Annotated in this window: 50 protein-coding genes and 1 tRNA gene (1 of these 51 running past the window's edge); 17 read left to right on the forward strand and 34 right to left on the reverse strand. The window is 71.1% G+C overall.

Annotated elements, in window-relative coordinates; genetic code table 11:
• Positions 1-388: 388 nt before the first annotated feature.
• Together ACIRB7_RS24065 and ACIRB7_RS24070 are read right to left on the reverse strand one after the other, a co-directional pair.
• Complete coding sequence (locus ACIRB7_RS24065) at positions 389-652, reverse strand: hypothetical protein (protein ID WP_403602234.1); 264 nt, start codon at positions 650-652, stop codon at positions 389-391.
• Positions 649-1,071, reverse strand: coding sequence for an ATP-binding protein (locus ACIRB7_RS24070; protein ID WP_403602237.1), 423 nt, complete (start codon positions 1,069-1,071; stop codon positions 649-651). The genes ACIRB7_RS24065 and ACIRB7_RS24070 overlap by 4 nt, the downstream gene beginning before the upstream one ends.
• Positions 1,072-1,658: 587 nt before the next feature.
• Between ACIRB7_RS24070 and ACIRB7_RS24075 the strand changes: the two genes are divergently transcribed.
• Genes ACIRB7_RS24075 through ACIRB7_RS24085 form a run of 3 tightly spaced genes read left to right on the forward strand, consistent with a single transcriptional unit; the run spans position 1,659 to position 3,403 of the window.
• Positions 1,659-2,522, forward strand: coding sequence for a helix-turn-helix domain-containing protein (locus tag ACIRB7_RS24075; RefSeq protein ID WP_403602240.1), 864 nt, complete (start codon positions 1,659-1,661; stop codon positions 2,520-2,522).
• A 15-nt stretch (positions 2,523-2,537) separates the two neighbouring features.
• Positions 2,538-2,735, forward strand: coding sequence for a DUF397 domain-containing protein (locus ACIRB7_RS24080; RefSeq protein WP_403602243.1), 198 nt, complete (start codon positions 2,538-2,540; stop codon positions 2,733-2,735).
• 17 nt (positions 2,736-2,752) lie between these two features.
• The gene (locus ACIRB7_RS24085; RefSeq protein WP_403602246.1) at positions 2,753-3,403 is read left to right on the forward strand and encodes a YdcF family protein; all 651 of its coding nucleotides are present in this window, start codon (positions 2,753-2,755) and stop codon (positions 3,401-3,403) included.
• Positions 3,404-3,568: 165 nt separating this feature from the next.
• Here ACIRB7_RS24085 and ACIRB7_RS24090 read toward each other — a convergent pair whose 3' ends face one another.
• On the reverse strand, positions 3,569-3,994 hold the full coding sequence (locus tag ACIRB7_RS24090; RefSeq protein ID WP_403602249.1) for a DUF4267 domain-containing protein: 426 nt from the start codon (positions 3,992-3,994) through the stop codon (positions 3,569-3,571).
• 86 nt (positions 3,995-4,080) lie between these two features.
• On the reverse strand, positions 4,081-4,527 hold the full coding sequence (locus ACIRB7_RS24095) for an anthrone oxygenase family protein (RefSeq protein ID WP_403602252.1): 447 nt from the start codon (positions 4,525-4,527) through the stop codon (positions 4,081-4,083).
• A gap of 90 nt (positions 4,528-4,617) precedes the next feature.
• On the opposite strand from ACIRB7_RS24095, the gene ACIRB7_RS24100 reads away from it, so the two are divergent.
• Entirely contained in the window at positions 4,618-5,196 is a 579-nt protein-coding gene (locus ACIRB7_RS24100) for a TetR/AcrR family transcriptional regulator (RefSeq protein ID WP_403602255.1), read from the forward strand.
• A gap of 32 nt (positions 5,197-5,228) precedes the next feature.
• Here ACIRB7_RS24100 and ACIRB7_RS24105 read toward each other — a convergent pair whose 3' ends face one another.
• Positions 5,229-6,020, reverse strand: coding sequence for an SDR family NAD(P)-dependent oxidoreductase (locus ACIRB7_RS24105; protein ID WP_403602258.1), 792 nt, complete (start codon positions 6,018-6,020; stop codon positions 5,229-5,231).
• Positions 6,021-6,176: 156 nt separating this feature from the next.
• On the opposite strand from ACIRB7_RS24105, the gene ACIRB7_RS24110 reads away from it, so the two are divergent.
• Positions 6,177-6,794, forward strand: coding sequence for a LysE family transporter (locus ACIRB7_RS24110; protein ID WP_351219489.1), 618 nt, complete (start codon positions 6,177-6,179; stop codon positions 6,792-6,794).
• Between the two features lie 29 nt (positions 6,795-6,823).
• Here the strand turns inward: ACIRB7_RS24110 and ACIRB7_RS24115 are convergent, their stop codons facing one another.
• The 5 genes from ACIRB7_RS24115 to ACIRB7_RS24135 are packed head-to-tail and all read right to left on the reverse strand — an operon-like array spanning position 6,824 to position 11,232.
• Positions 6,824-7,384 (reverse strand): YbaK/EbsC family protein, encoded by a 561-nt coding sequence (locus tag ACIRB7_RS24115; RefSeq protein ID WP_403602261.1) that lies wholly within the window; start codon positions 7,382-7,384, stop codon positions 6,824-6,826.
• Between the two features lie 53 nt (positions 7,385-7,437).
• On the reverse strand, positions 7,438-8,634 hold the full coding sequence (locus ACIRB7_RS24120) for a serine hydrolase domain-containing protein (RefSeq protein ID WP_403602264.1): 1,197 nt from the start codon (positions 8,632-8,634) through the stop codon (positions 7,438-7,440).
• Positions 8,635-8,673: 39 nt separating this feature from the next.
• The gene (locus tag ACIRB7_RS24125) at positions 8,674-9,420 is read right to left on the reverse strand and encodes an energy-coupling factor ABC transporter ATP-binding protein (protein ID WP_403602267.1); all 747 of its coding nucleotides are present in this window, start codon (positions 9,418-9,420) and stop codon (positions 8,674-8,676) included.
• On the reverse strand, positions 9,417-10,181 hold the full coding sequence (cbiQ, locus tag ACIRB7_RS24130; protein ID WP_403602270.1) for a cobalt ECF transporter T component CbiQ: 765 nt from the start codon (positions 10,179-10,181) through the stop codon (positions 9,417-9,419). The genes ACIRB7_RS24125 and cbiQ overlap by 4 nt, the downstream gene beginning before the upstream one ends.
• 1 nt (position 10,182) lies before the next feature.
• Positions 10,183-11,232: an energy-coupling factor ABC transporter permease gene (locus ACIRB7_RS24135; RefSeq protein ID WP_403602273.1), complete on the reverse strand. Its 1,050-nt coding sequence runs from the start codon at positions 11,230-11,232 to the stop codon at positions 10,183-10,185.
• Between the two features lie 214 nt (positions 11,233-11,446).
• Between ACIRB7_RS24135 and ACIRB7_RS24140 the strand changes: the two genes are divergently transcribed.
• Positions 11,447-11,806 carry an SsgA family sporulation/cell division regulator gene (locus tag ACIRB7_RS24140; RefSeq protein WP_403602276.1) on the forward strand — a complete coding sequence of 120 codons (360 nt, stop codon included), beginning with the start codon at positions 11,447-11,449 and terminating at the stop codon, positions 11,804-11,806.
• 36 nt (positions 11,807-11,842) lie between these two features.
• On the opposite strand, the gene ACIRB7_RS24145 is transcribed toward ACIRB7_RS24140, so the two are convergent.
• Positions 11,843-14,011 carry an MMPL family transporter gene (locus ACIRB7_RS24145; RefSeq protein ID WP_403602279.1) on the reverse strand — a complete coding sequence of 723 codons (2,169 nt, stop codon included), beginning with the start codon at positions 14,009-14,011 and terminating at the stop codon, positions 11,843-11,845.
• 163 nt (positions 14,012-14,174) lie between these two features.
• Entirely contained in the window at positions 14,175-14,747 is a 573-nt protein-coding gene (locus tag ACIRB7_RS24150) for a TetR/AcrR family transcriptional regulator (RefSeq protein WP_403602282.1), read from the reverse strand.
• A 270-nt stretch (positions 14,748-15,017) separates the two neighbouring features.
• On the opposite strand from ACIRB7_RS24150, the gene ACIRB7_RS24155 reads away from it, so the two are divergent.
• Complete coding sequence (locus ACIRB7_RS24155) at positions 15,018-18,335, forward strand: S41 family peptidase (RefSeq protein ID WP_403602287.1); 3,318 nt, start codon at positions 15,018-15,020, stop codon at positions 18,333-18,335.
• A 41-nt stretch (positions 18,336-18,376) separates the two neighbouring features.
• On the opposite strand, the gene ACIRB7_RS24160 is transcribed toward ACIRB7_RS24155, so the two are convergent.
• On the reverse strand, positions 18,377-18,886 hold the full coding sequence (locus ACIRB7_RS24160) for a GNAT family N-acetyltransferase (RefSeq protein ID WP_403602289.1): 510 nt from the start codon (positions 18,884-18,886) through the stop codon (positions 18,377-18,379).
• A 62-nt stretch (positions 18,887-18,948) separates the two neighbouring features.
• Between ACIRB7_RS24160 and ACIRB7_RS24165 the strand changes: the two genes are divergently transcribed.
• Positions 18,949-20,058, forward strand: coding sequence for a hypothetical protein (locus ACIRB7_RS24165; RefSeq protein WP_403602292.1), 1,110 nt, complete (start codon positions 18,949-18,951; stop codon positions 20,056-20,058).
• A 58-nt stretch (positions 20,059-20,116) separates the two neighbouring features.
• Here the strand turns inward: ACIRB7_RS24165 and ACIRB7_RS24170 are convergent, their stop codons facing one another.
• The 4 genes from ACIRB7_RS24170 to ACIRB7_RS24185 all read right to left on the reverse strand — a co-directional run bounded on the left by ACIRB7_RS24170 (position 20,117) and on the right by ACIRB7_RS24185 (position 23,862).
• Positions 20,117-20,347, reverse strand: a complete 231-nt coding sequence (locus ACIRB7_RS24170) for a hypothetical protein (RefSeq protein ID WP_403602295.1) — start codon at positions 20,345-20,347, stop codon at positions 20,117-20,119.
• A 130-nt stretch (positions 20,348-20,477) separates the two neighbouring features.
• Positions 20,478-21,359, reverse strand: a complete 882-nt coding sequence (locus tag ACIRB7_RS24175) for an SDR family oxidoreductase (RefSeq protein ID WP_403602298.1) — start codon at positions 21,357-21,359, stop codon at positions 20,478-20,480.
• Entirely contained in the window at positions 21,356-22,282 is a 927-nt protein-coding gene (locus ACIRB7_RS24180; RefSeq protein ID WP_403602301.1) for an alpha/beta fold hydrolase, read from the reverse strand. The genes ACIRB7_RS24175 and ACIRB7_RS24180 overlap by 4 nt, the downstream gene beginning before the upstream one ends.
• Positions 22,279-23,862, reverse strand: coding sequence for a flavin-containing monooxygenase (locus ACIRB7_RS24185; RefSeq protein ID WP_403602304.1), 1,584 nt, complete (start codon positions 23,860-23,862; stop codon positions 22,279-22,281). The genes ACIRB7_RS24180 and ACIRB7_RS24185 overlap by 4 nt, the downstream gene beginning before the upstream one ends.
• Before the next feature lie 338 nt (positions 23,863-24,200).
• Here ACIRB7_RS24185 and ACIRB7_RS24190 point away from each other — a divergent pair, with 338 nt between their 5' ends.
• On the forward strand, positions 24,201-24,866 hold the full coding sequence (locus ACIRB7_RS24190; protein ID WP_403602731.1) for a MerR family transcriptional regulator: 666 nt from the start codon (positions 24,201-24,203) through the stop codon (positions 24,864-24,866).
• On the opposite strand, the gene ACIRB7_RS24195 is transcribed toward ACIRB7_RS24190, so the two are convergent.
• Positions 24,854-25,657 (reverse strand): exodeoxyribonuclease III, encoded by an 804-nt coding sequence (locus ACIRB7_RS24195; protein WP_403602306.1) that lies wholly within the window; start codon positions 25,655-25,657, stop codon positions 24,854-24,856. The genes ACIRB7_RS24190 and ACIRB7_RS24195 overlap by 13 nt on opposite strands.
• A 50-nt stretch (positions 25,658-25,707) precedes the next feature.
• On the opposite strand from ACIRB7_RS24195, the gene ACIRB7_RS24200 reads away from it, so the two are divergent.
• Positions 25,708-26,187 (forward strand): GNAT family N-acetyltransferase, encoded by a 480-nt coding sequence (locus ACIRB7_RS24200; protein WP_403602309.1) that lies wholly within the window; start codon positions 25,708-25,710, stop codon positions 26,185-26,187.
• Between the two features lie 84 nt (positions 26,188-26,271).
• Here ACIRB7_RS24200 and ACIRB7_RS24205 read toward each other — a convergent pair whose 3' ends face one another.
• The 10 genes from ACIRB7_RS24205 to galU all read right to left on the reverse strand — a co-directional run bounded on the left by ACIRB7_RS24205 (position 26,272) and on the right by galU (position 43,394).
• Positions 26,272-26,898, reverse strand: a complete 627-nt coding sequence (locus ACIRB7_RS24205; protein ID WP_403602312.1) for a hypothetical protein — start codon at positions 26,896-26,898, stop codon at positions 26,272-26,274.
• The gene (locus ACIRB7_RS24210) at positions 26,892-33,074 is read right to left on the reverse strand and encodes an RHS repeat domain-containing protein (protein WP_403602314.1); all 6,183 of its coding nucleotides are present in this window, start codon (positions 33,072-33,074) and stop codon (positions 26,892-26,894) included. The genes ACIRB7_RS24205 and ACIRB7_RS24210 overlap by 7 nt, the downstream gene beginning before the upstream one ends.
• Before the next feature lie 234 nt (positions 33,075-33,308).
• Positions 33,309-37,784 (reverse strand): FG-GAP-like repeat-containing protein, encoded by a 4,476-nt coding sequence (locus tag ACIRB7_RS24215; RefSeq protein WP_403602316.1) that lies wholly within the window; start codon positions 37,782-37,784, stop codon positions 33,309-33,311.
• Between the two features lie 266 nt (positions 37,785-38,050).
• Positions 38,051-38,124, reverse strand: a tRNA-Ala gene (locus ACIRB7_RS24220).
• Between the two features lie 93 nt (positions 38,125-38,217).
• Entirely contained in the window at positions 38,218-39,276 is a 1,059-nt protein-coding gene (glpR, locus tag ACIRB7_RS24225) for a gephyrin-like molybdotransferase receptor GlpR (RefSeq protein ID WP_403602318.1), read from the reverse strand.
• 137 nt (positions 39,277-39,413) lie between these two features.
• Entirely contained in the window at positions 39,414-40,025 is a 612-nt protein-coding gene (locus ACIRB7_RS24230; protein ID WP_403602321.1) for a GNAT family N-acetyltransferase, read from the reverse strand.
• Positions 40,022-40,561: a molybdenum cofactor biosynthesis protein B gene (locus tag ACIRB7_RS24235; RefSeq protein ID WP_403602733.1), complete on the reverse strand. Its 540-nt coding sequence runs from the start codon at positions 40,559-40,561 to the stop codon at positions 40,022-40,024. Before ACIRB7_RS24235 ends, ACIRB7_RS24230 begins: the two co-directional genes overlap by 4 nt.
• Before the next feature lie 14 nt (positions 40,562-40,575).
• Positions 40,576-41,061 carry a cyclic pyranopterin monophosphate synthase MoaC gene (moaC, locus tag ACIRB7_RS24240; RefSeq protein ID WP_403602324.1) on the reverse strand — a complete coding sequence of 162 codons (486 nt, stop codon included), beginning with the start codon at positions 41,059-41,061 and terminating at the stop codon, positions 40,576-40,578.
• A gap of 58 nt (positions 41,062-41,119) precedes the next feature.
• Complete coding sequence (gene glp, locus ACIRB7_RS24245) at positions 41,120-42,478, reverse strand: gephyrin-like molybdotransferase Glp (protein ID WP_403602327.1); 1,359 nt, start codon at positions 42,476-42,478, stop codon at positions 41,120-41,122.
• A 4-nt stretch (positions 42,479-42,482) separates the two neighbouring features.
• Positions 42,483-43,394, reverse strand: a complete 912-nt coding sequence (galU, locus tag ACIRB7_RS24250) for a UTP--glucose-1-phosphate uridylyltransferase GalU (RefSeq protein WP_403602330.1) — start codon at positions 43,392-43,394, stop codon at positions 42,483-42,485.
• 104 nt (positions 43,395-43,498) lie between these two features.
• Between galU and ACIRB7_RS24255 the strand changes: the two genes are divergently transcribed.
• Positions 43,499-44,104 (forward strand): 5-formyltetrahydrofolate cyclo-ligase, encoded by a 606-nt coding sequence (locus ACIRB7_RS24255; protein ID WP_403602332.1) that lies wholly within the window; start codon positions 43,499-43,501, stop codon positions 44,102-44,104.
• On the opposite strand, the gene ACIRB7_RS24260 is transcribed toward ACIRB7_RS24255, so the two are convergent.
• Positions 44,094-46,886: a penicillin acylase family protein gene (locus tag ACIRB7_RS24260; RefSeq protein WP_403602335.1), complete on the reverse strand. Its 2,793-nt coding sequence runs from the start codon at positions 46,884-46,886 to the stop codon at positions 44,094-44,096. The two genes, ACIRB7_RS24255 and ACIRB7_RS24260, sit on opposite strands and share 11 nt — an antisense overlap.
• A 292-nt stretch (positions 46,887-47,178) precedes the next feature.
• On the opposite strand from ACIRB7_RS24260, the gene ACIRB7_RS24265 reads away from it, so the two are divergent.
• From ACIRB7_RS24265 to mscL, 6 genes are all read left to right on the forward strand, one after another.
• Positions 47,179-48,702, forward strand: coding sequence for a potassium/proton antiporter (locus ACIRB7_RS24265; RefSeq protein ID WP_403602338.1), 1,524 nt, complete (start codon positions 47,179-47,181; stop codon positions 48,700-48,702).
• Positions 48,703-48,953: 251 nt separating this feature from the next.
• A complete protein-coding gene (locus ACIRB7_RS24270; RefSeq protein ID WP_403602341.1) occupies positions 48,954-50,225 on the forward strand; it encodes an MFS transporter in 1,272 nt (423 codons plus the stop codon).
• Between the two features lie 68 nt (positions 50,226-50,293).
• Positions 50,294-50,623 (forward strand): FmdB family zinc ribbon protein, encoded by a 330-nt coding sequence (locus tag ACIRB7_RS24275; RefSeq protein WP_403602344.1) that lies wholly within the window; start codon positions 50,294-50,296, stop codon positions 50,621-50,623.
• A gap of 79 nt (positions 50,624-50,702) precedes the next feature.
• Positions 50,703-51,548: an S-methyl-5'-thioadenosine phosphorylase gene (locus ACIRB7_RS24280; protein WP_403602347.1), complete on the forward strand. Its 846-nt coding sequence runs from the start codon at positions 50,703-50,705 to the stop codon at positions 51,546-51,548.
• A 281-nt stretch (positions 51,549-51,829) separates the two neighbouring features.
• A complete protein-coding gene (locus ACIRB7_RS24285; RefSeq protein WP_403602350.1) occupies positions 51,830-52,234 on the forward strand; it encodes a hypothetical protein in 405 nt (134 codons plus the stop codon).
• 114 nt (positions 52,235-52,348) lie between these two features.
• The gene (gene mscL / locus ACIRB7_RS24290) at positions 52,349-52,885 is read left to right on the forward strand and encodes a large conductance mechanosensitive channel protein MscL (RefSeq protein ID WP_403602353.1); all 537 of its coding nucleotides are present in this window, start codon (positions 52,349-52,351) and stop codon (positions 52,883-52,885) included.
• A 19-nt stretch (positions 52,886-52,904) separates the two neighbouring features.
• Here mscL and ACIRB7_RS24295 read toward each other — a convergent pair whose 3' ends face one another.
• The 5 genes in view from ACIRB7_RS24295 to ACIRB7_RS24315 are tightly spaced (at most 32 nt apart) and all read right to left on the reverse strand, a layout consistent with a single transcriptional unit that may run on beyond the window.
• Positions 52,905-53,120, reverse strand: coding sequence for a hypothetical protein (locus tag ACIRB7_RS24295; RefSeq protein WP_403602355.1), 216 nt, complete (start codon positions 53,118-53,120; stop codon positions 52,905-52,907).
• A gap of 32 nt (positions 53,121-53,152) precedes the next feature.
• Positions 53,153-53,539, reverse strand: coding sequence for a hypothetical protein (locus tag ACIRB7_RS24300; RefSeq protein WP_403602358.1), 387 nt, complete (start codon positions 53,537-53,539; stop codon positions 53,153-53,155).
• A complete protein-coding gene (locus ACIRB7_RS24305) occupies positions 53,536-54,186 on the reverse strand; it encodes a ubiquinol-cytochrome c reductase iron-sulfur subunit (RefSeq protein ID WP_403602360.1) in 651 nt (216 codons plus the stop codon). Before ACIRB7_RS24305 ends, ACIRB7_RS24300 begins: the two co-directional genes overlap by 4 nt.
• Positions 54,183-54,782 (reverse strand): 4Fe-4S dicluster domain-containing protein, encoded by a 600-nt coding sequence (locus ACIRB7_RS24310; protein WP_403602363.1) that lies wholly within the window; start codon positions 54,780-54,782, stop codon positions 54,183-54,185. The genes ACIRB7_RS24305 and ACIRB7_RS24310 overlap by 4 nt, the downstream gene beginning before the upstream one ends.
• A gap of 7 nt (positions 54,783-54,789) precedes the next feature.
• On the reverse strand, positions 54,790-56,436 hold the 3' portion of the coding sequence (locus tag ACIRB7_RS24315; protein WP_403602735.1) for a molybdopterin oxidoreductase family protein. Its footprint extends 639 nt past the window's final position; 1,647 of the gene's 2,286 nt are visible here — the last part of the coding sequence; its start codon lies off the right edge, out of view; the stop codon is at positions 54,790-54,792.

Genomic DNA, 56,436 nt, shown 5'->3' on the forward strand with positions numbered 1-56,436 from the left:
GCAGTCCCTCGTGCTTTGAGACGCATAGTTCCCCCACGTTGAGTCTGATTGCGAGTCCACCCGTTAGGTCAGTGAGGTGGCCTCGCAAAGAACGTAACCGCGTTCACGGGGGACGGGGGAGAAAAAGCGTTCTTCTGAGCAAGAATTGAGCATGATGAATTTCGGCCGCACGGTCTACAACTGGCCATCGATGGAGCCGTGTTGTGTCACGCGCGTGTTCCTTCAGACTCGACGTTGCTTCCCCCCGGGATCTCCCAAAGTTGATTGAGGCGACAGAACCTCGCCGCCGCTCGGGGGCCAAAGCGTAAGCCGTGTACGCGTGCTGGACCCTGCACGCGGGGTGAGGCGGTGGCGCCTCCGTCAACGGTGGGCACCGCCGCTTCACCTGTCAGGAGCCGGCGGCGCCGACTCGTCCCTGCCCGTCGCACGAGGCGCGGAAGAAGTCCGTACGGATGCGGCGGAAGCCGGTGTGGCCCGTCGCCTGGGCGTGGGCCAGGCACCAGACGGCGGGCCCGCGCCCGTCGTCCGCCGCGCCGGAGCCGTCGAGGCACGTGGTGCACTCGGCCTCGGTGATCGGCCCGCTGCCCGAGCGGTCCTCGCGCAGCGCCCAGAGCCGGGGACGCCGGGCGGCGCGGTGATAGGTGCCCGTCACCACGGCTCACCGCCCACGGACAGCTCCGCCCACACCAGCTTGCCGGGCCCGCGCCGGTCGTCGATGCCCCACTTCGCGGCGAGGGTCTCGACCAGCGGGAGCCCCCAGCCGCCGTCGGCGCCGTCGACCGGCAGCGCCATCAACGGCCGCTTCTCGGCGGCATCGTGGACCTCGATCCGGAGGCCGTCCGACAGGCGGGCGAAGTGCGTCTCGATCTCCCGGCCGGGAACGCGACCGTGTCGTACGGCGTTCGTCAGCAGCTCGGACAGCACGAGCGAGGCGGCGTCCTCGATGGCCTGGCACTCCCACCGGGCGAGGGTCCGGCGCAGCTCGCGACGGGCGAGCGGCACGCTTCTCGCGGCCTGCGCCCAGCGCCGTACGACGATGTCGCCGCCGTCCTCCTGCGATACGGGTCCCATCACGCCGCCACCTCCACGCCGTGGATCAACCGTGGCCCCACGTCGACCCCGTGCACGGCCAGCCACAACGCCCGCCGCCGCTGCCGATGAATGCGGCTGCGCTGCCGGGTGGCTTCGGGGGAGTCCAGGTAGGGACGTACGAGTTGACTGTCCTCGCCCCGGAGGAGGGGAACGCGGGGGCGGTGGTGGGCGGTTGCCACGGGTGCGGCGCATGTACGGGTGGACGCGGGGGCCGGGGGTGGGGCCGTCCCCCGTCGGCGGCGCCCAGACGGGGGCAGTAACAGCCGTAGGACCAGTCCGACGAGGCTGACGATAGGGTTACTCACGTTGACGCTCCTTTGAAGCGTTGACCATGCCCCCGGACCGGTCGCTCGGTCGCGGGGGTCTACCTGTTTCACGCACAGGCCAGCAGGGCCACCCCATCGTCACGAGCTGACGACGGTGAGTGACCGTGCCACAGCATGCCCGGGTCGACACCGAAAATGCAAGGCTTGCGAAATACCTCTTGGCGTTCGAATCGAGTTGAGCGTCGGCGCGGTGACCGCGCACACTCGCGGGTATCAACCGACACGGAAAGGACCGCAGTCATGCCGGACAAGCGACCGCGCCCGCCGACCGTCAGACTCCGTCGCCTCGCCGCCGAGTTGAGGAAGCTTCGCTCCGAGGCGGGCCTGACCCGCGAAGACGTCACGGAGCAGACCGGGATCAACGAAGCGACGCTCTACCGCATCGAGCGGTCTCGTGCACGGCCCCAGAAGCGCACCCTCGTAGCCCTGTTGGACCTGTACCAGGCCGACGAGGGGCGGCGGATGGACCTGTTGGCTCTGCAGAGCGGGTCAAACGATCAGGGCTGGCTCCGGCCGTACCATTCGGAACTGCCCGAGGAGTACACCGCGTACATCGGTTTCGAAGCCGAGGCGCGGACGGTCCGCAACTACGAGTCGCTGTTCGTCCCCGGGCTCGCGCAAACCGAGCCCTACGCCGCTGAAGTCGTCAAGGGTGTCCTCCCCATGGCCAGCCAGAAGGAGATCGCGCAGCGCGTCCAGGCGCGCATGGAGCGGCAGCGCGTCTTCGCCAAGGAACACCCGCTGCAACTCTGGGCCATCGTGGACGAGGCGGCACTGCGACGCGTGGTCGGTGGCCGTGACGTCATGCGGGGCCAGGTGCGGCACCTGCTCGATCTGGTGGCGGAGCCCCACGTCACGTTCCAGGTGATCCCCTTCGAGAAGGGCGCACACGCCGGCATGACCGGCAGCTTCGTGCACATGGACTTCCCGGACACGGACGACCCCGAGCTCGTCTATCTGGACACCCCCGCCGGTGACTTGTTCCTGGAGTCAGAGGCGGAGATCCGGCGCTACAAGTCGATGTTCGAACACCTCCAGGCGTTGGCGCTGGGGCCGAACGACAGCGCCGACCTGCTGGTTAAGGTTGCGGAAGCGAAAGACTGAGAGAAGGTGTTCGGAGTGCAGCACGACCCTGTCGAGCCCATGTGGCGAAGCAGCAGCTACAGCAGCGGGAACGGACAGTGCGTCGAGGTCAGGGACGACCACCCGGGCACCGTTCCCGTACGTGACAGCAAGGCCCCCGCCGGGCCGCACCTCCTCTTCGAGGCGGGTGCCTGGGGGGCGTTCGTCGGTGCCGTGAGGGCCGAGCAGCTGTAGAACGGATGACACCCTTCGTGATCACCGTTCAGGACTGGTCCGACGCTCAGCTGCTCTGGGACTTCCAGCAGATGGGCCACCAGCCCCGCCCCTGCTCCGTGGCCATCGGGCTCGGGAGTCATGATCTCGGGGTTGCCGACGTGGCCGTCAGGCTGTATCGGCGTGGGCTCGTGCCGCTGCTCGTCTTCACCGGGGCCACCAGTCGGACCACGCGGGACCGGATGCCCCGGGGCGAGGCCGAGCACTACCGGGAGCGGGCGCTTGAGTTGGGGGTGCCCGGCGGTGCGGTGCTTGTGGAGCCTCGGGCTCGGAATACCGGGGAGAACATTCGGTTCTCTCGGGAGTTGCTCGCCGGGCAGAACATCCGCGTCTCGTCCGTGTTGCTCGTCTGCAAGCCGTACGAGGAGCGTCGGGCGTACGCCACCGCGCGGCAGCTCTGGCCCGAGGTGGACTTCGTCTGTGCCTCTTCCGGGATGGCACTCACGGAGTACGTGGACTCGATCGGGGACGGGCGTCTCGTGCTCGACATGCTCGTCGGTGCCGTACAGCGGCTGATCGTCTACCCGGCGCTCGGGTTCATGGTCGAGCAGGAGATCCCCGCGCCCGTCGCCGCCGCGTACGAGCGGCTTCGGGAGCGGGGGTTCACCAGCCGGCTCGTCTCCGCCTGAGAGAACCGCGTCGTCGCCAACCCCTTTTGGTGCCTGGCGCGTTCGGCTCCGTGGCCCCTTCGCAGCCGGCGTCGTGGCTGACGGGCCGGCCACCCCCGGAGCCCCTCCTCTTCCCGTTGGCGGGCTGTCGGCCGCCTGGCCGGAGGTCAGCACGCCCGGTCCGTGCTAGGCGGGCTGCGGGGCGGGCGCTTCCGGAGCGGCCGCGACGTTTCGGGTCTCGCGGATGATCAGCAGGCCGTTGACCACCATCAGTGTCGCGGTCAGGCCGTGGACGCCGAGCGCGGTGGCCACCGAGCCGTGGTGGGCCAGCACGTTGGCCATGTCGCCGTACGCGGCGAATGCTTCCACCAGCAGCACCCAGCCCAGCGCCCGGCGGTGGCCCGTCACCAGCAGGATGCCCAGGACCAGGGCCAGGACGACGTCGCGGATTCCCTTGATGATCAGGAAGCCGTCGCCGTCGCCGGACGGCCAGCTCGGCAGGCCGTAGCCCGGCGCTGTCGTCTCCGGGCTCAGGATGTACCCCGTCCCGAACCAGAGGATGAAGAGGATGAAGGTGGCGGCCAGGACGGTGTTGATCTTCTTCAGCGACATTGTTCTTCTCCATGCGGGTCTTCGTCGGGTTGGTGAGCTTCGTGGAGCTTGGGGGCGAACCGGTGCCTGTCAGGGAAGTGGTGGTATCAGGCGAGGGCGGCAACCAGCAGGGTGAACGCGGCGACGATGACGGCGACCCGGAGGTAGTGGTAGCGGTTCCAGCGGTTCAGCTGCTGCTTCCAGTCGGCGGGCCGGTTCTCCGGGGTCCAGGTCTTGTTGCGGTTGTTGATCGGGACGAGCAGCAGCAGCGACATGACCACGCTGAGGATCAGCAGTCCGGCGGCGGTGACGACGAGTCCGGCGCCGGGGTGCTGCCAGCCGGCGACGGCCCAGATCGCGCTGAGGACGACCGAGCCTATGTACCAGACCGGCATCAGGGCGCCGAGCATCCGGCCGCCGTGGGCGTGGCCGAGCTGGCGGCTGTCCTCGGGTAGCGCGTCCAGGATCCGGTTCATGATGAAGGCGACGGAGAACTCCACCCCCACCATCAGGCCGACGACGACGGTGGTGAAGACCTCGAGTGTGCTGAGCATGACGACCCCTCCAAGAACTAGCGTTGCTAGGTGATGAGGCAACGCTAGTACTACTAACGCTCGATTGTCTAGCGATGCTAGGATCGAATCATGTCGGTAAAGGAACGCAAGGAACGCGAACGGGCGGACCGCGAACGTCTCATCGTGGCGACAGCCCGCGAACTCGCCGAGCAGCAGGGCTGGGACGCGGTCACCACCCGCCGGCTCGCCGAGCGCATCGAGTACAGCCAGCCCGTCCTCTACAGCCACTTCCGCGGCAAGCGCGAGATCATCGGCGCCGTCGCCCTGGAGGGCGCCACCGAGATGGCCGCGGCGTTGCGGGCCGCGACCTCCGCCGCGGACGGCCCACGCGAGCGGGTCGCCGCCCTCACCCGCGCCTACCTCGACTTCGCCGAAGGTAAGCCGGCGGTCTACGACGCGATGTTCCGGCTCGACGGCGGCCTGGCGTTCGCGCAGGAGGACACCCCGGAGCCGCTGAAGGACGCCTTCGCCGCCCTCCTCGAGTGCCTCGCCGAGGTCGCCGGCGACGGCGTCCACCCGGGACTGTTCACCGAGACGTTCTGGGCGGCCCTGCACGGGCTCGCCACCCTGACCCGGGCGGGACGGCTGCCGCCCGAGGACGCCGGGCCGAGGGTGGAGCTGTTGGTGGACCGGCTCGCCATGGTCTGACACACCGTCCCGGCGGGCACGCAGCCGGGGCCCTAGTGGGCTCCGTCGCCGAGTACCTCCGCGAAGTGCGTGTTCACCGCGAGCAGTCCGCCGTCCACCCGCAGGACCGTGCCCGTGATCCAGGACGCGTCCCCCGAGGCGAGGAACGCGACGGCGGCGGCCACGTCCTCGGGGGCGCCGACGCGGCCGAGGGGGTAGACGCGGTCGGCGAGGGCGGCGAGTTCGGGTTCCCTGCCCGCCCATGCCTGCGTCGCGATCGTGCCCGGGTTGATCTGGTTGACGCGGACCCCGCGCGGCGCCGCGTCGCCCGCCAGGGTGCGGGTGAAGGACGCCAGGGCCGCCTTCGCCGCGCTGTACGCGTGGCCGCCGAAGTCCACCTCGGCGTTGACCGAGCCGATGATCACGATCGCCCCGCGCCCGCCCGCCGCCGCCAGGTGCGGAAGCGCCGCCCGGGAGCAGCGGACGGCTCCCATGAAGGTGACGTCGTGCTGGACGGCCCAGACGTCGTCCGGCTCGTCCTCGAAGCGGTCCCGGTCGGGGGTGACGGAGCCGAGGGCGTTGCTGACGAGCACGTCCAGGCCGCCGAAGGTCTCCACGGCGTACGCGACCGCCGCCTCCACCGACCACCGGTCGCCGACGTCGCAGCGCAGGGCCACCGCCCCGGGGATGTCCGCCGCCGTCTTCCCGGCCTCCGCCTCGTCGATGTCGGTGACCAGGACCCTGGCTCCCTCCGCCGCGAGACGCCGGGCGGTGGCCGCGCCGATACCGCGCGCCGCGCCCGTGACCAGTGCCGCGTATCCCTCGAATCGCCTGGTGAGTTCCATGAGCCGATCTCAACACCGAACCCGCCCGTCGCACCAGGGCACCACGACTCTGTCATCTCGCCCTCGCGCGGCGGGCCGGTGATCGGCTAGCGTCGCAAGGCCGCCGCCCTGAGGTCCGGGGCGGGCGGGTGAGTGAGCAAGTGGGGGGACCGGAACATGACTCAGCTGATCGCCGTCGCCGTCATCACGGTGCTGGCCGTCATCAGCCCCGGCGCGGACTTCGCCATGACCGTCCGCAACAGCTACCTGTACGGGCGGACAGCGGGCGTTCTCGCGGCCGTCGGGATCGCCCTCGGCGTGCTCGTCCACGTCACGTACACCATGCTCGGCGTCGGCCTCCTGGTGTCCCGTTCACCGATGCTGTTCACCGCGATGAAGCTGATCGGCGCCGCGTATCTGGTGTACATCGGGTACAAGACCTTCGTCGCCAAGTCCCAGGTGGACGTCGACCTTTCGGACGACTCCGGGCTGTCGAAGGCCGGGGCTCTGCGCACCGGGTTCCTGACGAACGCGCTCAACCCCAAGACGATGCTCTTCGTCCTGAGCACGTACACGCAGGTCGTCAGCGCCGACACCCCCGTCTTCCAGCAGGTCGGCTACGGCCTGTTCATGTCGTTCGCGCACCTGGTGTGGTTCGGGCTCGCCGCCGTTCTCTTCTCCCAGGAGAGCCTGCGCGCACGGCTGTTGCGGCGGCAGACCGTGCTCAACAAGGTCATCGGGGCTGTCCTCGTCGCGCTCGGGGCGGTCCTCGCGCTGACGCCCGCCGTGGCCTGATGCCGACTGCCCGTCAGTCCGTCAGTCCGTCAGTCCGTCGATACCCGCTCCACCCGCGGCTCCGTCAGTGACCTGTAGTCCTTCGTGGACAGGGCCAGCGAGCGGTCCAGGCGCGCCGCGTTGAAGTAGAACTCCTCGTGGACCAGCAGGCCCGGGTCGACGAACAGGTCGAGGCGCTCGTCGAACGCGAACGGCAGGATGGTGCCGCTCGGAGAGCCCGCGAGCTCCTCGGCGATCTCCGGGGAGGCGAAGGAGACGTACGTGCCGCCGTAGAGCGCCTTCACCGCCGCGAGGTCGATCCGCTTGTCGCCGGGTACGACGACGAGCGCGAAGCGCTTCTCCTTCTTGCCGATCTTCACCATGGCGATGATGCACTTGGCCGCCTGCGCGGGAGCATGGCCGCGCAGCGCGCTGACCGCCTCGGTGGCGCCTTCGGGGGCGTGTTCGATCACCCGGTAGGCGGCCCCGTGCTCGTCGAGGAGGGCGAGCAGCTTCTCGTACGCCTCGTACGACTCGTGCGTCCCGTGCGTCCCGTGCGTCTCGGGCGACTCGGGCGACTCGTGCGGCTCGTGCGTCGGGCTTACCGTCATGTGCCTTGCTCCCCTTGCGACGTGCGACGTGGTACGCGTCCGGCGCCTCGACCCTACTCGCCGGCCGGCAGCGCCACCGACCGCACCGCCCGCACCAGCGACTGGGCGCGCGGGTCCGCCGTGACCGTCTTGCGCATGCCGTTCGTGACGTACCCGAAGGCGATCCCGGAGTCGGGGTCGGCGAAGCCGAGCGAGCCGCCGCGGCCCGGGTGGCCGAACGAGGACGGGCCCAGGAGCGGGGACGCCGGGCCGTGCAGCATGTGGCCGAGGCCGAAGCGGGTGCCGACGAGCAGCACCTTGTCCAGGCCCGCGGACTCCTCCGTACGCGCGCGCGTGCGGGTGTCGGGGGTGAAGAGCCCGTCGAGCGTGGCGGCGTAGAAGCCCGCCAGGGCGCGGGCCGTCGCCACGCCCGCCGAGCCGGGCAGTTCGGCCGCCCGGTAGGCGGGGTCGTTCTCGTCGGGCTTCGGGTCGATGACCCCGAAGGCGCGCCGGGTGAGGGAGCCCGGGTCCTTGTACGCCTCGGAGACGGACCGCTTGGGGCGGAGCTTGAGGGCGCCGCTCCCGGCCGGTTCGATCTCCTCCACGGGGCCGAGCCTGCCGACCCGGTGGGCCTCCGCCTCGGGCAGCCCGATCCACAGGTCCAGGCCGAGCGGGCCGGTGATCTCGTCCGCGACCCAGCGGCCGATGGTGCGGCCCGTGACCCGGTGGACCAGGCCGGAGAGCAGCCAGCTGAAGGTGTGGGCGTGGTAGCCGTGCGCGGTGCCGGGCTCCCACATGGGGGTCTGGGCGGCGATCGCGGCGGTCGCCGTCGGCAGGTCGGTCGCCTCGGCGAGGGTGAGGGGGCGGTCGAGGACGGGGACGCCCGCCCGGTGCGCGAGGAGCCCGCGTACGGTCACCCGGTCCTTTCCGGCCGCCTTGAAATCGGGCCAGTACGCGGCGACCGGGGCGTCCAGGTCGAGCAGGCCGCGCTGGTGCAGGAGCAGGGGTACGGCGGCGGCGACGCCCTTGGTGGCCGAGCGGACCACCTGGGCGGTGTCCTCGGTCCACGGAGCCGTACCGTCGACGTCACGGCTGCCCGCCCACAGGTCGACGACCTTCGCGCCGTCGCGGTGGACCGTGACGGCCGCCCCGCGCTCGCCGCGCTGCTCGAAGTTCCGCAGGAACGCGTCCCTGACCGGCTCCCAGCCCGCCGCCACCGTGCCCTGGACGTCCACCTGTGCCACGCTCCCTCTCGTTCGACCGGCTCCCATGGTGCAACGCGGCACGTGGATGGCCGATTCCGGGGGCCCTCAGACCACCGAGGCCGGTACGAAGCCGAACGGCAGCTCCAGGCGGTGCCGGGCCATCAGCTCCTCGTCCGCGAGGATGTCGCCGGTCCGTCCGTCGGCGGCGATGACGCCCTCGCTGAGGATCACCGCGCGCGGGCAGAGCTCCAGGGCGTACGGCAGGTCGTGGGTGACCATCAGGACGGTGACGTCCAGGGAGCGGAGGATGTCCGCGAGCTCGCGGCGCGAGGCCGGGTCCAGGTTGGAGGACGGCTCGTCGAGGACGAGGATCTCCGGCTCCATGGCGAGGACGGTCGCGACGGCCACCCGGCGGCGCTGCCCGAAGGACAGGTGGTGCGGCGGCCGGTCCGCGTACTCCGCCATGCCGACCTGCTGAAGGGCCCGTGTCACGACGGCCTCCAGGGCGGGGCCCCTGAGGCCCGCCGCCGCCGGGCCGAAGGCCACGTCCTCGCGGACGGTCGGCATGAACAGCTGGTCGTCGGGGTCCTGGAAGACGATGCCGACCTTCCGGCGGATCTCGGCCATGTGCTTCCTGCCGACCGGGAGCCCGGCGACGGTGACGCCGCCCGCGCCGCCGGTCAGGATGCCGTTGAGGTGGAGGACCAGGGTGGTCTTGCCGGCGCCGTTGGGGCCGAGGAGCGCGACCCGTTCGCCGCGCCCCACGGTCAGGTCCACGCCGAACAGGGCCTGGTGGCCGTCGGGGTACGCGTACGCCAGGCCTCGGACTTCGAGCGAGGGAACGGTGGTCATCGGAGCGTCCATCCCAGGAGGCAGATCAGGAGTGCGGTGAGCGGCACCGCGGCGGCGTACGCCCATTGCGCGCGGGTGGCGGTGACCTCGTCGATGACGGGCATGCTGCCCGTGTAGCCACGGCTGATCATGGCGAGGTGGACCCGCTCCCCGCGTTCGTACGAGCGGATGAAGAGCGCGCCCGCGGACTTGGCGAGGACGCCCCAGTGCCGTACGCCCCGCGCCTCGAAGCCGCGGGAGCGGCGGGCGACGGACATCCGGCGCATCTCGTCGCTGATGACGTCGCCGTACCGGATCATGAAGGAGGCGATCTGGACGAGCATCGGCGGCAGCTTGAGGCGCTGGAGGCCGAGGAGCAGGGCCCGCAGTTCGGTGGTGGAGGCGAGGAGCACGGAGGCGGCGACGCCGAGGGTGCCCTTGGCGAGGACGTTCCAGGCGCCCCACAGGCCGGGGACGCTCAGCGACACCCCGAGGAGGGTCGTCCGCTCGCCGGGCACGACGAACGGCATGAGCAGCGCGAACGCGACGAACGGGACCTCGATCAGCAGCCGCTTCAGCAGGAAGCCGGCCGGGACGCGGGCCTTCGCCGCCACGCCCGCGAGCAGCAGGGCGTAGAGGGCGAAGGCCCAGACGGCCTCGCGGGGCGTCGAGACGACGACCACGACGAAGCCGAGGACGGCGGCGAGCTTGGTGTGCGGGGGCAGCTCGTGGACCGGCGAGTGCGCGTGCCGGTAGAGCTTGTGGGCGTGCCCCGTGCCCATGTCAGACCGCTTCCGGTTCCGCGTGGGCACGGCGACGACGGACGAGCCAGAACGCGCCGGTGCCTGCGGCGAGGGTCGCGCCCACGCCGATCACGCCGGCGAGGCCGCCGGAGAGCCGGGCGGTGTCGATGCCCTTGACGCCGTAGTCGGCGAGCGGGGAGTCGGCGGCGGCGTGGTCCTCGACCTTGGCGTCGAAGCCCTTGTCGGCGGCGACCTTCTCCAGGCCGTCGGGGCTGGCGGAGGCGTAGAAGGAGACGAAGCCGGCGAGGACCAGGGCGGTGACGACGCCGCCGATCCACAGCTTCTTCGGGGACCTCGCGGGCGTGGCCGCGGGGGTGGCCGGGGCCGCGTCGACCAGTTCGCCGTCGATACGGAGCTTGAGCGGGGCGGTCAGGCCGCGGGCGCCGTACACCAGGTCGGGGCGGACGGCGATGACCGCGCCGACGGTCAGCATGGTGATGACGGCCTCGCCGATGCCGATGAGGACGTGCACGCCGACCATGGCCGAGAGGACCTTGCCCACCGGTACGGCGGTGGTGCCGCCGATCGCGTAGAGCAGGGTGAAGGCGGCGGCCGACGCCGGTACGGAGACGAGCGCGGCGACGAAGGAGGCCGCGGTCACCGAGGCGCGGGTGCGCGGCAGCACGAGGACGAGGCCGCGGAAGAGCGCGTAGGCGACGACGACCGTGACGACGCCCATGACGGTGATGTTCACGCCGAGGGCGGTGAGGCCGCCGTCCGCGAAGAGGATGCCCTGCATCAGCAGGACGACGGCTATGCACAGGACGCCGGTCCAGGGGCCGACGAGGATCGCCGCGAGCGCACCGCCGAGGAGGTGTCCGCTGGTCCCGGCGGCGACCGGGAAGTTCAGCATCTGGACGGCGAAGATGAAGGCGGCGACGAGCCCGGCCAGCGGGGCCGTCCGCTCTCCGCCGTGCCCGTCGTCCAGCTCGCGCCGGGCGCCCCGCAGGCTCACGGCGACGGCGCCGGCGGCGACGACACCGGCGGCGACCGATACGGGGGCGTTGATGAATCCGTCAGGTACATGCACGTACCGAATGATGAGCGCTCCTGCAAAGAGCTTGCAAGAGCGCACAGGTCACAGAACGGCGGCGCGTGGTGGCGCGGGCGGTCGCGCGTGCCCGTCACGCGTGAGAGTCACGTGACTCCGCACACACCCGCGGCCATCCAGGTATGGGCCGCGCCCTCACCGGGAAGGAGTGGGACATTAGTCGATAAGAGGACAAACCGTGAGGAGCCCCCCGATGGCCGCCGCGCACGACCGTGAAGTCGACGACCACGCCAAGGGCAGGATCATCAGCGACGCGCCACTCTCCCGGCCCGTCCCGGTGGCCCTCCGCTACGACCCCGACTCCTCACCCGCGACCGTCCGCTTCGTCTTCCCCCACGACGTCGAGTGGTCCTTCCCCCGCACCCTCCTGGAGAACGGACTGCGCGCCCCGGCCCGCCGCGGCGACATCGAGGTCTGGCCCTGCGGCCGGGTGCAGACGGTGGTCGAGTTCCACACGGACGACGGCGTCGCCGTCGTCCAGTTCGACACCGCCGCGCTGCTGCGCTTCCTCCGGCACACGTACGCCGCCGGTGCGTCGATGTCGACCCACTGACGGCGTACATGCGGCTTGAGGCTTGAGGCTTGGTGATCAGGCCTTCACGAGGTCCGGCTTCGTGCCGGCGCTCTCGTCGGTCTCCGGGGTGTGCTTCGCGAGGCCCTCGCCCTCCACGTCCACGTTCGGCAGGATCCGGTCCAGCCACTTCGGCAGCCACCAGGCCTTGTGGCCGAGGAGCGCCAGCACGGCCGGGACGATCGCCATCCGGACCACGAAGGCGTCGAAGAGGACCGCGACGGCCAGGCCGAAGCCGATCATCTTGATCATCTGGTCCGTCATGCCGATGAAGCCGGAGAAGACCGCGATCATGATGACCGCCGCGGCGACGACGACCCGGGCGCTGTGCCGGAAGCCGGTCACGATCGCCTCGCCGGGCCGCTCCCCGTGGACGTACGCCTCACGCATACGGGTGACGAGGAAGACCTCGTAGTCCATCGCGAGACCGAAGACGACACCCACCATGAAGATCGGCATCATCGACATGATCGGGCCGGTCTGCTCGACCCCGAAGAGGCTTCCGAGCCAGCCCCACTGGAAGACCGCGACGACCGCGCCGAGGGCCGCGACCACCGAGAGCAGGAAGCCGAGGGCCGCCTTCAGGGGGACGAGGATCGAGCGGAAGACCAGGGTCAGGAGCAGGAAGGCCAGGCCGACGACGAGGGCCAGGTAGGGCACCAGGGCGTCGTTCATCTTCTGCGAGAAGTCGATGTTCATCGCGGTCGCGCCGGTGACGAGGACATCGTCCCCGGTGGCGTCCCGGATGTCGTGGACGAGGCTCTCGGTGGCGGCCGAGGACGGCCGGTCCTTCGGGACCACCGTGATCATCGCGGCGTCGCCGGCCTTGTTCGGGGTCGCCGGGGTGACGGCCGCCCAGCCTTCGAGGCCCTTGATCGTGGAGACCGTCTTGTCGGCGGTGGCCTTGTCGCCGTCGACGACGACGAGCAGCGGGCCGTTGAAGCCGGGGCCGAAGCCGTCCGAGAGCGCGTCGTACGCCCGGCGCTCGCTGGTGGAGGTCGGCTTGACGCCGTCGTCCGGGAGGCCCATCTCCAGGGAGGCGGCGGGCAGCGCGATCGCGCCGAGTCCGAGGACGCCGACGACCAGCACCATCACGGGGCGGCGGAGGACGAAGCGGGCCCAGCGGGTGCCGCCGTTCGGCTTGTCGCTCGCCTTCGCGGTGCCCTTGCGCTGCTTGCGGCCGATGACCTTGTCACCGGCGAAGCCGAGCATGGCGGGGATCAGGGTCAGTGCGATCAGTACGGCGATCACGACCGTACCGGCGGCGGCGAAGCCCATCTTCGTCAGCATCGGGATGTTGACGACGGCCAGGCCGACCAGGGCGATGACGACGGTGAGTCCGGCGAAGACGACGGCGGAGCCCGCCGTGCCGACCGCGCGCCCGGCGGCGTCCTCCTTCTCGCGGCCCTCGGCGAGCTCCGCGCGGTAGCGGGAGACGATGAAGAGGGCGTAGTCGATGCCGACCGCGAGGCCGATCATCATCGCGAGGGTGGAGGTGGTGGAACCGAGGTCGAGGACGTTCGCGAGCGCGGCGATCGAGGAGACGCCGATGCCGACGCCGATGATCGCCGTGAGCAGCGGGAGTCCGGCGGCCACGAGCGAGCCGAAGGTCAGGACGAGGACGATGCCCGCGATGACGACGCCGACGATCTCGCCCGCGCCGGTGGCCGGCATGGTCTGGAGGGCGTCACCGCCGACCTCGACGGTCAGCCCCTTGCCCTGCGCGTTCTCGCCGGCCTGGGTCAGGGCCTCGCGGGTCTCGTCGGTCAGCTCCATCGAGTTGACCTTGTAGGCGACGGAGACGTAGGCGGTGGAGCCGTCGCGGGAGACGGCCTGCGCGGTGTACGGGTCGGTGACCGAGACGATCTGGTCCGAGCCGGACCTCAGCGCGGAGACGGTCTCCTCGACGACGGCCTTGTGCCCGGCCTCGGTCATCTTCTGGCCCTCGGGGGCCTTGAAGACGACCCGGGCGGTGGCACCGTCGGCGCCGGCGCCGGGGAAGCGCTCTTCGAGCAGGTCGAAGGCGCGCTGGGCCTCGGTGCCCGGGATCGAGAAGGAGCCGGAGGTCGGGGCGGGTGCGGTGGCGGCGCCGATCCCGGCTATCGCCAGGAGGGCCACCCAGAGGAGGGCGACGAGCCGTCGGCGCCGGAAGGCGGAACGGCCGAGCTTGTACAGGAACGTGGCCACGGGGGCGTACTCCCAGTGTGGGTGGGACAGGGCATGGGGAGCCGGCCCGACGGCGGAGCGGTTCGACGTCAGGTGGAGCGAGGTGGAGAAGGTGGAGCCGGGTGGAGCCGGGTGGAGCCGGTACTGCTGGGGAAGGTGGCGCGAGTACTTCTGGGGAAAGGGATCAGACGCCGAGTGAGGGGAGCACGACGGCGTCGATGTAGGCGCTCAGGAAAGCGCGGTCGACCGGCTGATCGTCGATCAGCGGCCGGGCGACGAACGCACCGATCAGCATGTGGGGAACGAGCCTCAGCGCCGGGTTGGCGGCGTCGACCTCTCCCCTGCGGACCGCTCGGTTCAGCACTTCGTCGAGGCCGTTCATCTCGGGTGCGATGAGCAGCTCGCGCAGCGCCCGGTGCAGTTCGGGGTTGGTGTGCACGGCATGGGCCAGACCCCGCATCAGCGCGGAGTCCTTCTCCATCTGGCAGTCGTCGGTCCGTGCCATCAGCTCGTGGAAGTCGCCGCGCAGCGAGCCGGTGTCGATCTCGGAGAGGTCGGCCGGCTTGTTGGCGCGCAGCGCCCTGGCGACCAGCTCGGGCTTGCTCCCCCACTGGCGGTAGAGGGTGGCCTTGCTGGAGTGGGTGCGGGCGGCGACGGCGTCCATGGTGAGGGCGTCGTAGCCGACTTCGCGGAGGAGGTCGAGCACGGCCGCGTACAGCTCGGACTCCCGCTCGGGAGTGAGTCTGCTGCGTGCCATGGCCGGGTCTCCATCCGGGATGAGCGAACGAAACGGTTTCGTACAGTACGAAGATACCCCCGCCCTCAACGAAACGAAACCGTTTCGTACGTGTCCTGGGCCACAGCCGGGCGGGCATCGGCGGCACGACAGGCACCACCGTCACCACGGGCATCGGCATCACGACAAGCATCGGACCCACACCCCTGAAGACGCCTGTTCACACGTACGAGTTGCCCTGCCACACATGTACGAGTTGCCGCGCCCCCTCCACGCGGAAAGCATGGGGTGGTGAGTCACGACGTCGCGTACCTCCGTTTCCCGCACCTCCACGACGATCTGCTGTGCTTCGCCGCCGAGGACGATCTCTGGATCGCGCCGCTCGTCCCCGAGGGCCACCGCCCCGGCCGGGCCTGGCGGCTCACCGTCGACCGGACACGGGTCGGCCACCCGCGCTTCTCGCCGGACGGGCGCCGGATCGCGTACACGAACTGGCGCAGCCTCGACCCGGAGATCCATCTCGTCCCCATAGACGGCGGGCCCGCCCGGCGGCTCACCTACTGGGGCTCCCCCGACACCCGGGTCTGCGGCTGGGCGCCCCCCGACAAGGACGGCCACTCCGACATCCTCGCCGTCTCCTCGCACGGCCAGCCCTTCTCGTACTACTCCTGGGCCTACACCGTCCCCACCGACGGCTCACCCGGCAGGCGCCTGCCCTGGGGCCCGGTCTCCGACATCGGAGTCATCGACGGCCACGGCGGCCGTGACAGCCATGCCGGCCACGAGGGGGAGCGCCGCACCCTCCTCCTCACCGGCAAGCCGCCGCACGAGCCGGCCGCCTGGAAGCGGTACCTCGGCGGTGCCACCGGACGCCTCTGGCTGCACGGCGAGCGGCTGCTGCCCGACATCGGCGGCCACCTCGACTGCCCCATGGCCGTCGACGGCCGGATCGCGTTCCTCTCCGACCACGAGGGCATCGGCAACCTGTACTCCTGCCTGCCCGACGGCACCGACCTGCGCCGTCACACCGACCACGACGAGTTCTACGCCCGGCACGCGTCGAGCGACGGCCGCCGGGTCGTCTACCAGTGCGCCGGCGACCTGTGGATCGTCGACTCGCTCGCCGCCGATGCCCGCCCCCGGAAGCTGGAGGTACGGCTCGGCGGGCAGCGGGTCGGCCGGCGCGCCTACCAGGTGCCCGCCGCCCTCCACATCGACGCGCTCTCCGTCGACGAAACCGGCCGCGCCAGCGCCGTCTCCGTGCGCGGCAGCCTCTACTGGCTGACCCACCGCGACGGCCCGGCCCGCACGATCATCGACGAGCCGGGCGTCCGCGTGCGGCTCCCCGAGATGCTCGGCAGCGGCGGCCAGGTCGCGTACGTCACCGACGCCGAGGGCGAGGACGCCATCGAGGTGGGCTATCTGCCGCGCGCCAGCGGCGACCGGCCGCCGCGCCGCCTCGCCTCCGGCGACCTCGGCCGCGTCGAGGAACTCATCGCCGACCCCGAGGGCGAGCGGCTCGCCATCGCCTCCCACGACGGACGGCTCCTCCTGCTCGACGCCACCGAGGAATCCAACGGCGAGGTCACCGAACTCATCCGGTCCGTCAACGGCCCCGTCCGCGACCTCGCCTTCTCCCCCGACGGCGCCTGGCTCACCTGGTCCCACCCCGGCATCGGCCGCTCCCTGCGCTCCATCAAGATGGCCCGGATCTCAGGGCCCGGCGCCCGTACCGTCGTCGACGTCACCAACGGGCGCTTCGAGGACGAGAACCCCGTCTTCACCCGCGACGGCCGCTACCTCGCCTTCCTCTCCTGGCGCGGCTTCGACCCGGTGTACGACGTCCACACCGGCGACCTGTCGTTCCCGCTCGGCTGCCGCCCCTATCTCGTCCCGCTCTCCTCCGCCACGCCCTCGCCGTTCGCGCTGCTCCCCGACGGGCGCCCGGCCGCCGGCGGCCTCGACCCCGCCGACGACGACACGGACACCGGCGACGGCACCGTCACCGTCGAGCTGGAGGGGCTCCCCGAGCGGGTCACCCCCTTCCCCGTCGCCGCCTCCAAGTACTCCGCCCTGCACCCGGTCAGCGGCGGCGGCCTGGTCTGGCTGCGCTGGCCCATCTCGGGCGCGCTCGGCGAGACCTTCGCCAACCCGGCCGACACCTCGGGCCGCCCCACCCTGGAACACTTCTCCATCGTCAAGGCCCGCAAGAGCGAACTCGCCAAGGACCTCGACTGGTTCGCGGTCAGCGGCGACGGCACCCGGCTCGTCGTCGCCGACGAGGGCGAGCTGCGGGCCGTGCCGGCCACCGAGTCCGGGGACGGCGACTCCACCGTCTACCTGGACCTGCGGCGCATCCTGCACGAGGTCGACCCGGGCGCCGAGTGGCGGCAGGCCTTCGACGAGGCAGGACGGATCGTCCGCGCCTACTTCTGGGAGCCCGGCATGGGCGGGGTCGACTGGACGGCCGTCCTCGACCAGTACCGGCCGCTCGTCGAACGGGTCGCGTCCCCCGACGAGTTCGCCGACCTGCTCCGCGAGGTCATGGGCGAACTGGGCACGTCCCACGCGTACGTGACCCCCGCCCGCCGCAACGAAGGGCCGCCGCACTACCAGCGGCCCATGGGGCTCCTCGGGGCGAACCTCGTGCCCCGCGAGGCCGGCTGGACAGTGAAGCGGATCCTGCCCGGCGAGTCCTCAGACTCCAAGGCCCGCTCCCCGCTCGCCGGCACCGGCATCCGCGAGGGCGCCGTCCTCACCCACGTCGACGGCCGGCCCGTGGACCCGGTCGCCGGGCCGTACCCGCTGCTCTCCGGCACCGGCGGCACCACCGTCGAGCTCACCTTCACGCCCGCCGAGGGCGAGGGCCGGGCGCGGCGCGTCGCCGTCGTCCCCCTCGTCGACGAACGTCCGCTGCGCTACCAGGACTGGGTCGCCAAACGCCGGGCGGTGGTACGGGAGGTCAGCGGCGGCCGCTGCGGCTACCTCCACATCCCCGACATGGGCGGCTCGGGCTGGGCGCAGTTCAACCGCGACCTGCGCATGGAGGTCTCCCGGCCGGCCCTCATCGTCGACGTACGCGGCAACGCCGGCGGCAACATCAGCGAACTCGTCATCGAGAAGCTCACCCGCAGGATCCTCGGCTGGGACCTCACCAGGAACGCCCAGCCCGTCGCGTACGCCTCCAACGCCCCGCGCGGCCCCGTCGTCGCCCTCGCCGACGAGGCCACCTCGTCCGACGGCGACATGATCACCGCCGCGTTCAAGCTCCTGGGCCTCGGCCCGGTCGTCGGGCAGCGCACCTGGGGCGGGGTCGTCGGTATGACCGGCCGCCACCGGCTCGGCGACGGCACCCAGATCACGGTCCCGATGAACGCGGCCTGGTTCCCCGAGTACGGCTGGTCCCTGGAGAACCACGGCGTCGAACCCGACCTCGCGATCCTCCGCACCCCCCTGGACTGGGCCGAGGGCCGCCACGCCCAGCTCGACGACGCGGTCCACGTCGCCCTCGCGCTCCTCACGGAGACCCCGGCGGCGAGCCCCCCGGCGTACGAGAACCTCCCGGACCGCTCCCGCCCGAAACTGCCGCCGAGGCCGGAGGCGCCTTAATCGGGAAGGCCTTGAACGGACACGCGCTCAACGGACCCGCCCTAACAGGCCAGGGCGATCAGCTCCCCGAGGTCCAGCTCGTAGGACGTGCCCGCCCGTCCGTCGATCGTCACGCTCCCGACCGCGCCGAAGCCGACCCGCCCGAGCACGGCCCTCGACCCCTCGTTGTCGAGGGTCGTGACGGCGGTAAGACGGCTGAGCCCGTACTCCTCGCGCGCGAGCCGGCACACCTCCCTGACCCCGGCCGTCGCGAGGCCGCGCCCGGTCGCCTTCTCGGCCACCCGGTAGCCGAGCTCGGCGCCCCCGTCGGCGAGGTCGACGTCGATCAGATTGAACCGGCCGAGCACCTCCCCGCCCTCCCCCACCAGCACATGGAAGTGGATCGTGCCGGTCTCCTGCTCGTCGAGCAGCGCCCGGTGCCGCTGCTCGAAGTCGGTGAAGTACGCGTCCCCCCGGTCGGGCACGGACGCGGCGAAGTACCCCCGGTTCTCCCGCTCGAACGCGAGCAGGGCGGGGGCGTGATCGGATCGCAGTCGCTCAAGTACGGCCATGGACGCCACCGTACGAAGATCCGCACCCCGACGCGCGTGAGTTATGCGCCATCATGCTGGCTATGCACGCGTTGATCAGGTCCGAGGACGACCACGTCTGGGGCGTCTGCCACACGGTGGAGGGGCTGTACCGGGAACCCGAGCGCGGGACGTACGAACTCACGGGCTGGGTGCCGGACGGGGCGGACGTGCGGGAGGGCTGGCTCGGGGAACGGGTGTGGCTGGCGCCCGGGGGCGACGAGCCCGGCGCCTCTCCCCCGGAGCCCCAGGAGTACCAGGAGCACCAGGAGCACCGGGAGTACGACTCCTGGCTCCTTGAGGACGCGGAGGTCGTCCGCGGCGCGACGGACGGCGCCCTCGTCCTCACCGGCGAGGACGACAACCTGGGGCCGCCCGACAGCCACCGGGGCCCCGTCCGGCTGCACGACGGGCGCCGATGGCTCGGCTCCTGCGAGGGGTTCGCCCTCCTCCTGCCGGACAGCCGCCCCGATCCCCCGCTCGTCCTGCGCGGCCTCGCGCCGGGCGAGCAGTTGCGGGCGGCCCTGGAGAAGGGGACGCGGCGGGCGCTGGAACTGGAACAGGTCGAACTGGAACTCCGGGACCGGCGGGGCGAGCTGCTGACCAGCCGCCTCATATGGGGCCGGGTCACCGGAAGCGGTCCCTCCGCGCTGGGGCCCGACCTGATCGACCTGGATCTGGACGGCACCTTCCACCATCCCGTACCCACGTGGGCCCGGCCCGTGTGGGAGCACTGGCTGGCAGGGCCGCCGGAGGAGCCCGCCGCCTGGGCGGGGCTCGACACCCGGCTGCGCGGCGCCTGGCACGACCTCGTCCGGGAGCGGGCCTGCCGCCACACGCTCCGGGACCGGCCGGCGGGGACCGCGTACGAACTCGACGGCCGGCACGTCACCGACGAACCCGGTTTCTGGCTCGCGCTCGGCGAGGCGGTGAACGGCCCCGGCGGCTACTTCGGCGGCTGCTTCCAGGCCCTCCACGACTGTCTGGGCGGGACCTTCGGCTTCACCCCACCGGGCACGCTGGTCTGGCGGGACTCCGCCGTCGCCCGCGCGCACCTCTCCCGGCTGCTGACGCCGGAGGGGGAGCCGTACGACTTCTACGCGTCGGTCCTCCACGCCCTGGCGGAGGACGGGATGCGCGTGGTGGAGGCCTGACACACGCGAAAGGCGCACCCGGTGTCGCGGGTGCGCCTCGCTCACGGAAGGGCCGGCGTCAGACGCCGGACTCCCGGTCCATACGGTCCCGGTCCATGCGGTCCCGGTCCGGGCGCTCCCGGTCCATCCGGTCCTTGGCTTCCTGCTGGGCCTTGCGGGCCTCGTCGTCGGAGCGGCCGCGGCCCTGGGAGGCGCGTTCGGACGCTTCGTCCTTCGCCTTGCCCATGGCCTCCTTGGCCTGCTGCTTCATCTGCTCCGCCTTGTCCTTGAACTGGTCCTGCATGCCCATGGAAGTTCACTCCTAGAAGGGTGTACGGGGGAGGGGGCGTCGCGCCCCCTGGGCCTCGACCAGCTTTGCACGGGCGAACATTCCACGCATTTCGATCAGTTACGGACAGTGAGCGGCCCGGGGGGGGCGGTCAGGCGTTCCCCGTCCGCGCCTGTTCGTCGGCCGCGCCGCCCGCGCCCACCAGGCCCTTGGACACCGAGCCGAGCCGTGGCTCGAAACGCTTCATCTCGCGCTGCCCGACCGCGGCGATCACGCCGGGCAGGTAGCCGCGGACCGACTGCATCCCGCGCAGCCACCACTGCGCGTACACATGGGCGGAGCGCCGCTCGATGCCCGCCACGATCCGGTCGACGGCCGGGCCGAGGGGGTACGTGCGGTTCGAGGGCCACGGCAGCCGCTGCCGCAGCTCCTTCATCACGTCGTCCTGGTCGGCGCCCCGCACCATGTCCGTGTCGGTCCAGGAGAGATAGCCGACGCCGACCTTCACCCCCTTGTACGCGACCTCGGCGCGCAGACTGTGCGCGAAGGCCTCGACGCCCGACTTGGAGGCGCAGTACGCCGTCATCATCGGGGCCGGGGTGAGCGCGGCGAGCGAGGCGATCTGGAGGAAGTACCCCCGGGACTCCATGAGGACCGGCAGGAACGCCCGGCCCGTCACCGCGCCACCGATGAGGTTGACCTCGATGACCCGCCGCCAGGCGTCGGGGTCGGAGTCGACGAACGGCCCGCCCGCCGCCACCCCGGCGTTGGCGACGACGATGTCGACCTTCCCGAACCGCTCCTTCACCTCGGCCGCGACCCTGGCCATCGCCTCGTGGTCGGTGACGTCGGCGTGCCACCAGTCGGCCTCGGTGTGCAGCCGGCCCGCGACCTCCTTGAGCTGCTCCGGCTCCAGGCCGACGAGCGCGATCCGCGCGCCGCGCGCGGAGAGCTTGCGGGCGAGGAGTTCACCGACCCCGCGGGCCCCTCCGGTGACGACCGCGACCTGTCCTTCCAGGCTCACCCTGCTCATGCCTGCTCCTTCTCCTTCGGCTGCTCCCCGGACTTCACGCCCAGGTACGTGAGGGTCAGTTCGCGGATCTGCGCGGTGACGGCCTCGGGGGCCTCCACCGGTGTCATGTGGCCCATGCCGGCCAGTTCGACGAGACCCGTGCAGTGCGGGAGTGCGTCCGCCAGCGCGCGGGAGTGGACGGCCGGGGTGAGCCGGTCGGCGGTGCCGACGAGCACGGCCACGGGCAGCCGCAGCTCCCGGAGGCCCGCGCCGAGGTCGAGCCCGGCCAGGACCTGCGACCAGCCGTACCGCGAGGTACGGGGGCAGGCGTGGACGATCCGCGCGCAGGCCTCGACCCGGTCGGGCGCCGTGCCCGGTCCCATCGTCGCGTACTTGAGGACCTTCTTCGAGACGGGCGTGACCGGGCCGAGCGGCGCCTTCGCGCCCAGGACGGCCTTGGTCAGCCGGGAGCGCAGCCTGCCCGGCCGCAGCGGTACGACGGTGGCCTCGGCCGTCAGCCGGGAGGGGCCGGTGGAGCAGAGCAGGACGGCGGCGGCGTGCTGCCGGAAGCCGGGGCGCCCTGCGGCCGCCATGATCGTCATGCCGCCCATGGAGTGACCGGCCAGGACGGCCCGCTCACCGGGGCCGAGCGTGGCCGCGAGCACGGCCTCCAGGTCGTCGGCGAGCGCCGTCGTCGAGTACCCGCCGGGGCCGGGCACCGGGGAACGGCCGTGGCCGCGCTGGTCGTAGGCGATGACCCGGTGGTCGGAGGCGAGCGCCCGTATCTGCTCGGCCCAGAAGGTGGTCGAGCAGGTCCAGCCGTGGGCCAGGACGACGGCGGGGGCGCCCTCGGGGCCGTACACCTCGACGTGGATCCGGGCGCCGTCGGCGGAGACGGCGGTGAGTTCACGGGACACGGGCAGCGAGATCAGGTGCCGGTTCACTGGGCGGCTTCTTTCTTGCGCGCCTTGGCGGTGGCGGGCGTCGCGGTGGCGGGCTCGGTGACGGCCGGCTCCGTGACGGGCGACTCGGTGACGGCCGGCTCCGTGGGCTTGGGGGCGCGGATCACCTCGTACTCGGAGAGGTCGACCTGCCGGGTCTCGCGCCGGAACTCGCCCGTGGTGCCCGGCCACAGCGTGGTGTTGCGGCCGTTGGCGTCGAGGTACCAGCTCTCGCAGCCGCCCGCCTTCCACACGGTCCGCTCCATCCGTGCCTGCACCTTGCGGTTCCAGGCGCCGACGGCGGAGGGCCGGACCGCGAGGGCGGCGCGCCCTCCGAGCACGTTCAGCTGGCGCAGGTAGTCGGCCATGTAGTTCAGCTGGGACTCGATCATCAGGATCATCGAGGAGTTCCCGAGGCCGGTGTTGGGGCCGATGACCGTCATGAAGTTCGGGAAGCCGGCGGCGGTGGCGCCGCGCAGCGCCTCCATGCCGCCCTTCCAGGTCTCGGCGAGCGTGCGCCCCTCGGCGCCGACGACCCGCTCGGCGATCGGCATGTCGGTGACGTGGAAGCCGGTGCCGAAGACGATCGCGTCGACCTCGGTCTCGGTGCCGTCGGCGGCGACCACGGTCGAGCCGCGGACCTCGCGCAGACCGGAGGCGACGACGTCGACGTTGGGCTGCGCGACCGCCGGGTAGTACGTGCTGGAGAGCAGGATCCGCTTGCAGCCGATGCGGTACGAGGGGGTCAACTTGGCCCGCAGCACCGGGTCCTTGACGGACTTGGCGATGTTGGCCTTGGCGAGCTTCTCGACGAGCCCGAGTTCGTTCGGGTGCTTGGTGAAGGCCCCGACCTGGAGTTCACGGATGCCCCAGAGCAGGCCGCGACGGAGGGTGCCGGTGACGGGCAGGGCGCGGTGGAGCCAGCGCTCGGGGCCGCTGATGGCCCGGTCCATGCGGCGCATCACCCACGGGGGCGTGCGCTGGAACAGGGTCAGCTTCGCGACCTGGGGCTGGATCGCGGGCACGATCTGGATGGCGGAGGCGCCGGTGCCGATCATGGCGACGCGCTTGCCGGTGAGGTCGTAGTCGTGGTCCCAGCGGGCGGAGTGGAAGACCTTGCCGGGGAAGTCGGCGAGCCCGGGGATGTCGGGGATCTTGGGGTCGGAGAGGGGTCCGGTCGCGGAGACGACGACCTCGGCGCTGAAGCTGCCGGCGCTGGTCTCGATCTCCCAGCGGAGCGCCTCGGCGTCCCACTCCATCCGCCGCACCTCGTGGCTCAGGCGGAGGTGGGGACGGATCCCGAAGGTGTCCGTGACATGCTCCAGGTACGCGCGGATGTGGCGCTGCCCCGAGAAGGTCCGCGGCCAGTCGGGGTTGGGCGCGAAGGAGAAGGAGTAGAGGTGGGAGGGGACGTCGCAGGCACAGCCGGGGTAGCTGTTGTCCCGCCATGTGCCGCCCACGGAGTCGGCCCGCTCCAGGACCACGAAGTCGGTGATCCCCTCGCGGCGCAGCCGGACGGCGGCGCCGAGGCCCCCGAATCCCGATCCGATCACCGCCACCCGTACGTGCTCGTGCTTCGCCATGCCGCCTCCCGTACACCCGGCCAATCACGCCAGCAATCACTGGCACAGTCGGGACTGTAGAGCAGCTCCATACCAAGCGGTAGGGGTAAGGCGAGGGAAAGTTACCGGCGGTACAACATAGGCTGGCGTGCGTGGCAGAAGGATCGGACGAAGAACCGGGGACGGACGCGGACGCGGACGCGGGCGCGAACGCGGGCGGGGGCGCGCACACGGGCGCGCAGACGACCGCGGACACCGGCGCGAAGACGGGCGCGCAGACGGCCGCGAACACCGGCGCGAAGACGGGCACCCACACGACCGCGAACACGACCGCACACCCCGGCGTACGCGAGTACCGGGTGGAGGAACTCGCTGCCGCGGCCGGCATCACCGTGCGCACCCTGCGCTTCTACCGCGAGCGCGGCCTGATCCCCCCGCCCCGCCGCGAGGGCCGGATCGCCTGGTACGACGAACAGCACCTGGCCCGGCTCCGTACCATCGCCGCCCTCCTGGAGCGCGGCCACACCCTCAACGGCATCGCCGACCTCACCACCGCCTTCGAGAGCGGCCGCAACGTCCGCGAGGTCCTCGCCCTCCCGGCGCCCTCCGAGGAGGAGCCCGTCCGCCTCACCCCCGAGGAACTCGCCGACCACTTCGCCGGCGAGGTCACCCCGGAGAACCTCGCGGCCGCCCTCGACCTCGGCTACCTCGTCACCGACGGCGAGGAGATCATCCACATCAGCCGCCGCCTGCTCGACGTCTCCGCCGCCCTCGTCCGCGAGGGCATCCCGCTCGCCGAGGTCCTCAAGGCGGGCGCCCGCGTCCGCGAGCACGCCGACGCCCTCGCGGAGCTCTTCACCGACCTCCTGCGCACCCACGCGGCCGAGGACGACCTGTGGCGCCTGCGCCCGCTCGCCAAGAGCGTGGTGGAGGCGGAACTGTCGATGGCACTCGACCGGCGGCTGCGCCCGACCGCCCCCGGAGAGGCGGCCCCGCAACCGCCCGGGGACGGCTACAGCTCGTAGACGGCGGTCACGGGCGCGTGGTCGCTCCACCGCTCCTCGTGGGTCGCGGCCCGCTCGACGTACGCCTTCACGGCCTTGGCGGCGAGACGCGGGGTGGCGATCTGGTAGTCGATGCGCCAGCCGCTGTCGTTGTCGAAGGCCCGTCCGCGGTAGGACCACCAGGAGTAGGGCCCTTCCTGGTCGGGGTGGAGGGCGCGGACGACGTCGACGTATCCGCCGTCGGCCTCGTCGAGCACGCGCCCGAGCCACTCCCGCTCCTCGGGGAGGAAGCCGGCGTTCTTCCGGTTGGCCCGCCAGTTCTTGAGGTCGGCCTCGCGGTGGGCGATGTTCCAGTCGCCGCAGACGACGACGTCACGTCCGTCGGCGGCGGCGCGGGCCTTGAGCTCCTTCAGATAGGGGAGGAACTCACCCATGAACCGCATCTTCTCGTCCTGGCGCTCGGTGCCGACCTCGCCGGACGGCAGGTAGAGGCTGGCGACGGTCACGCCGGGCAGGTCGGCCTCGACGTACCGGCCGCTGCCGTCGAACTCGCTGGATCCGAAGCCGACGCGCACCCGGTCGGGCTCGCGCCGCGTGTAGAGGGAGACCCCGGCGCGCCCCTTGGCGGCGGCGGGCGCGTGGACGGTGAACCAGCCCTCGGGCGCCCGCACCTCCGGGGGCAGCTGCGCCTCCTCGGCGCGCACCTCCTGGAGGCAGACGGCATCGGCGGAGGTCCCGGCCAGCCACGCGCCGAAGCCCTTCTTGGCGGCGGCGCGGAGACCATTGACATTCACGGACGTCACAGTGAGCATCCCGGGAGAATACCGACACCCGACCACCGCATACATGTACGATACTCCGCATGAACATCCAGCCCACGCCCTATGACCACCCCGACGCCGTCAAGCTCAACGACGCGGTCCAGGCGGAGTACGCCGTCCGCTATGACGACGAGGGCGATGTCACACCGCTGGACGCCGGGATGTTCGTCCCTCCGCGCGGCCTGTACCTCCTCGCGTACACCCCCGAGGGCCACCCCGTGGCCACCGGCGGCTGGCGCACCCAGGACAAGAACGACGAGGGCTACGAGGACGGCGACGCCGAACTCAAGCGCATGTACGTGATCCCCGAAGCCCGCGGCCTCGGCCTGGCCCGCCGCGTCCTGGCCACCCTGGAATCCGACGCCCGCACTGCCGGCCGCACCCGCATGGTCCTGGAAACGGGCACGGCCCAGCCGGAGGCGATAGCCCTCTACACCTCAAGCGGCTACGAACCCTGCGCCAAGTTCGGCCACTACCGCGACTACCCCAACAGCCGCTGCTTCGCGAAGCCGCTGGTCTGACCGGCCTGGCCTGGTCTGCGTCACGGAGACGACGAACGGCGGGGACGCCCGAAGACACCCCCGCCGTCCTGCGCTCAGGTTCCGTCAGAGCCGGAGCCTGTCCTTCCCGAGCTGTCCGCCGGCTCCTCTCAAGGAGACGTCGAGCCACCCGTAGGTCCGGTCCGGCAGGGTGACGTAGTAGACGTCCCGACCGGTCGTCTCGGCTGCCAGCGTCCTGACGTACGTCCAGGACAGCGCCTTGCCCTCGTGTGCGATCGAGGTCACCTCGGCCCCGTGCTCGACGGCGATCATGACGTACCACTCCGCGAACCCGGTGCCCGGTCCGGCGAGCCTCGCCAGCTTCGAGCCCTTGGCGGGGGCCGCCTCCACGGGGTTGCCGCAGGCGACCTCACGCGCGACCTTCGACTCCGTCACCTGGGCGGTGCAGACCTTCCTTCCGGAGGTCTCCCACAGGTAGAAGCGATACCCGCCCGCCCGCCGCGCCAGGCTCACCCCGGCCCCGGTGACGGTCCCGTGCTCGGGAGCCGCCAGTCCGGGGACGTACGCCGTCCAGTCGTCCGGACCGTCCGATTTCGCCGTCGGACCTGCCCCGGACGTCACCGGGGCGGGGGCCGCCGGGGGCTCGGGTACGCCGCCCTCCCGGCCGCAGCCTGCGAGCAGTGCGACCGAGAGAGAGATGGCCGTGAGGCCAAGGGACCTGGTGCTCAGCATGTCGCCCCGGGCACGCACGAGGTCGTCCTGAGGTTCACCAGGTTCGGCGGGTCTCCGTTTTTGAACACGTGGGGTTCGTAGGAGTGCACCTCGAACGACGTCCAGGCCTTCGTGGAGACCCGGCCCCCCTTGTGGTGGTAGACGGTGGTGAAGCTCCGGAGATACCCCGCGGGCACGAGGCCCGCACGCTGCCCGGGCGCCCATTTCACCACCTTCGCGTCGGAGAAGGTGTCGGTCTGCCCCTTGCTGTCCGAGTTCGACCATCCCCATCCCTTGCCGACCTTCAGACCGACGCCGACACTGGCCTCGGCATCCGCGAAGATGATGCCCCCCTTGCCCTTCGTCTCCGCGTTCACGGAGAGTTCGAGACTCCAGTTGTCGGCGAACTCCTCGGTGGCGGCTTCCATGGCAGCGTACGAGTAGATGAGGGTCTGCTGGTACGTCATGCTGATGGTCCTGACGTTCGCACCGGTCGAGTAGTCCGTCCAGGAAATCCTCGGACTCTCGATCGTGTACTTCTCGACCACGTCGGCCCCCCCGTCCGGAACCGAGACGCCCTCGGGGAGCTGGACCGGCTGCGACGGCTTCAGCGGCACGCAGCCGTCGCAGTAGTGCGGCGCCGCCCCCGAACCCGAGTCCGAACCGCTCGGCGTCACCGTGCCCGTCGACGGGTTGTAGCCGACGTCACTCTGCACGTCCTTCGAGCAGTACTTCAGGTCGTACAGGCAGGAGTTCGGCGGTGAGCCGATCTCCGTGCCCGCCGGGTCCGACAGCGTCACCGGGTTGTTGTTGCTGTAGGTGTACGCGTTGTGCTGGCGCGGGTCGTCCGTGACGAAGAGTGGGTCCACCGAGATGAAGCGGCCGAGAGCCGCGTCGTACTCGCGGGCGCCGAGGTGGATCAGGCCCGTCGCCGTGTCGTTCGTGCCGCCGACGAAGCCCTTCTCACCGGTCCAGCCGGCCGGCTGGGTGCCCCGGGCGCCGCCGAAGATCGCGGTCTTGCGGCGCGTGACCGTCTGCGCGGCGTCCGCCGAGATCTGGGTGGTTCCCGTGCCGTGGTGGTCGGTGAGCGTGAACTTCAGCTTCCCGCCCGTCCGGACCGCGATGATCCGCGCACCGGCCGAGTAGTAGCGGGTGCCGGTCAGCACGCCGGTCTTGCTCAGGTGCAGTTCGTTGCCTCCAGGGAGGTAGAGGGTCGTGCCGTCGGCGTCCTTGCCCGCGAGGCGCTGCCCCTCGGTGTCGTAGAGGTAGCTCGCCTTCTCCGTCGTGCCCTCGGTGACCGCCGCGAGGTGTCCTCGGTCGTCCCACTTGAGGGTCTGCTGGGCTGCGCTGCCGATCTTGCGGGTCTGGGTGTTGCCCACGGCGTCGTAGGTGAAGGTCTCGTCGTGCGGGTTGGTCCCGGTCTGGGTGACCTTCGCCAGCTTGTGGGTGCCCGCCGCGGGCGCGGTGTAGGTCCGGAGCGTGTCCGCGGCCGGGCCCGAGGCGGTCTTGTGCTGCGTCTCGGTCTTGCGGTTGCCGAGCGCGTCGTAGGTGTACGACGTCCAGTAGGCGTCCTGGCCGCCGACCACCGTCGCGGACGGAGCCGCGGCGCAGGCCGTGCCGGTGTTGGTCCAGGCCTCGGTGATCCGGGCCAGCGGGTCGAGCGCGAAGCACTGGGTGTCCGTGGTCCGGGCCGCGTCCTGCCCGTAGCCGGTGGCGATGGAGGTGATGTTGCCGGCCGGGTCGTACCCGTACCGCGTGTCCTCGACCCGTTGCGGCGCCAGTTCACGGTCGGTGAAGGTCTGGGTCAGCGCACCGGTGTGCTCGTCGTAGATGTTCGAGAGCATGACCTTCTGGCCGAAGGACCCGAGGTCCTGGCGGATCAGCCGGCCGTAGTGGTCGTACGTGCTCGCCGCCACCAACGGGTCGCTGCCCGCGCCGACCGCGCTCAGCAGACCGGTGACCGGGCTGTACGTGTTGGCGACCTTCTCCGCCGGCAGCCCGCCCATGGCCGGCTGCATGGTCCACATCACCTGGCTGGTGTGGGGGTTGTAGGAGGTCGTCCACTTGTAGACACCGGCGGCCGCTCCCTCGCGGGCCGGGATGGTCAGCTGCGTGAGAACGGGCTTGTAGAGGCTGTTGTACGAGGTCACGGCGGACTCGTACGCCTGGCCGGCCACCCAGGCGGTCGCCTTGGAGAGCTGTCCCTTGGCGACGGTGTCGTACTCCCAGGACGACAGGGTCGTGGCGCCCTTCTTGACGGCGGTCTTGCGGCCGAGCGCGTCGTAGTCGGTGTGCAGGGTGATCTCACGGTCGTCCGTGACATCGACGGGCCGGTCGCCCGCGTCGTACGTCGTGTCGACCGTCCCCTTGTCGGGATCGTCGATCCGCACCTGGCGACCGCGGAGGTCGTACCCGTACGACCACGCGGCGCCGGACGGGTCGGTCAGCCGGTCGACACGTCCCTTCCGGTCGAAGCGGTAGAGCGTCGACTGGTACGACGTGAGGGCCGCGTTCGTGTGCTGCCGCAGCTCGACGGTCCGGCCGCGCGCGTCGACCACCTTCGTGGTCGCGATGCCGCCCTTCGGCGGGACCACGACCGTGGTGTCACCGGTGTAGGTGGTGCTGGTGCGCTTGGTCTCGTCGCCGAACCTCCGCGCGATCACGGCCGTGACGCGACCGGCGCCGTCGTACAGGGTGTCCGTGGACGACGGGTACTTCAGCTCCTGGCCGGTGACGAGGGCGGGCTCCGCCGCACCGGTGGCGTAGTAGACGCCGGAGGACCGCCAGACCTGCCCCCGGGTGTCGTAGAAGTTCTCCGAGACGAGCCGTCCGGAGAGGTCGGGAGAGGTCTCCTGGGTCTGCCGGGCGCGGAGCATGCCGTCGTAGAAGGAGTAGGACGTCCGGTACTGCGCGTCGTGCGTCAGCGACCTCGTGGTGACGACGGCCGGGCCGTCCCTGCGCACCAGGTACTCGAACGCGTGGTGGGGAGAGTCGGGATAGGTGACGGCCGAGCGGCTCGGCAGCCACACCTTCGTCTTCCGCCCGATCCCGTCGTACGTGGTCGTGGTCACCTTCCCGTTGGCGTCGGAGACCTGGGTCGGCAGGCCGCGCCGCGGGTCCATCGTGGTGGTCGCGGCGTGTCCGAGCGCGTTGGTGACGAGCACGGAGGCCGGGGGCTCTCCCGTCGCCGGGGTGTAGCGGGTCGTGGTGGTCGCGCCGTGGACGTTCGTCGCCGAAAGGCCGCGGCCGTAGACGTCGAAGTCGGCGGCGGGGGTGCTGGACACCATGTCGTAGCCGGTGCCGGCGCCGTTGATCCGCTCGCTCTTCGTGACGTCGCCCTTGGTCGGCGCCGCGCCGAACGCACCGCCGTCGTAGGAGGTGCGGACGTCGTCGATGACGTCGCCCGGCCAGGCCGCCGTGGTACCGCACGGGACGGCGACGGTCAGGGTCCTGCTGACCCTGTCGAGGATGCCGTCGGCCGTGTTGCGGGCGTAGCTGGTGGTCGTGCACCGCTCGTCGCCGGGCTGTGCGGTGTCCCCGGTCTCGGAGACGGTCGTGACCATGCCGTACGAGTCGAAGGTGCGGGTGAGTTCGGTGGTGCGGGTGCCGCCGGACACCGTGGCCCGGGTCTGCTCCTTCTCCGTCCCCGTGCGGTACGACTCCAGGGCGGGCAGGCCGGGACGGGACCGGGAGGCGACGACGGCCGAGCGCCACGGCGTGTAGGAGGTGGCGGTGAGGGGCTTCGAGGTGTCGTCACCGTTGTACGTGACGCTCTCGCGGGTCATGCCGGCGAACTGCTCGCGGTCCGTGACCCCCGCGCCTGCCGTGTCCTTGACGGTCTCGCCGTCGCGCCCGCGGAAGTAGCGGCGTTCGGTGAGTGTCCTCGGGTCGTCGGCGGCGCCGGTGCGGGTCTGGACCCGCTCGTAGCCGCGGGAGACGGAGTGGGTCCGGTCCTCGGCCTTGGTCATCTCGTCGGTGCTCTTGGTCCAGGCGGCACCGCCGAGGTAGGAGTACGTGCTCACCTTGTCGGGGGACTCGACGAGGTTGTCGCCCTCCACGACCTGGGTCGCCACGTAGCTGTTGAACCAGTCGAGCTGGGACTCGTAGCCCTCGAACGCCCACTTCACCGGGTAGCAGCGCCGGGTGTTGGTCTCGTCCGCGGCCGGCAGGTCGGCCGCCGTGCAGTCGGGTTGCGAGTAGGTGACGCCGATGGTGCCGCCGGTCTCCGTGACGATCTGGTAAAGCCGCAGCCTGATGAACGGGGCGAGGCCGTCGCCGGTCTTGTCGACCCGGTTGGCGAGCTGCTCGCCCGCGAAGGTGACGGGCGGCATCGTGACCGTGGCGCCGGCCTTGCCGGTGCGCTGGACGGAGCTCAGCCACATCGGGCGGGAGATGCCGTCACCGGCCGCGGGGAAGCCCTGCGTCAGGGCCCAGGAGTCGACGTCCTTGTACCCACCGCCGCTCAGCACCTTGGTGTGGATGCCGGTGAGGCGCATCCGGGACCAGAACGTCGGTGAGTAGTTCTCCTCACACTCGACACCGTCCTTGCAGTACGTGTCGAACGGGACGTCCGGCCAGTTCGCGGCGCTGGTCTCGTCGAAGGTGCCGCAGTCGGTGAGGCAGCGCTCGGTGACGTCGAACTCGACCTTGCCCATGGCCTTGCCGCCGTAGACGGCGTCGTCTCGCAGGCCGTAGTCGATGTGGTCGAGCCAGCCGCCACGGACGTAGGAGGTCGCCGTGGAGTCCCCGGTGGTCTCGGAGACGTTCCGGCCGTAGTTGTTCTTCTCCGTCTCCCAGTAGTACGCCATGGCGTTGTCGTGCGGGTCGACCACGTAGTCGAGCTGCCAGCGCCACGCCTGCTGACACCATCCGGCGGAGAACGAGGAGGCGTAGCAGGGCTCGCCTTCCTGGTTACCGAAGACCGGCATGGTCCACGTCGAGTTGGTCACCGGGTCGTCGGCCGCGGTGCCGTTGTCCTGCCAGCCGGGCAGCTGGTTCCGGCCGAAGAAGTACTGGGTGCCGTCGGTCGTGGTGACCTTCCAGTGCTCGCCCTTGCCGTCGACGCCGTCCGTGCCGCCGTCACCGTTGACGGCGCCGGTCAGCTTCTCGACCTTGGCTCCGGAGCCGCCGGCCTCGTGCCAGCCCTTGCCGTCCTGGTAGACGAGCTCGGTGCTCTTGCCGCCCAGGTTCAGCGTCGCGTTGTCGTTGAACCAGCACAGGTCGCCGACGCGCGTGGTGTTCGTCGCGTCGGTCTTGTCGTCGTTGCACGCCTTGTAGCGGCGCTCGATGAAGCCCGGCTCCCAGTTCCAGCCGTCGCCGATCCAGGAAGGCTGGTTGTTGGAGGCCGCCGTGCGGCCGTCGACAGCCTGCGAGGAGTAGTCGAGGGAGATCTTCGGCTGCATTCCGCCGGGCACTTCCGGCACATCGATCGGGTGCGTCCAGGCGAAGGCTCCCGTCGACTCGCCCGCGCTCCAGGACCCGGACGCCTGCAGGCTGCTCGCCTTGTAGTCGCCCGCCGAGCCCTCGGCACCCGCGGTCGCGGCCAGCACCGTCGCACCGGCCAGGGCGACCGGGGCGGACAGTGTGCCCGCGCGGCTGTCGTTCGTGGTGTCCAGGGGCGTCTGCACACGGCAGGCGTCCTTGTCGGGGGTGGTCAGGGCGCAGGCGGGGAGGCGTACGAGCCGGAGCCGGGCCGCCCAGTCGCCGCCGTAGGCGTCACGGAAGGCGGAGTAGTCCACCTGGACGCGTGAGTCGAGTCCGCTCGCCCTCTTCGCCGCCCCGGATTCGGCGCGGCTCACGGACAGCAATAGCCCCGACACGCCCGCACGGCGGGCGGCCTTGCGGTCCGCGACCTGCACTCTGACCTTCGCCGTGGCGGCACCGGTGGCGGCCGCCCCTTCGGTGCCGGTCAGCGCGACGGACACGGGCAGCTCGCCGGCCGCGACCGGGGCGCCGGCCGCGCGGGCGGCCCGGTGGCCGCCCGACGGCAGGGACAACGTCAGGTCGGCCGAGCCGGCGGCGGGCCAGGTGACGCGTGGCCTCCCCTTCCACGCGTGCGCCGCGGCGGCGTCCTGCTTCCTGGTGCCGCCGACGACCGCCTTCTCAACGGGTACGGGCTCCGGCTGCTCCAGCGCCGGAAGCGGATTTCTTTCCTCCGGAACAGCGGAGGAAATCCCCGCCGCCGGTAGAACTCCCATCGTGACCGCGACCGCGAAAACGGTAGCGGAAGCACGTATGTGGTGAATTCTCACACCCCACCTCTCATGGGTACGTAAATGTCACCGCACGCTACTCAGTCCCGGCATCGGAAGTCCGCGATTTGAGCTACACCTGAGAAAAGAGAATGCCTTCGGAAAAGAAACGATGCCCGGGAAGAATTCCCGGGCATCGTCGTCATTGCCTAGCAGGCGTACTCCTGGGGGGCGTACTCCTTAGTTGTAGGGGCGCAGGATGGTGCTGCGCGACCAGGTCCAGCCGGTCTCCGCACCCCAGCCGGCCTTGTGGTAGTCGAAGCCCGTGGCATTGGAGAGGTGGGTGAACGCCTTGACCGCACCGGTTGAGAAGCCGTAGAAGCTGCCGATGTCGTCGCGGCCGTCACCGTTGTAGTCGCCCGTCACGTACTGGGCGCCCTGGTAGTACCAGTAGCCCGTCGGAATCTCCAGGCCCCTGATGGCGGAGCTGGCGAACTTCCCGTCCCGCGCCGTGGAGGCGGGGAGCTTGAACAGGGCGTCGTGGCCGTCGGCGTAGTCGTACCAGAGGCCGACGTCGTCGAGGCCGTCGCCGTTGAAATCACCCCCGTGCAGGTAGGTCTGGGACCAACTGCCCCAGGTGGCGGTGCTGGTGGACCAGGACTGCAGGCTCGTCTGGCTGAAACCGCCATTGGACAGGGCCAGGAAGGTGTGCATCTTCAGGGCCCCGTCCGAGTACCCGTAGAGGGCGGCGAGGTCGTCGCGGCCGTCGCCGTTGAAGTCACCCGTGACGAACTTGCTGCGATTGACGTCCCACCAGCCCGCCTGCTGCTGGGTGGAGGGGAAGGGCGCGTTGAAGCCGCCCTTCACGTTGGCGGTGAAGGTGAAGAGGGTGTCGTTGCCGGCCGCGTAGTTGTACCAGGCCGCGAGGTCGTCCCGGCCGTCACCGTTGAAGTCGCCCGACTCGAGCGTCACGGAGGCGCCGTACCAGCCACCCTTCCCCGACGTCCAGGACGCGAAGGGAGCGTTGAAGCCGCCGCCCGCCTTGCCGAGGGCGGTGAACAGCTTGACGACGCCGTTCCCGTAGTCGTACAGGGCCGCCATATCGCCCCGTCCGTCACCGTTGTAGTCGCCGGTGGCGAACTGCATCCGGTCGACGTTCCAGCTGCCGACCGCGGACTCGTAGGACTTGAACGGGTTGGCGAACGTGCCGTCCGAGTTGGACTTGAAGGTGTGCAGCGCGGACGTGCCGGCCGCGTAGTTGTACCAGGCCGCCATGTCACTGCGGCCGTCGCCGTCGTAGTCGTGCCGGACGACGGTGTTCGCCGCCCACTTCGACCGGCCGGCGGCGTCGTAGACCACCAGGTTGCCGCGGTCCTGCAGGACCGCGTAGCCGTTGAGGGCGCCCACGTTGGACGACCACAGCTGGGCACCGGCGGCGGTGGTGACCACGAGCTTGCCGTCGGACTGAAGAAGGGCCTTGGCGCCGGCGTTGCCGGCCGTGTTGCTGCTCCACAGCACGTTGCCCGCGTTGCCGGTCACGACGAGGTTGCCGTCGGTCCGCATCGTGAGCTTGGCGGCGTTGGAGGTGTAGGACGCGCCGGACGGGATGACGGTGCCGGACGGGATGAAGGCGCCGCCCGTGTTTCCGTCGATGGTGAAGCGGGACCCGAACATGATGGTGCTGGTCGCGGGGGGCGCCTGGCCCTTCCAGGCGACGAGGGCGTTGTCCGACGCCTGGCGCGCCCAGAGCTCCGCGCGGATGTCCTCGGCCGGGTCGCTCGTGACGTCGCCGGAGGAGCCGACCACCGGGTAGGCGGCCTTGGTGACGCCACCGCCGATCTTCATCAGGTTCCCCGGAAGACCCCAGGTGGCGGCGTCCAGACCGCCGTCGGTCGCGTACTTGGCCCAGGCGAGCAGGATTTCACCGGTGGCGTCGTCGCGGAGCCAGAGGTCCGGGAGGCCGTCCCAGGTGACGTCACCGGGGGTGATGATGGTGTACTTGTCCCAGTTCGTACCGCCGACCAGGGTGGGCGCGCGCGTGTTGCCAAGGTCCAGGTCGTCGGTGGCGCGGTTGCCGTAGTAGGCCCAGAGCAGCTTGCCCTGCTTGACCAGGAGGTCGGGCTGGCCGTCGCCGTTGATGTCACCGGGGGCGGCGATCTGGTCGGCGTTGGAATAGTGATCGTCGCCGGTCCAGCTTCCCTCTCCCTCGCAGCCCTCGTCCTCGTTCTTCACCGGGCAGGTGACGTCCAGCTCGGTCCGCTTCTCCGGATCGATCTTGCCGAATCCGTTGTTCTCGTAGACGTAGATCTTCTTCCGCTTGTCGATCTCGTCGTACTCCAGGGTCACCAGGTCGTTGTAGCCGTCCTGGCCCCAGTCACCGAAGGTGGTGACCTGCTTGCCGGCGAACGAGCCGCCGCCGTTGGTGGCGTGGCTGAACTCGCCGGAACCCTGACCGCCGTAGGTCAGCAGGGTGCCGTTACCGTCCACCGCCCAGATGTCGCGGGTGGCATCGCCGTTGAGGTCGAAGGCCACGTCACGCGTCTTCGTCGTGGCCGCGTAGTAGATGTACGTGGCGGTGTCCGAGCGGTTGCCCGCCTTGTCCACGCTGTACGCGTACACGAAGTGCGGACCGTAGTTCGGCGGGGTGATGGTCACCACCGGCGCGCCCGCGGTGACGGGGGTGACGTCCGGGTCGGTGTCCGTCCAGTAGTGGTACGCGACCACGTCACCGACCCCGTTCGGACCGAAGGTGAACGCGCCGGGGGTCCGAGCCTTGCCGGTGTTCGCCGGCCACTTGGTCTCGCCGTTGGGGAAGACCGTGGAGGTGATTGTCGGCGGGTTGCTGGGACGCGTGCGGTCGACGGTGAACTTGCACGTCACCGACGTCGGACCCCACACCTGCTCCTTGTCCCTCGTGACGACGTGCCAGGTGTAGTCACCCGTCGGCAGGTCCACGTCGGGCACCGCCCAGGTCGTGACCTTGTCCTTCAGGGCGGGCAGGTCCATCGTCCTGACCGGCTGGGCAGTACCCGCCTTGTACAGGTTGAAGCGCGCGGTCAGGTTGCCGCCGTCCCGGTCGGAGTGCTTGGCGTAGAGACTGACCCGGGTGTTGCCGATGACACCACCGGTCTTGCAGTCGGTCTTGGGGTACGTCCCCAGGCCGTCCGGGCGCTTCGGCAGGGTGTTGTACGTGATCTCGAGGGTGGCCGACTTCGGGTCGAACTTCTTCCAGGCGAAGGTGTCCGTCTCGTTGGAGGCGTACAGGCCCAGGGTGATGCTCGCCATACCCTGGTTCCGCGAACCCTCCTTGGCCCGGGCCTTGACCTTGCCGGTGACGTCGAACTCGAGGTTGCCCGCCCCGCAACCCTCGATCTCCGGGTTCCAGCCCTTGGAGTCGTTCACCGTGGACAGCTTGGTGAGCTTGGTCGGCTGGCTGGCCCAGGTCGTCTTCGACGAGATGCCCGTGGTGTGCCACACTTCCACGGGGCGGGACTGGCAGGACCAGGACCAGGTGTTCTTGACGCGGAAGGTCGCATCCTTCACCTCGGCGCCCATGACGTCACTCGTGTCGAGCTGGATGAACGAGCGCGAGACGCGGTCCGAGCCGCCCGTCTGGGCCTCGTAGCCGACCCGGATCGGGTCGGTGGAGTTCCAGAACGAGTAGTTCGGGTAATGCTTGTAGACGCGCGTCCAGTTCTGCCGCTCGCCCCACGCCCACTGCGGGTCGATGTAGACCGGGTACTGGGTCTCGGGAGCGGCCAGCATGGCCTGGTCCGGCTTGATCTCCAGGGTGTCCCCGGTGACCGTGGTGTCCATCGGCGCGTCCGTGGCACCCGGCGGCGGCTCGAAGCTGTCCGCCGGCGCCGTCGTCCCGTCATCCGCCGTCCCTCCCACGGCGTTGACGGAGAACGCCTGGGCACCCGCGGCCGGCTGTGACTCGCTGGTGGCCGTCGTGGAGTCCCACATCAGCGGCGTCGGGCTGGAGAAGACCGCGTGTCCCGAGGGGTCCACCGCGGTCAGGCTGCCGGTGTCGCCGTCCACGGAGACGTCGAGGCCGACCGTGTCGAACTTGAACTTCAGGCTGTCCAGATCCGGGTGCTGCGCGGCTTCCGCCGTCTTGACGACCAGGAGCTGCGAGAAGCCCTCGACCTCCGCCTTCAGCTGGAGGTCGACACCGGGCAGGATCTCGGCGTAGGTGGCCACGTTCTCGGCCAGTGTGGGCACGGGCAGCGCCGTGGGCCAGTTGAGCGTGAGCGTGCGTCCGTCCTTCACTCCGGAGAGCAGGGGAGCGGTGCCTCCGCCGGAGAACGTCACGTCCACCAGCGATGCCTTGGGCCGCACGGAGCCGTTCTCGGCGAAGACCAGCGTCGGGTCGGTCGGAACCCATTCCTTGTCACGGAGCAGGCGGACGGCGCTTCCGTGCCGCTTCACCGTCCACGTTCCGTCGGGCTGGGCCCACGTATCCGTGGCCTCGGTGCGTGCGGACTCGAGCTCGTAGGGCTGACCCGTGCTCGCCGCCCGCTCGAGAGCGTAGTCCTCCTCGCTCTGCTCGCCTGTTTGAACCGGGCTCTCGTAGACCGCCGAGGCCGTCGGAGCGAGCCCGGGAAGGGCGACGAGCGCGGAAGTGGAGATGATGCCCGTCAGCGCGACGGATATCAGTCGTTTTCTTCGGAATCCTGCTACGGGTCTTCCAGCAGGCAGCCTTGCAACGGACACGTACACACCCCTTGATGTCTCGATCTTCGACGACGCCGAAAGAATGGCGGCCCGACAGTATGTTCGCCAACCGAATTGAGCGGAACTTGAGCTCGGAGCGATCTCTCAATTTCCGATGATCAGCCGACTTGAGCGCGAGAATCCTGTTCGTCCACCCGGGGCCGATTGCCTGAAATGATGACCTCTGCGGGGGTTCTCGACTCCCGATCCCGGGAACGACGAAAATCCCGCCCGATCTTGCGATCGGACGGGATTCCCGGTGTCTGTGGACCTGTGGGGATTTGAACCCCAGACCCCCTCGATGCGAACGAGGTGCGCTACCAGACTGCGCCACAGGCCCTTGCGACGTGTGAAACATTAGCATCCCGACCGGCCCAGGCAAAAATCCGTTCCTTCGCAGGTCAGCCCGGGGCCGTCGCGGGGCCCCGGTGGGTCATTCGTTCGCCGCTCGGGGGCGGTCGTCGTCCGCGTACTGGTCGAAGAGGGGGGTGCGGCCGTGGTCGCGGGACCGGCGGGGGCCGGCGGGGCGCTGGCGGGGGGCCGGGGAGGGGGCGGGGGTCGGGTCGGCCGCTGTGGAGGAGCGGGCCGCGCTCCAGGTCTCCGGGTCCGTGATGTCGATGCCGCTCGTGGCGCGCGGGGCGACCGGAGCGGTCACGTACGTGGGGAGCGGGACCGGCACCGGGTCCCAGCTGTCGCCGCGGGCCGGGCCGCGGTCGCGCTGCTGGTCGACCCACTCCGCGTGGTCGGTCTGCTCGACCAGGGCGCGCCGGTCCGCCTCCTGCGGGGAGGGGGTCTGGGACGCGTCGGGTGCCGGTTCGGGCGTGGGGGCCGGGCGCCTGCTCTCGCGCAGCCGGGCCGCCGCCGCTTCGGCGCGCCGCCGGTCCATCACGTACACGAAGCGGCGTCGCTCCTGGGTCCGCAGGTGCACGATGTACGCGCTGAGGAGCAGCGCGGGGGCGGCCGGCGCCCAGAGGAAGGCGACTCCGCCGACGGCCGCGACGACCGCGCCGAGGGTGAAGGCCGCGAAGAGGAGCGTCGTGGTGCGGCGGCGGCGCGCGAGGACCTTGCCTCGGCGGGCCCGTTCGGCGGCGGCGCCCGTGACGGGGCGGGCCGGCGCCGGGTTCGGGCCCGGGCTCGGGGCGGGACTCGGCGCGGGGGCCGGTTCCGGTTCGGGATCCGGGAGTTCCAGGCGCGCTTCGGTCCTGGCCGCGGGCGCGGAGAAGGCCCGGACGTCGACCGAGCTCAGATGCTCGGTCGCCGCGTCCGGGTCCACGTCGGGCGTCGGACCCTCCGCCGTACGGTCCCGTTCCCTGAGCTCCCTGGCGTATCGGCGCTCCATTCCCGCCCGTCCGGAAAGCAGCCGGATGGCGGTGCTGAAGCGTTCCGTCGGACGGGCTTCGTTCAGCTCGTCCTGCCTGCGGAGCCACATCGGTACCAAGTAGGCGGCCCAGGCCCCGACGATGACTGCGTAGATGAGGCCGCTGCTGCTCACGCCTCACACGGTAGAGGGGTTCGCGTGACGGCATCGGCCAATTGGGCCGGTGTGTCGCACGATCTGGCTGATATCACTGAAGTTTTTTGTGATTTTCCAGATCGATTGCGCGTCAACTACCGATTGAATTCGAACACTTATTTTATTCTTGCCTGGTGCCAGCGCCGTACCAGCCCTTCCGGCACCTCCTCCACCGTCAGCGCGAAGACCAGATGGTCCCGCCACGCGCCGTCGATGTGGAGATAGCGGGGCCGCAGCCCCTCCTCCCGGAATCCCAGCTTCTCCACGACCCGGCGCGAAGGCCCGTTCTCCGGGCGGATGCACACCTCCATACGGTGCAGCCCGACCGCGCGGAAGCAGTGGTCGACGGCGAGGGCCACCGCCGTCGGCATCACCCCGCGCCCGGCCACCTCGCTGTCCACCCAGTACCCCACGTGCCCCGAGCACATCGAGCCCCAGGTGATCCCGGCGACCGTCAACTGGCCGACGAGCCGCCCCCGGTACTCGATGACGAACGGCAGCATCCGGCCCGCGTTCGCCTCCGACCGCAGATGGCGGACCATCTGACGGTACGTCGGCCGCTGCGGGACCGGGGCGCCCGGGGGCGGCGGCGGAACCGTCGCCTCCCAGGGCCGCAGCCACTCGCGGTTGCGCCGGTTCACCTCCCGCCAGGCCGCGTGGTCGCGGAGCCTTATCGGGCGGAGCACCACCTCGCCGTCCACGAGGACCACCGGCCAGGACGGGATCACGACGGTCTCGGGTGGTCGCCACCACGGATCTGGTCGACGGCGTGCCGGAGGAGCGGCTCCAGGACGGTCAGCCCGTCCCGTACCCCACCGGAGGACCCGGGCAGGTTGACGATCAAGGTGCCGCCCGCGACGCCCGCCAGGCCCCGCGACAGCGCCGCCGTCGGCACCTTCTCCCGGCCGTACGCGCGGATCGCCTCCGGGATGCCGGGGATCTCCCGCTCCAGGACCCGGCGGGTCACCTCGGGGGTCTCGTCGGTGGGCGAGATGCCCGTACCACCGGTGGTGACGATGACGTCGTACCCGGCGGCGACCCCGGCGCGCAGCGCCGCCTCGACGGGCGCCCCGTCCGGCACGACCTGGGGGCCGTCCACGGCGAACCGCATCCGGGTCAGGCCCTCCGCGATCAGCGGACCGCCCTTGTCCTCGTACACCCCGGCCGACGCCCGGTTCGACGCGGTGACGACCAGAGCGCGGTAGGCGGCCGCCGGGGCCTCCTCCGGCCCTGCCGGCTCCTCGTGCTCGTGCGTCCCCGCCACCCGGCCCGCGCGCGTCACGCCTCGGCCCTCGTCCAGTGCCCCGACTTGCCGCCCGTCTTCTCCTCCACCCGTACGTCGGAGATGACCGCGCCCTTGTCGACCGCCTTGATCATGTCGACCACCGTCAGGGCGGCCACCGAGACCGCCGTCAGGGCCTCCATCTCGACGCCCGTGCGGTCCGTGGTCTTCACCGTCGCGAGGATCTCGACCGCGTCGTCCGTGACCGCCAGGTCCAGGGTCACGCCCGAGACGGCCAGCGGGTGGCAGAGCGGGATGAGGTCCGGGGTCTTCTTGGCGCCCATGATCCCGGCGATGCGGGCGGTCGCGAGGGCGTCGCCCTTCGGGACGCCCTCGCCGCGCAGCAGCTCGATCACGCGCGGCGAGACGAGCACCCGCCCGCTGGCACGCGCCGTGCGGGCCGTGACGTCCTTCGCCGATACGTCGACCATGCGGGCCGCGCCCGCCTCGTCGATGTGGGTGAGACCTTGCTGCGTGCTCATGGCCGTGACACTCCCGGTCGCTGTATGGGGACGACACCGTACCCCCACCCTCGCCCCCTCAGCCGAGGAGGACCACTTCCAGCACGGTGCCCGGCTCCACGGTCTCCGTCTCCTCCGGGACCACGAGCAGGCAGTCCGCGTGCGCGAGGGCCGCGATCAGATGGGAACCGGCGCCGCCCACCGGGGTGACCGTGCCCGCATCGGGGTCGTACGTCCCCCGGAGGAACTGCCGGCGCCCGGCGGGTGACGACAGCGCCTTGCCGGCGACGAGCTCCGCCCGCACCCGGGGCCGGTGCAGGTCCTCGACGCCCATCAGGGCGCGGATCGCGGGGCGTACGAACAGCTCGAAGGAGACGTACGACGAGACCGGGTTGCCCGGCAGCGCCAGGAGCGGGATCTGCTCGGCGCCGATCGCGCCGAAGCCCTGCGGCTTGCCCGGCTGCATGGCCAGCTTGCGGAAGTCGACCTGCCCGTCGGCGGTCAGCGCCTCCTTCACCACGTCGTACGCGCCGACGCTCACCCCGCCCGTGGTCACGATCAGGTCGGCCCGGATGAGCTGGTCCTCGATGGTGGCGCGCAGCGACTCCGCGTCGTCGGCGACGGCGCCCACCCGGTAGGCGAGTGCGCCCGCGTCCCGCGCGGCGGCGGCGAGCGCGAAGCTGTTGGAGTCGTGGATCTGGCCCTCGCCGAGCGGCTCGCCGGGCTGGACCAGCTCGCTGCCGGTGGACATGACGACCACCCGGGGGCGGGGACGGACCTTCACGGTGCCCCGGCCGATCGCGGCGAGCAGGCCGATCTGCGGCGGCCCGAGGACCGTGCCCGCCGCCAGGGCCAGCTCCCCGGCCCGTACGTCGCTGCCGCGCGCGCGGACATGGGCGCGGGCCTCGGCGGCGCGGTGCACCCGGACCTCGCCGGCCGCGCCCTCGGGTGCGGCGCTCGCGGCGGTCATGCCGGTGGCCGCGCCCCCGCCCGTACCGCCGTCGGTCCACTCGACGGGGACGACGGCCTCGGCGCCGGGCGGCAGCGGGGCGCCGGTCATGATGCGGGCGGCCTCGCCGGGGCCGACCTCGGGCAGGCCGTCGGCGCCGGCCGCGACGTCACCGACGACGGTGAGGACGGCGGGGAACTCCTCGGTGGCTCCGGCGACATCGGCGACCCGGACCGCGTACCCGTCCATGGAGCTGTTGTCGAAGGGGGGCAGCGCGACCGGCACCGTCACGTCCTCGACGAGGACGCAGCCCTGCGCGTCGAGGAGTTGCAGCTCGATGGGTTCGAGCGGGCCGACGGTCGCGAGGATGTCGGCCAGGTGCTCGTCCACCGACCACAGACCGCGGGCCGGACCCGCGCAGGGGTCGGCCGCGCCCGCCCCGTGGTCGTGGTCGTCGTGGGACGGCGACGGTGCCGTGCTGCTGCTCAAGGCGCTACATCTCCTCGCTGACGTATCTCCGGAGCCAGGACCGGAAGTCCGGTCCCAGATCTTCACGTTCGCACGCGAGTCTGACAATGGCACGCAGATAGTCCCCGCGGTCACCGGTGTCATAGCGGCGGCCCTTGAACACGACCCCGTGCACCGGGCCGCCGATCTTCTCGTCCGAGGCGAGTTTCTGCAGGGCGTCGGTCAGCTGGATCTCCCCGCCGCGGCCCGGCTCGGTCTCCCGCAGCATCCCGAAGACGGCCGGATCCAGCACATAGCGGCCGATGATCGCGTAGTTGCTGGGCGCCTCGCCCGCGTCCGGCTTCTCGACCAGGTCCGTGACCTTGACGACGTCCGAGTCGACGGTCGCCTCGACCGCGGCGCAGCCGTACAGGTGGATCTGCGAGGGCTCGACCTCCATGAGGGCGATCACGCTGCCGCCCTCCCGCTCCTGGACCTCCACCATCCGCGCGAGCAGCGGGTCGCGCGGGTCGATCAGGTCGTCGCCCAGGAGGACCGCGAACGGCTGGTCCCCGACGTGCGGGGCGGCGCAGAGCACCGCGTGCCCGAGGCCGCGCGGGGCGCCCTGGCGGACGTAGTGCATGGTGGCGAGGTCGCTGGACTCCTGGACCTTGGAGAGACGCTCGGCGTCGCCCTTCCGGCTCAGGGCCTCCTCCAGCTCGTAGTTCCGGTCGAAGTGGTCCTCCAGGGGACGCTTGTTCCGGCCGGTGATCATCAGGACGTCGGAGAGACCGGCCGCGACGGCCTCCTCCACGACGTACTGGATGGCCGGCTTGTCGACGACCGGCAGCATCTCCTTCGGCGTCGCCTTGGTGGCCGGGAGGAAGCGGGTACCGAGGCCGGCGGCCGGGATGACAGCCTTGCTGATCCGGCCGAGCCTGGGGAGCGACTGATTCATGCGGTGCACCTTAGTCGTTCGGAATGAGAGGAAGATGTGGGTTCGGTTAACTTCCTCCCCATAAAGACAGTTACAAGAGTTCTGTGAATGCACACGAGGCCGTCATGACACCTGAGATGTCCGAAAAGACCCTGCTGCGCAGTCGACTTCTGGCCGCCCGCGCGACGCTGAACGCCGAATCCCTGGCACACACGGCCGAATCCCTCGCCCGCCACGGACTGGAACTCACCGAACTCGCCGAGGCGTCCACCGTCGCCGCCTATGTGTCCGTGGGCCGCGAGCCGGGCACGCGCGCGTTGCTGGACGCGCTCCACGCGCGCGGGGTGCGGGTCCTGCTGCCCGTCCTGCTCCCCGACAACGACCTGGACTGGGCCGGGTACGAGGGTCCCGAGGGGCTCGCGAAGGCCGGGCGCGGTCTTCTCGAACCCGTCGGGCCCCGGCTCGGCCCCGACGCCGTGTGCTCCGCCGACGCCGTGCTGCTGCCGGGCCTGGCGGTCGACGGGCGCGGGATGCGGCTCGGGCGGGGCGGCGGCTCGTACGACCGGGTGCTCGCCCGGCTCGCACGCGCGCGCGTGGACCCCGCCCTGGTGGTGCTCCTCTACGCGGACGAGGTGGTCGCGCGGGTCCCGGAGGAACCGCACGACCACCCCGTGCACGCGGTGGTGACCCCGGAGGGGGTCGTCCGCTTCTCGGCGGGTGCTACGGCTTGAGGACCAGCGTGTCCTTCGTCGCCGCGTCGACCGCCGCCTTGCCGTAGGCCCAGTCGTAGAGCTCGCCCTTCGCCCAGGCGTCCGTCTGGTCGGTGTAGTGCGAGTGGAAGGCGTGGCCCGAGGCTCCGGTCAGGTTGATCCACCGGGACTTGTCCCAGTCGCCGACGTTGACCACCATCCGCATCGACGGCACCCAGATCACCTCGTAGCCGCCGGCCGCGTTCCAGCCGGTGGCGTCGACGGCCGCCTCGCCGCCGCCCAGGTTCCACGGACCGCGGTTGAGGAGCTGCTGCACGACGCCGGGTCCCGCGGTGCCGAGGGTCTGGTTCTTCAGGGTCAGCTGGTGGAGCCGGCCCCAGCTCCAGGTGGAGACGTCCTTGCCGAGCTTGGCCGTCAGCTCCCAGCGCGCGTCCTTCATGGCCCGGGCGAGCAGCTGGTCACGGGTCTCGGTGGGCGAGTCCAGGCGGTTGCCGGGGGTCGTCCACCACTCGTTCTTCTCCTGCTTGAGGAGCGGGCGGACCACCTCGTACCAGCGGTCGCCGCCGTCCGGCTGCGCCGACTCGGGGTCGCGCTCGCCGCACTCGCGGACGAGCTTGTTCTGCTCGTCGACCGGGCCGGTGGCGTCGACCGGGCGGACGTTGATGCAGTCGCCCTCGACGCGCAGCTCCTTGGGCAGCTTGTCGCCGAAGGACAGCTTGAGGACGTTGCGCCAGACCGCGTTGAAGTAGGCGGCGGCGGCCGAGTCGGGTTCCTGGGTGTAGTCCCAGCCCTCCAGGAGCTTCTGCGCCTCGCGGACGTACGGGTCGGAGATGTCGATCTTCAGCAGGAGCGGGTTGAGGAGGGTCGCGATCTCGCTGCGGTTGTCCGTCTGCATGGTCCGCATGTCGTCCGGCGAGATCTTTCCGCCGTCCTTGATCTTCGACTCGATGAGGTCGTTGATCCGCTGGCTGCGCGAGCCGTAGCCCCAGTCCTTGGTGAGCAGGTCGGGGTAGCCCTTGGGGTCGATCACGGCCTGGTTGGCGGTGACGACGTAGCCGCGCTTCGGGTTGTACTCGTAGGGCAGCTGCTCGAAGGGGATGTAGCCCTTCCACTTGTACGTGGAGTCCCAGCCGGGGGCGGGCAGGGTGCCGTCGCCCTTGGAGCGCTGCGGGATCTTGCCCGGGGACTGGTAGCCGATGTTGCCCTCGGTGTCGGCGTAGACCAGGTTCTGGGAGGGGACCTCGAAGTTCTTGGCGGCGGCCCGGAAGGTGGTGAAGTCCTTGGCGCGGTCGAGGGCGAAGACGGCGTCCATCGACTTGCCGGGCTGGAGGGCGGTCCACTGGAGGGAGACGCCGTAGCCGGTGCCGCGGTCGGGGGCGGCGTTGCCGACGGGGGCCTTCTGGCCGACCTTCTCGAGCTCGGAGGCGCGGTCGGAGACGAGCGGACCGCGGTCGGTGAAGCGGACGGTGATCTTCCGGTCCTTGCCGCCCGCGACCTTGATGATCTCGTCGCGGACCATGAAGGGCTTGACCTTGCCGTCGACGAGGTAGCCGTCGGGGCCGATCTTCTCCAGGTAGAGGTCGGTGACGTCGGCGCCGAGGTTGGTGAATCCCCAGGCGATCTTGTCGTTGTGTCCGATGATCACACCGGGCATGCCGGAGAAGGTGTAGCCGGAGACGTCGTAACGGCAGGTCGCCGAGACCGAGCGGCAGTGCAGGCCCATCTGGTACCAGAGGGACGGCAGCTGGGGCGCGAGGTGCGGGTCGTTGGCGAGCAGCGGCTTGCCGGAGGTCGTGTACCGCCCGGAGACGACCCAGGAGTTCGAGCCGATGCCGTTGCCGTTGGGGCCGAGGAGGGCGGGGACGCCGTCGAGGACCTCGGAGAGCGCGCCGAGCTGGGACTGCGCACCGGAGTCGCCGGAGGAACCGGAAGAGCCGGAGTCGCTGGAGGAACCGGAGTCGCTGGAGGAGCCGGAGCCGGGGACGCCGCCCGGGGTCTCGCCGGTCGCCAGGTCGTCGTCCTCGCCGGCCTTGCCCTTCGGGTCGAACTTCCCGCTGTCCTCGTCGACCGCGCCCTGCGAGACGATCGGCTGGTGGAGCGCGTACGGGTACTCCGGGTACAACTGCTTGATCTGGCTCGCGCTCAGCCGGCTCGTCATCAGCGAGCGGTCGATCTCGTCCTGCATGTTGCCGCGCAGGTCCCAGGCCATCGCCTTGAGCCAGGCCACCGAGTCGACCGGCGTCCACGGCTCGATCGCGTAGTCGTTGGTGAGGGCCAGGGCCGCGTACTCGACGGAGACGTCGGCGGGGTCCCGGTCCTTCAGATAGGCGTTGACACCCTCCGAGTACGCCTGGAGGTACTTCTTCGTCTCGGGCGTCAGGACCTTGTCGTACTCCTGCTGCGCGACCCGGCGCCAGCCGAGCGTCCGCAGGAAGGAGTCGGTCTCGACCTGGCCCTCGCCGAACATCTCGGAGAGGCGGCCCGCGGTCACGTGCCGCCGGACGTCCATCTCGTAGAAGCGGTCCTGCGCCTGGACGTAGCCCTGGGCGCGGAATAGGTCCGTCTCGGTGTCCGCGTAGATCTGCGGGACGCCGTTCGCGTCGCGCTTGACCTCGACCTCGCCGGACAGCCTGTCGAGCCGGATCTCGCCCGTGGTCTGCGGGAACGAGGCCCGGACGGTGCTCACACCCCAGTACCCGCCGGCCCCGACGCCCGCGACCAGGGCGAGGACCAGGACGAGGAGGATCAGGCGGGCGCGCCGCCCTTTCTTCTTGGCGGGAGGCGCGGTCGTGTTGGAGGGCATCGCTGTCCTTCGAGGGGCAGGGTGGTCCTGGAGTACGGGAGCAACCTTAGGCGCAGCGTCCGGACGGCCCGGACGCGGTGTCAGGAAGAGAACCGTACTGATGAACGAGGGGGCGCAAAGAGGGCGTCAAGAAAACGTTAAAGATTAGGTAAGGTAACGAAGTGTCGGCCGCTGGAGGAACGATCCAGCTGCATGTGAGGGCCGCTGGAAGAACGATCCAGCTGCACGTAAGGGGAAGGAACGGCCACTGACTGTCCACGAGCTCAACGAACTCCTGCTCATCAGCTCCCTCGTGCTGCTGATCGCGGTCGCGGCCGTCCGGATCTCTTCCCGCAGCGGGCTCCCCAGCCTGCTGCTCTACCTCGGCATCGGCATCGCCATCGGCCAGGACGGCATCGGCAACGTCGCCTTCGACAACGCCGAACTGACGCAGGTCATCGGCTATGCCGCCCTCGTCGTGATCCTCGCCGAGGGTGGACTCGGCACGAAGTGGAAGGAGATCAAGCCGGCACTGCCCGCCGCGGTCGTCCTCTCCACCATCGGCGTCGCGGTGAGCGTGGGCATCACGGCCGCCGCCGCCCACTACCTCGTCGGCCTCGACTGGCGACAGGCCCTGATCATCGGCGCCGTCGTCTCCTCCACCGACGCCGCGGCCGTCTTCTCCGTGCTGCGCAAGGTGCCCCTGCCCGCACGGGTCACCGGTGTCCTGGAGGCCGAGTCCGGCTTCAACGACGCCCCCGTCGTCATCCTCGTCATCGCCTTCTCCACCGCGGGGCCGGTCGACGAGTGGTACGTCCTCGTCGGCACGATCGCCCTCGAACTCGCCATCGGCGTGGCCATCGGCCTCACCGTCGGCTTCCTCGGCGCCTACGGGCTTCGGCACGTCGCCCTGCCCGCCTCCGGCCTCTACCCGATCGCCGTCATGGCCATCGCCGTCGTCGCGTACGCCGCCGGCGCCATGGCCCACGGCTCCGGCTTCCTCGCCGTCTACCTCGCCTCGATGGTCCTCGGCAACGCCAAGCTGCCCCACGCGCCCGCGAACCGCGGCTTCGCCGAGGGCCTCGGCTGGATCGCCCAGATCGGCATGTTCGTCCTGCTCGGCCTGCTCGTCACCCCGACCGAACTCGTCCACGACTTCTGGCCCGCCGTCGTCATCGGCCTGGTCCTGACCGTGGTCGCCCGGCCCATGGAGATCCTGGTCAGCCTGCTGCCGTTCCGCATCCCCTGGCAGGAGCAGGCGCTCATGTCCTGGGCGGGACTGCGCGGAGCCGTCCCCATCATCCTCGCCACCATCCCCATGGTGACGAAGGTCGAGGGCAGCGAGCGGATCTTCAACATCGTCTTCGTCCTCGTCGTCGTCTACACCCTCGTCCAAGGGCCGACCCTGCCCTGGCTCGCGAAGGCCCTGAAGCTCGGCGACTCCGTGGGGGCCTCCGACCTCGGCGTCGAGTCCGCCCCCCTGGAGCGGCTCCGCGGCCACCTGCTCTCCGTCGCCATCCCGGCGGAGTCCCGGATGCACGGCGTCGAGGTCGCCGAACTGCGGCTCCCGGCCGGAGCGGCCGTCACCCTCGTCGTACGGGAGGAGAAGAGCTTCGTACCGGGGCCCGCGACCGTCCTGCGGCGCGGCGACGAGCTCCTCGTCGTCGCCACCGACCCGGTACGGGACGCCACCGAACGGCGCCTGCGCGCGGTCGGCCAGGGCGGCAAGCTCGCCGGCTGGCTGGGGACGGGAGGCGCGACGGCGGCCTCCGCACCCCCGGGCACAGAGCTGCGTTTCCATCGCCACGGCGACCACCACAAGCGAACATCCGGTTAATCCGAGGCGTTATTTCGGGGGCGGGAGCGTTTTCCCAGGCAGGAAGACGCTCTTCCCTGTACCATGAAGGCACACCTGATCGAACCAACTCTGCCTGACGCAGAGCTGGCGCGACCGTATGGCGGCCGTGGCGCCCCTCCGCAGTGGGGCCGGCCCGGTATCTACCGCAGTAACGCGCATGAGGACAGCTCTCGGCGACACCCGCACCACCGTGCAGGGGCGCGCTACCAGGCGGCAGAAAGGCCAGGACCGTGGTGTCCACGGTCATCTCGGACAAGCGACCCGGCTACGGCCAGTTGCTGCGCACACCCGGTGCGCTGTCCTTCCTTCTCCCCGGCTTCGCCGCCCGGCAGCCCTTCGCGATGCTGACCATCGGCATCGTCCTGCTCGTCCAACACACGACCGGCTCGTTCGGCAGCGCCGGCGCCGTCGCCGCCGTCACCGGCGTCTCCATGGCCCTGTTCGCGCCGCAGAGCGGCAAGCTCGCCGACCGCTTCGGCCAGCGCGCGGTCCTGCTCCCCGGTGTCCTCATCCACACCGCGTCCGTTTCCCTGCTCGTGGTGCTCGCGCTGACCGGCGCCCCGCTCTGGGCGCTGTTCCTGGCCGCCGTGCCCGCCGGTGCCTCCGTGCCGCAGGTCGGTCCGATGGTCAGGGCCCGCTGGGCCGCGAAGCTCGACGGCACCCCGCTGATGCCGACGGCCGCGGCCTTCGAGTCCGTCACGGACGAGTTCACCTTCGTCGTCGGACCCGTCCTCGCCACCGCCCTGTGCACCGGCGTGCACCCGGCCGCCGGCCTGATCGCCGAGGCCGCCCTCACCCTCTTCGGCGGGCTCTTCTTCGCCGCCCAGCGCGCCACCCAGCCCGCCTTCGGCCTCGCCGCCGCCGCGTCGGCCGAGCCCCACCGCTCGGCCCTCTCGATCCCCGGCGTCCGCGTCCTGATCGTCGCCTTCCTCGGCATCGGCTCCGTCTTCGGCGGCATGCAGGTCTCCCTCACCGCCTTCACCGAGGAGATCGGCAACCCCGGCGCCAACGGCCTGCTGTACGGGATCTTCGCCGCCGGCAACATGCTCGCGGGCATCGCCATGGGCACCGTCGCCTGGAAGATCGGGCCCCGCCGCCGCCTGATCCTCGGATACGTCGGCCTCACGGCCGCCGCGTCCCTGCTGTGGACCGCGCACTCGGTGCTGCTCCTCGGCGCCCTGGGCCTGGTCGTGGGCCTGTGCATCGCCCCCGCCCTGATCACCGGCTACACCATCGTCGAGACCCTGATCCCGGCGTCCGCCCGTACCGAGGCCTTCACCTGGCTCACCGGCGCCGTCGCGCTCGGGCAGGCCGCGGCCGTCACGGTCGCCGGCCGCCTCGCCGACGGCCACGGCGCGAGCACCGGATTCCTGGTGCCGATGGCGGGCACCGCGCTCGCCCTGGCCACGCTCCTGGCCCTGCGCTCGCGCCTCAAGCCGCGCGAGACGAGCCGGGTCGCGGCACGTGGTATCGGTCACCGCGTGCCGGTGGCGGTGGACTGATCCCGCGGAATACGTCACTATGGATCGTCGTTAGCACTCGATGAGTGTGAGTGCCAGGAGGAAGACAAGTGCCGACCTACCAGTACCAGTGCACCGAGTGCGGCGAGGGCCTCGAGGCGGTGCAGAAGTTCACCGATGACGCGTTGACCGAGTGCCCCCAGTGCAAGGGCCGCCTGAAGAAGGTGTTCTCGGCCGTCGGCATCGTCTTCAAGGGTTCCGGCTTCTACCGGAACGACAGCCGCGGCTCCTCGTCCAGCAGCTCGCCGGCGTCGAAGCCCACGACCCCGTCGTCCACGCCGTCCTCGACGTCGGACGCGAAGCCGGCCGCGTCGACCGCGTCGTCGTCCGCTTCCTCCTCCTCGGCGTCCTCGTCGAGCACCGGAAGCTCGGCCGCCTGACCAAGCCGTTCCCCCGAGGGCCCCGTCGCGTGCGACGGGGCCCTCGGCGTTCCCGTACGCCCCGCATAGGGTGACCGGCATGGCGACCCACGACGCGTACGCGGACATCGGTGTGATCGGCGGATCCGGCTTCTACTCCTTCCTGGAGGACGTCACGGAGGTGTCCGTCGACACCCCGTACGGCAGCCCCAGCGACTCCCTCTTCCTCGGCGAGATCGCCGGCCGGCGGGTCGCCTTCCTCCCCCGGCACGGCCGGAGCCACAGCGTCCCGCCCCACCGCATCAACTACCGCGCCAACCTGTGGGCGCTGCGTTCCGTGGGCGTACGGCAGATCCTCGGGCCCTGCGCCGTCGGGGGGCTGCGCGAGGAGTACGGGCCTGGCACGCTCGTCGTCCCCGACCAGCTCGTCGACCGTACGAAGGCCCGGGCGCAGACCTACTTCGACGGGGAGCGGCGGGCGGACGGGGCCGTGCCCCGGGTCGTCCACGTGACCTTCGCCGACCCCTACTGCCCGGACGGGCGGCTGGTCGCGGTCAAGGCCGCCCGGGGGCGGGGCTGGGAGCCGGTCGACGGCGGGACGATGGTCGTGATCGAGGGGCCCCGTTTCTCCACCCGGGCCGAATCCCGGTGGCACGCGGCGGCCGGCTGGTCGGTCGTCGGCATGACCGGGCACCCGGAGGCCGTCCTCGCCCGTGAACTGGGCCTCTGCTACACCTCGCTCGCGCTCGTCACCGACCTGGACGCGGGCGCCGAGACCGGCGAGGGCGTCTCGCACACGGAGGTCCTGCGGGTGTTCGGCGAGAACGTGGGGCGGCTGCGGGAGGTGCTGTTCGACGCGGTGGGCACCCTGCCGGCGACCGTGGACCGGGACTGCCTGTGCACCCATGCGCACGACGGCTGGGACCTGGGGATCCAGCTGCCGTAATCCCCCCTGAGGGGTGAGGGAGTTGTCCACAGGCGTGGGGGTGTCCCCAGGCCGGAGCGGGGATGCGGGACGGCCGGGACAGTGGGAGCGCAAGCCACTCCCGACCAGGACGGCGGTACTCCGCGATGACTCCCTTCCTCACCTCCGCTCCCTCTGCTGCCCTCTCCGCATACCCCTCCGTTCCGGCGCCGTGCGCGGTGCCGGCTTTCGAGCCCCTTCGGGTACGGGGCACCCGGTGTCGGCTGCGCAGGGCGCTGCGGCGGGGACGGTGGGCGTCGGCGGTGCTCCTGGCGCTCGCGGCGGTCGCCCTCGCCCTCGCGAGCGGCGCTCCGGGAGCTCCCCCGCCCGGAGTCGAGAGGGCGCCGGTCTCCGGCGTCGCCGCTCGCGCGCGGCCGCCCGTCGCCGTGGCTCTGGTGTCCGCTCCGGTACGCATCGCCGACGCCGCGACCGTACGGCTGTTGCGCCCCGGTGACCGCGTCGACGTGATCGCCGCGCCCAACTCGCCGCTGGGCGCGGAGGGTGAGGCGCGGGTGGTGGCGAGGGGGGCCCGGGTGGCCGACGTCCCGCACCCGGGCGAGACTCGTTCGGACGGAGGGGCGCTCGTCGTCCTGTCCGTGCCGCGGTCGACGGCGGCGGAACTCGCGGGCGCCGGGGTCACCTCCCGACTGGCGGTGACGGTGTGCTGATTCGCACGGACACCCTGTCAAGTCACCGTCCCGTGTGTACGGATTGGACGCTCGTGGGCCCTTCGCGACCTAATGGCACGGCACACAGCGACATGAGCGACGAAAGGCACCTTGGTGACCGAGAACAAGGACAGTTTGCTGGGCGGCTTCAAGGCCTTCCTGATGCGTGGCAACGTGATCGACCTGGCTGTGGCCGTCGTCATCGGTGCCGCGTTCACCAACATCGTGAACTCGGTGGTCAAGGGCATCATCAACCCGCTCGTCGGCGCCTTCGGCACCAAGAACCTGGAGAGCTACGCCTCCTGCCTGAAGGACCCGTGCCGGGTGGTCGACGGGGAGATGCAGGGCATCCAGATCCAGTGGGGTCTGGTCCTCAGCGCGGTCCTGAGCTTCCTCATCACCGCGGCCGTCGTCTACTTCCTGATGGTCCTGCCGATGGCGAAGATCCTCGCGAAGCGCGCCGCGCACGACCAGGCGAAGGAGGGCGTCGCGGAGACCATGGAGATCAGCGAGCTGGAGGTCCTCAAGGAGATCCGCGACCACCTGGTCGCCCAGCGCGGCCCGTCCTCGGGCATGGGGACAGGGGCGGGCACGGGTACGGCGCCCGGCTCGGGCGCCGGTGGCGGTTCGGGGACGCACCCCACCTCCTGACCGGCGGCGAAGGCCGGAATCAGAGGTGGTGCGGCGGCTTCTCGTCGAGGAAGCGCGCGAGGTCGGCGGCACTGTCGCCGCCGACGGGAGGCCGCTCGCCCCACCCACGGTCCGTGTCGTCCGCGGACTGCTGGTCCAGCGGATCGTCGAAGACGAGTACCGGCTTCGTCTCGTTCGTGGGATGCGGGCCGGACCGCTTCGCGTCTCGCGGTCCGTGGGCGGGGGCGGTGCTCATACCTTCAGGGTACGCCCGCCTGCCCGCCCCGCTCATCGGTCCTTCGGGTCCACCAGCCAGAGGCCGAGCACCACGAGGAACGACAGGACGAGGAAGCCCGCACCCCACCAGGCGGTGCCGGTGTCGCCGGACATCCACTCGTCCACGACGACCGTGAGCCCCCAGAGCTGGCCGATGACGACGGTGAGCGCGAGCGTCAGACGGGCCGACAGCTTCGAGGAGCGCTCCGGTTCCTGTTCCGTGCCGGCCCCGGGTCCCGGGCCGGTGTGCCGGATGCGGGGGTCGCCGTATCCGCTGGTGGGACGGATCTGCGGATACCGCTCGTGCACGGGACGGTTCAGGCGGGGCTGGACGCTGCCCGGGGTGTACGCGGGGGGCCGCGGGGCCTCCGGGTCCTGGGGGAACGGCGTCTCCGTCACGTGCGCTCACTCCTCTCCGCCGGCTTCCCTGCCGGGGCGCCGCCGCCGAAGCCGGGGCAGCCCGGACGGTCCTCGCCGTTCTGGCGGCAGAAGCCCTCGACGGCGCTCTCGCCCGAGCGGGCGGTGCCGACGGCCCAGACGCTGCCGTCGACCTGCTCGACGAGCAGCACCTTCGGCAGGCCTCTCGGCGGCGGGCCCGCGGTGACCTCTCCCGTACGGGCGTCGAAGATGCCCTCGTGGCAGGGGCAGTACAGCTCGCCCTCGCTGCCCCGTTCCCTGCGCCACAGCACGGCGCAGGCGAGGTGGGTGCAGACGGCGGAGTAGCCGGCGAGGGTGCCGTCCTCCATGCGGACGGCGATGGCCCGGTCCTCGGCGCCCGGGTAGCGGAAGGCGAGCGACTCCCCCGGTTCGATCCGGTCGGCGACCTTCCTGACCTCGGGCGCGCCTTCGGCGTCCCCGTGCCGGTGGAGGATGCCGGAGGCGACGGCGACACCGCCGACGGCGAGGCCGCCGGAAACGGTCGCGACGATCCGCAGGTAGTCGCGGCGGGTGGTGAGCGAGTCGGCGGCGATCCGGTCGTGGAGCGCCTCCTTGGCCGCGTCGGCGCCGGGGTCCGAGGTGGGTGGCTGGGGGTCGGTGACGCTCAACGGACATCCCTTCCATTGATCTCGACGACGGGGAGCCCGCCGGGGACCGGCCACTGGACCTTGTCGGCGGGGACCACCATCGCCACGCCGGTGGAGACGGTGGTGCTGCCGAAGGTGAAGGAGTCGGCCACCTGGACGCCGGGGCGTTCGGCCCGGAGCTCGTCGAGGGTTCCGTAGAAGAGGGCGCCGGTGGGGCAGACGGTGGCGCACATCGGGGCGAGGCCGTAGGCGGTGCGGTCGTAGCAGAGGTTGCACTTCATCTGGAGCTTCGCCTGGAGGTCGATCTTGGGGACGCCGAAGGGGCAGGCGTTGACGCAGTTGGCGCAGCCGATGCAGCGGGTGGTGTCGGCCTGCTGCACGACGCCGTCGGCGGTGACCAGGATCGCGTCGGCGGGGCAGACCTCGGCGCAGGGGGCGACGGGGTCCTCGCAGTGCATGCAGACGGTGGGGAGGGCGGCGACGGAGTGACCCTCGTCGGGGTAGTCGAGGTGGATCATCGACTTGCCGCGGTGCGAGTCGCATTCGCGGCAGGCGGAGACGCAGGCCTGGCAGCCGATGCAGCGGCCCGGGTCGATGAAGATCGTGCGGCCCATCATGTGCGGTTCAGCTCCTCTCCGCGGTGCCGCGGCCCTGGGGGGAGGTGGGGGGCAGCGGGTCGGTGCGGGAGACCTGGGTCTCGGGGTAGGCCTGGTGGCCGGGGGCGGTCGGTGGGGCGGGGACCTCGTCGATGTGCGGGGCGGCCTCGATGCGGGCGGCGCAGACCTTGTACTCCGGGATCTTGGAGCGGGGGTCGAGGGCGTCGATGGTGAGGGCGTTGGCGGCGGTGGGGACCGGCCAGTGGTAGGGGACGAAGACGGTGTCGGGGCGGATGGCCTCGGTGACGAGGGCGGGGAAGACCTCGCTGCCGCGGCGGGTGACGACGCGGACGGGGTCGCCGTTGCGGAAGCCGTGGGAGGGGTGGACCTCGACCCAGGGGCGCGGGGTCTGTTCGACGAGGGCGCCGAGGCGGCGGGTCTGGTTGCCGGAGAGGAAGTGGGCGACGGTACGGCCGGTGGTCAGCGACAGGGGGTACTCCTCGCTGTACGGGTCCATCGGCGGGTGCCATTCGACGACCTGGAGGTGGATCTTGCCGTCCGGGTGGTAGGTGCGGCCGTCCTCGAAGAGGCGGGGGGTGCCGGGGTGCTCGGTGGTCGGGCACGGCCAGGCGATGCCTCCGGTCTCCTCCAGGCGTTCGTAGGTGATGCCGTAGTAGTCGTTGACGGTTCCGGCGGAGGCGACGCGGAGTTCCTCGAAGACCGAGCGGGAGTCGGGGAAGGCGAACTTGTCGCCCGCGCCGAGCCGCCGGGCGAGTTCACAGATGACCCAGGTGTCGGTGCGGACGCCGGCGGGGGGTTCCTGGGCCTTGTTGTGCTTGACGACCCGGGCCTCGGCGTTGGCCATGACGCCCTCGTCCTCGGCCCACACGGTGACGGGGAAGACCACGTGCGCGTTGGCCGCGGTCTCGGAGAGGAAGAAGTCGAACTGGGCGTGGAACTCGAGGGTGTCGTAGCCGTCCTTGACGGTGGCGTAGTTCGGGAGGGAGACGAAGGGGTTGTTGCAGATGCCGACGAGGCCGCGGATCTCCTTGCGCTGCATCTGCCAGACCATCTCCATCATGGAGGTTCCGGCGGGCGGCAGTTCGGCCTCGTCGATGCCCCAGATCTCGCAGATCTGGCGGCGGTGCTCGGGGTTGGTGATGGAGCGGCCGCCGGGCAGGAGGTCGGACTTCTGGCCGTGCTCGCGGCCGCCTTGGCCATTGCCCTGGCCGGTGATGGTGCCGTAGCCGGCGCCGGGCTTGCCGATGTTCCCGGTGGCGACGCACAGGTTGATGATGCTGAGGCAGTTCTCGACGCCCTGCGAGTGGTGCTCGACGCCGCGGGCGTGCCAGGCCATGGACCGGCCGGCGCCGGCGAACATGCGGGCGACCTGGACGATCTGCTCCTCGGGGACGCCGCAGATCTGGGCGGCGCGGGAGGGCGGGTAGTCGGCGACGGTCTTCCTCACCTCGTCCCAGCCGGTGGTGTGGGCGGCGAGGTACGCCTCGTCGGTGAGGCCTTCGGCGACGACGACGTTCAGGACGGCGTTGAAGAACGCGGAGTCGGTGCCGGGCTTGAGGGCGACGTGGACGTCGGCGGTGCGGGCGACGGCGGTCTCGCGGGGGTCGACGACGATGAGGGTGGCGCCTCGGTCGCGGGCCCCCCACAGGTACTG

Origin of the sequence: Streptomyces sp. NPDC093795 (assembly GCF_044764665.1) — a bacterium.
Classification (GTDB): Bacteria; Actinomycetota; Actinomycetes; order Streptomycetales; family Streptomycetaceae; genus Streptomyces.

Bases quoted from the DNA above. Each gene is read 5' to 3' on its own strand.
- ACIRB7_RS24195 (WP_403602306.1), bottom strand. From the start codon at position 25,657: ATGCTCACTGTGACGTCCGTGAATGTCAATGGTCTCCGCGCCGCCGCC.
- ACIRB7_RS24200 (WP_403602309.1), top strand. From the start codon at position 25,708: ATGAACATCCAGCCCACGCCCTATGACCACCCCGACGCCGTCAAGCTC.
- ACIRB7_RS24205 (WP_403602312.1), bottom strand. From the start codon at position 26,898: ATGCTGAGCACCAGGTCCCTTGGCCTCACGGCCATCTCTCTCTCGGTC.
- ACIRB7_RS24185 (WP_403602304.1), bottom strand. From the start codon at position 23,862: ATGGCGAAGCACGAGCACGTACGGGTGGCGGTGATCGGATCGGGATTC.
- galU (WP_403602330.1), bottom strand. From the start codon at position 43,394: ATGAATCAGTCGCTCCCCAGGCTCGGCCGGATCAGCAAGGCTGTCATC.
- ACIRB7_RS24165 (WP_403602292.1), top strand. From the start codon at position 18,949: ATGCACGCGTTGATCAGGTCCGAGGACGACCACGTCTGGGGCGTCTGC.
- ACIRB7_RS24140 (WP_403602276.1), top strand. From the start codon at position 11,447: ATGGCCGCCGCGCACGACCGTGAAGTCGACGACCACGCCAAGGGCAGG.
- ACIRB7_RS24255 (WP_403602332.1), top strand. From the start codon at position 43,499: ATGACACCTGAGATGTCCGAAAAGACCCTGCTGCGCAGTCGACTTCTG.
- ACIRB7_RS24100 (WP_403602255.1), top strand. From the start codon at position 4,618: ATGTCGGTAAAGGAACGCAAGGAACGCGAACGGGCGGACCGCGAACGT.
- ACIRB7_RS24120 (WP_403602264.1), bottom strand. From the start codon at position 8,634: ATGGGAGCCGGTCGAACGAGAGGGAGCGTGGCACAGGTGGACGTCCAG.
- cbiQ (WP_403602270.1), bottom strand. From the start codon at position 10,181: ATGGGCACGGGGCACGCCCACAAGCTCTACCGGCACGCGCACTCGCCG.
- ACIRB7_RS24295 (WP_403602355.1), bottom strand. From the start codon at position 53,120: ATGAGCACCGCCCCCGCCCACGGACCGCGAGACGCGAAGCGGTCCGGC.
- ACIRB7_RS24095 (WP_403602252.1), bottom strand. From the start codon at position 4,527: ATGCTCAGCACACTCGAGGTCTTCACCACCGTCGTCGTCGGCCTGATG.
- moaC (WP_403602324.1), bottom strand. From the start codon at position 41,061: ATGAGCACGCAGCAAGGTCTCACCCACATCGACGAGGCGGGCGCGGCC.
- ACIRB7_RS24280 (WP_403602347.1), top strand. From the start codon at position 50,703: ATGGCGACCCACGACGCGTACGCGGACATCGGTGTGATCGGCGGATCC.
- ACIRB7_RS24170 (WP_403602295.1), bottom strand. From the start codon at position 20,347: ATGGGCATGCAGGACCAGTTCAAGGACAAGGCGGAGCAGATGAAGCAG.
- ACIRB7_RS24175 (WP_403602298.1), bottom strand. From the start codon at position 21,359: ATGAGCAGGGTGAGCCTGGAAGGACAGGTCGCGGTCGTCACCGGAGGG.
- ACIRB7_RS24105 (WP_403602258.1), bottom strand. From the start codon at position 6,020: ATGGAACTCACCAGGCGATTCGAGGGATACGCGGCACTGGTCACGGGC.
- ACIRB7_RS24110 (WP_351219489.1), top strand. From the start codon at position 6,177: ATGACTCAGCTGATCGCCGTCGCCGTCATCACGGTGCTGGCCGTCATC.
- ACIRB7_RS24090 (WP_403602249.1), bottom strand. From the start codon at position 3,994: ATGTCGCTGAAGAAGATCAACACCGTCCTGGCCGCCACCTTCATCCTC.
- ACIRB7_RS24310 (WP_403602363.1), bottom strand. From the start codon at position 54,782: ATGATGGGCCGCACGATCTTCATCGACCCGGGCCGCTGCATCGGCTGC.
- ACIRB7_RS24210 (WP_403602314.1), bottom strand. From the start codon at position 33,074: ATGGGAGTTCTACCGGCGGCGGGGATTTCCTCCGCTGTTCCGGAGGAA.
- ACIRB7_RS24070 (WP_403602237.1), bottom strand. From the start codon at position 1,071: ATGGGACCCGTATCGCAGGAGGACGGCGGCGACATCGTCGTACGGCGC.
- ACIRB7_RS24125 (WP_403602267.1), bottom strand. From the start codon at position 9,420: ATGACCACCGTTCCCTCGCTCGAAGTCCGAGGCCTGGCGTACGCGTAC.
- ACIRB7_RS24115 (WP_403602261.1), bottom strand. From the start codon at position 7,384: ATGACGGTAAGCCCGACGCACGAGCCGCACGAGTCGCCCGAGTCGCCC.
- ACIRB7_RS24160 (WP_403602289.1), bottom strand. From the start codon at position 18,886: ATGGCCGTACTTGAGCGACTGCGATCCGATCACGCCCCCGCCCTGCTC.
- ACIRB7_RS24260 (WP_403602335.1), bottom strand. From the start codon at position 46,886: ATGCCCTCCAACACGACCGCGCCTCCCGCCAAGAAGAAAGGGCGGCGC.
- ACIRB7_RS24075 (WP_403602240.1), top strand. From the start codon at position 1,659: ATGCCGGACAAGCGACCGCGCCCGCCGACCGTCAGACTCCGTCGCCTC.
- ACIRB7_RS24150 (WP_403602282.1), bottom strand. From the start codon at position 14,747: ATGGCACGCAGCAGACTCACTCCCGAGCGGGAGTCCGAGCTGTACGCG.